The sequence below is a fragment of the Pseudoalteromonas sp. SG44-5 genome (assembly GCF_014164175.1).
GTDB lineage: Bacteria > Pseudomonadota > Gammaproteobacteria > Enterobacterales > Alteromonadaceae > Pseudoalteromonas > Pseudoalteromonas nigrifaciens.
On sequence record NZ_JACJES010000004.1, the window covers coordinates 1 to 57,671 of the forward strand.

Sequence of the window (57,671 nt, forward strand, 5' to 3'; positions counted from 1 at the left end):
CCAGAGGTTTTCAGTGAAAACAAGGCGAATTTACGCGTCAATAGCTGGCCTATTGCAAGTAAATTCAACGCAGTTAGCGCTGAAAATAGCTGCTTGAGATAAGTTTATTATCCGGAGCTCAGGTTAACTAGGAAGGATTTTTTGCAGCAGGCAAAATAAAAGCCGTAGCTAAAAATTACGGCTTTATAAATGATTAAATTTAAAAATATGTCTTAAATTTTAAACTGCCCTACCAACTCGCCTAAGCTTTCACCACGACCAGCTAAATGTAAACTTACCGATGACGTTGTTTTACTTGACTCTGTTAGCTCATTTACAATTTCTTGAATAGCAAAAACATTACGGTTTATTTCTTCGGTTACACTACTTTGCTCTGTTGCAGCTGTTGCTATTTGGGTACTCATATCGTTTATAGTGGTAACCGATGTAGTAACCGCGCCTAAGCTTTCTGAAATAGCACGTGATGACTCAACTGAGCGATTACAGCTTTGCTGACTTGCTTGCATAGCGTTAACCGCCGCAGTAACTAAGTTATGTAGCTCACTAAGCATTTCACTAATTTCTAACGTACTTACTTGGGTACGACTTGCTAAGCTTCTTACTTCATCAGCAACTACTGCAAAGCCTCTGCCCTGCTCACCCGCACGAGCCGCTTCAATTGCCGCGTTAAGTGCCAGTAAATTTGTTTGCTCTGCAATACCACCAATAACACTTAATACACTATTAATTTTTTTAGATTGCTCACTTAATGAATCAACCTGTTCTGCAGCTGTATTTATTTCGGCCATTAAGTTTGATACTTCACTTAAAGATATATCAACACATTCTTGCGCTCTTGCTACTTCTTGCGTTGCTGCCTGAGTTGACACCGCAACTTGGGTCGTATTTTGCGCCACTTCGTGAGAGGTTGCAGACATTTCAGTAATCGCGGTCGCGACTAAATCAGTTTCATGATTATGTTTTAATAACTTATCTTCAATCACCAAAGTTTGCGTATTTATATCTACTGATGCTGTTTTAACATCGTTAGTTACATCAACCACACTGGCTATAATACCGTGCAGTTTACTCACGAATATATTAAACGACTCACCTAATTGGCCAATTTCGTCGTGGCTGTCAATTTCTAAACGTCTAGTTAAGTCGCCTTCACCTTTAGCTATGTCATCAAGGCTTTGCACCATTCTTTGTATTGGTTTAAGCATATGGTTGGCAGCAAATAAAGCACCCGCAATAGTTAATAACAAACAAAAGAACGCAATGATCAATAAGGTGGTTACTTTTTCGTTTATGCTTTTTTGCATAGATAGCTCAAAGCCTTCAAGCTCTGCTTCTATGTCGTCTATATAAGCGCCAGTGCCTAGCATCCAGTTGGTTCCAGGGATCATCGCTGCATAACCAATTTTTTCAACTAAGCCGTTGGTATTTGGTTTTTGAAAATGATAGGTAAATGCTCCGCCACCCTGGCGTGCTTGTGCAAGTAAGCCCACAATGATTTTTTTACCATTGGGATCAGTCATGGCTATTTTGTTTTGCCCTTCTATCGCATCACCTAACATGGCATGAAAAACACTCACGCCATTAGTGTCATAAATAAAGAAATAGCCGTCTTCGCCAAAGGTTAGTTTTCTTAATGCATTTTTAGCATCTTGCTCAGTGCCATTTGCAAGCTGGTGCTGTACTACTTGACTACCAATTTCAATTTCAGTTTTTAATAGCGTTTGTTTATCTTTTAATAACTTACTTTTAAAAGTGTCAAAGCTGTGCTGCTGACTTTGCATTTCTAAATAGTACGAACTTGATAAAAAGCTGACCAATAATAATATTAGCGGCAAAATAGCTAGTAGTAACAATTTGCTTTTCAAGCTTAAATTACTCATTTCTTCTCCAAATAAACACATTGCAAGCTGTAAAAGCCCTACTCTTATTTTGTAACTTAGTCGCTGCAAAATTTATAATTTACTCTAGCCCTCCTTCATCACATAAACGGCTAAGTCTATTTAATTTAGGTAGGTACTTACTTAAAAGTATAACTAATGGCTAGTGATTATAGTCGTAGTTACTTTGGTTTAATACAAAAAGACGCCATTGTCATTAATAAACCTAAGCTGAATAGTAATAAAGTTGCAACTTACTCTTGTATAATTAATAGCCTTTAAAGTAAGCAAAACACCTAATACAGGTAAAATATTTAATTCATTGCCGCAATGATGAGCAGACACAACATAAAATACTACTTACAATATAAACAATTTAAATTTGTTTAGTTTTTTTGCTTTTTGTAACATATAATTAAAGTATTAATACTAAACTCCTATAACAAATCAGGTACAATTATTTTAATTGCACCTTGGCTATTTATTAATTAAAACGAAGGGTTAATGAAGTATTTATTTTTTATACTGCTATTTATCACCGCAAATGTAACTGCTAAACCTGAGACTAATAATAGTATCGCTTTTTATTACTCTGCACCTATGCCCTTAGCTGAAATGACTTTTTATTCGCGTGTAGTAGTGCAACCCGAGCTAATAACCAAGCACGAGCTGAACTGGCTCAAACAGCGTAATATTGCTGTTTATGCTTATTTAAGTGTTGGCGAGTCGTTTTCAAAAAGTGAGTATTCACTTAGTGTTAATCCTAATTGGAATAGCCATATTAGCGACTTAACTGCAGCGCAGTGGCAACAGCATATACAAAATAGTGCGCTATCACTAAAGGCACGTGGCTTTAGTGGCTTATTTTTAGATACCCTTGATAGCTACCAGCTATTAGACAAAAAACATAATAAAAGCGCCCAGCAAGCGGGTTTAGTTTTTATTATAGAGCAGTTATCAAACACCTTTAATAAACAACTCATTCTTAATCGTGGTTTTGAGCTTTTACCGCAACTTAAAGGTAGAGCTAACGATCTGGTTGCTGAAGGGTTATTTAGCCACTTTAACCCGCTAGATAACAGCTATAAGTTAACCAATAAAAATGATCAAGCATGGTTAAATGCTCAACTTCATAAAGCGCAAGACCTTGGTTTTAATGTACAAGTAATTGATTATGCAAAACCTAAGCAACGCCTTGCTATGGCGCAAAAAATAATTAATGCCGGTTATACTCCTTGGGTAACTGATGGCCACTTACAAACATGGGGAACATCTAATATAGCCCCAGTTCCACGTCGTATCTTAATTCCGTACAACAGTAATATTGAACCGCTTATATACACTACAGTACATTTAAACCTTGCTACTATGATTGAGTATTTAGGTTATATTCCCGATTATATTAATGTAGCCAAACGCGCTCTACCTGCAGTTGACCCAAGCTTGCACGCCGGTATTATCTCGTGGACTAGTTTTGATACCTTTTACACACCAACTATTACTAATTGGCTTGAAGCAAACTTAGGTGTAGTGCCTGAACTAATTTTAGGTGAACTCCCCTCATCAGCAAATAAGTTAATGTTGAGCCTTGGAGCCGAGCCGTTAGATGTTACACCTTTAGGCCCTTATGAGCTGGAGAGTTTTACCCCTTGGCTAAAAGGTGAATCAAGTATACCGCCAGTTGTAACTAACCCGTACTTTCTTAAATTAGCCGCTAATTCAAAAGCGCTGATTAGTATAAAAGCAGCCGATGGCACATCGCTAGTACAAGGCACTAAAACCAAATATGGTGCGCTAGTGGTGGCTCCATGGTTAATAGACACCTTACCTATGGAAGGTAGCAAGTGGGTAATAGATCCTCGTACCTTACTCACAAAAGCAATGGGCCTGGAACCTATTTTAGTACCCGACACCACTACACAAAGTGGTCGGCGCATGTTAACCATACATATAGATGGCGATGGGTTTACCAGTGTTGCGCATTTTGCAAAAAAGCCTTATTCAGCCGAGGTCATTCTCGACAAAATAATTAAGCACTATAAACTACCTTTAACCTCATCGATTATTCAAGCCGATATTGAGCCCGGCGGTTTACACTCAAAAATGAGCCCTAAGCTTGAGCGCATTGCTCGGGATATATTTAAACTTCCTTATGTTGAAATTGCTTCGCATACTTACAGCCATCCATATTTTTGGACCGCACTAGCCGGGCGTAAAGATATAGACGAGGAAGATACTGTATATGGTTTAAAGCTAGATATACCCGGCTACAACACCATTAGTTTAGAAAAAGAAATTACCGATTCCATTAAATATATAAATGACAAACTAGCCCCAGCAAATAAAAAAACTGTGATTATGCTATGGTCAGGCGATGCAACCCCAGGGCCTAAAGCACTTGAGTTGGCACGTGATGCCGGAGTGCTTAATGTAAATGGCGGTAATACCGACGTAAATGCAGATAACCCAAGCCTAACGCATGTATCGCCTATTGGCCGACCTGAGCGCGATTTGTTGTATCAAATTTACGCGCCAATATTAAATGAAAACGTATACACAAACTTATGGCATGGCCCTTATTACGGTTTTAAACGCTTAACCGAAACCTTCGAAATAACCGAAAAACCATACAGATTAAAACCCTACACTATATATTTTCATTTTTACTCGGGTGAAGTCCCTGCCGGCCTTGATGCACTAAAGCATAATATTGATTATGTTTTGGCAAGACCAAACACCCCAGTGCATTTAAGTCATTACGCTAAAGTAGCAAAAGACTTTTATTTTTCAGCCTTAGCAAAAAATAGCGATGGCCAATGGTTATTTAGCTCTAAAGATATTAAAACCCTACGCGTTCCAGATGTTTTTGACATGCCAAATATTTCCCAAAGTAGTGGCGTGGCTGGAGTTACCCAAAAAGGTGACTATGTGCATGTAGTGAATAATATTGCACAACTTAGTTTTGATCATAGTAAAGAAAATAAAGCCCCCTATTTAGCCTCTGCTAATGTCATTATTGATAATTGGCAAGTAAATGGCCCAGTAAGCTTTACGGCTTGGGTACCGGCAACGCTTGATTTAATCAATGCAGGTGCTTGCGTATTTGTTTCTCATTTAGGTGAGCGATACAAAGGCCTTACACGCGGCGATATTACACAATTTAAAATACCAGCAGGTGACTTTTTTGGTTATCTTAACTGCAACGCAGGGGTTTAATAATGACTAATAAAAAACGCCCTCAGTTAATTTCTTTAAAAACAATTTTAGTTATATTAGCCGTGAGTTGTTTTGCACTTTATGCGTTATTTCCGCGTACTTTGTTTTTTGAAAAAGAAGCTTTATCGCAAGATTACACCTTTGAAAAATCGTATTTAAATGCTGCGCTTAGTACCGATCCTAATAATGAAAAGTTACGTGCAAAGCTAATTGAACTGCACATAAAACTCAGTGAATATGCAGCTGCCACTAGTGAGCTTGAAAAACTACCTAAAAGCGACAAAAAATCACTACTTGAAATTCAGTTAATGTACGCTTTATGGTTAGCAAATGATGCAAAGAAAGATGACCGATTTGAGGAGCTATCGTTAAAAGTAGGTGCGCTAAAAAACTGGAACGAGCAAATACTTAACATAGCTAAAGCCCTTGGTTTACATGCTAAAGTGGCACTTTACTATCAGCAAAATGCACAACCCTTACTCGCTGCCGATTACTGGTTAAGTGCAGGGGAGCCTGCAAAAGCACTCGCAATATATAAAAATAATATTAATGCAGATATTGCGCCTAAAGCCATAACCACTGCACTGGGAGCAAATAACCCTGAGCAAGCCTATGCCTGGTGGAAAACATATGGCGATAGCACAAATATCAAACGCACCCTTTATTTAGCTAACCTAGCCGGTAATACCCAAGATGCCGCCAGTGCTATCGAAAACTTACTCAAGCAAGAGCCAAATAATAACGAATATCTAACTAAGGCAATGTATTTGCGCCTAGCCGATGGTAACACCCTAGGTGCTGAGCAATTATTAACACAGCTATTAATCAATAATCCAAACGATAAAGAGCTACGTTTGCTTAACTGGAAAATGAAACGTTGGCTAAATAAGCCAGAGCAAGCACTTGTAGAATTTAAATGGCTAATGGCCAACCATGCAGTTAACGTTGCCATGCTAACCGACAGCATTAATGACGCCGTGGCGTTATATTTGTACCAAGACGCCAACGATATTTTTCAATATAAAGCGCAAAATAGACAGCTCTCAGATAAGGGCTTCGTTCGTTGGATGCAAACTAATGAGTTTATTGGCAACCCAGAGCAAGAGCTCAATAATATAGAGCGTTTTGAGCAAATTAATGGCAAAAGCTTACTGTCGCAATATTGGAAAGCAAAAGTATTGCACGATACCGGTAACTTAAATGGGTTAAGAGCATTATGGCCTAGCTATAAAGGCCCTAAAAACGAAGAAGATTTATTATGGCTGGCACGCGCATTTTGGCTTGCAGAAGACTATAAAACTGCGCTCACTATTTTGCAGCAAAAACAACAAAGCACCGACGATGAGTTTTGGAGTGCCCGTGTTGATATGGCGTTAAGGCTGCAAAATAAAAAAGAAGAACTATATGCCTATGAGCAATTAAAAGAAATTAGCCCACTGAGTGTTGGTGACATGCAACAGTATCAGCAATTGCGCTTTGAGGGTAACGCCAAAGGCTTGCTTGAATACCTATGGCAACAAGCACCACTGAGTGATAGGCAGCTTATTCAAGTTACGCAACTGAGCGTGCAACTTGGCGACGCTGACTCTATTGCTCGCGTACACAACGAACTTGAAAAACAGCGCTACAATAAACAGCTTTATCCAGCATGGTCTTTACTGTCGAATTGGTATCAAAATCAAAACGATTTAAATTCTGCTTACACCACTCTTAACAGAGCGGCAAAACTCAGTGAATATAACACTGATGTAGTCCTTGCCCAAGGCTGGTTAGCGCTGCAAATGCACGACACCATAATGATAAAACGTATACTAGCTAACTATTCGCAAACTGAGCCTTCTTATAATTGGGCGCAACTTTTAGCTAGTTTATCTATTTATGAAAAATCGTATAACAGTGCATACTTTTATTTACGCCAATTAGCTATAAGTAACCCAAAAGATTTAACCACCTTAGTTAATTTAGCCGACGTTTTACAGCTGCTTGGCTATAACGCCAATGCCACTGAACTACATCATTACCTATTGCAGCATTTACCTAAAGATAAATACGCTTACCGAGGGCTAATGTACCGCTGGGCGGGCGCTATGGCAGTGCCGCATTTAATGCAATTTAACACTATGGGTGAACTTGCACCCGACACTATTGGTGAGCCTGTTGCAAATTGGTGGCTAGCCAGACGAGCAGCAAAAAACTTAGCGCCTTGGCAAACTCTGCAGTTAAATATGATTAACGGTGAATTTAATAACGTTGAGCAACAGCTCACTGAAAACACTTTAAGTGAGCTTGATCAATTAAATGCATTGCTGTATTTAAAACAACCTTATGCCACCATGCAGCGTTGGTATGAAACGTTAACAAATGAGCCTACAGAGGCGCAAACTAGTTTATTACGCAACGCACGAAATGCTTATTTTAGAGCGCTTGAGGTAAACTTTTCGCCTGAGGCGGGCTTAAACAGCAGTCAATATGATGTAAACGTGTACTTTCCCTATGCAAAAGGCCAATGGAAATTAAGTGTTAGTAGCCAGCAAAACCTTAACAATAATGGCTTACTGTTCGCCATCGAAGATAAAATGACTTGGGGCCGATGGTATTTTGATGCCAAAATTGATACTCACCAAGGCACATTAGCGAGTCGTCAAGGGCTTAGCTTAGATACGCGTTACCAATGGGATTCGCGCACTCAAGTAGGTTTAAAGCTTGAGCATAATGTAGAAAACCGCCAATCTGAAACACTATTAAGTTTTGCCCAACTAGATAAAGCCACCGCATATATAAACTACAATATTGATGGCAGACAAAGCGTGCAACTTTCTGGTTCTGCGCTGTCTTTTTCACGTAGAAGTGATAACAGCAGCATAGTAAGCGGGCAAGAATACAATGCCCGATACCAATACAACATTTTAAAAGACCGCCCTGTATGGAGCGCCTACTTTAGCGCGCAATGGCAAGATTTTGACTCTGTAAATACCTTTATTAATAATGAAGCTAATTTATTGCCAATCGATCTTCAGCCTTTTAGGCGTTTAGCCCTAGGCACTTCATTTGCATCTACAGGATCACTAGAGCCACCTTATTTAGGCGCTAGCCCTTCGTGGTTATTTGACATCAGTACAGGCTATCAAACCCTTAACGACACCCTAGATATTTCAGTTTCAAGTGGTGCGGGTTGGTCTATTTTAGGCGATGATTTATTTAGATTACAGCTGGGTTATCAAAGTAGTAATAAAGTGGGTAACTCAGATACACAATTACAATTAGGATATTACGTACATTTTTAATGTTAGGAGAGATTATGTTTCGTTTAGTTATACCGTGTTTGGTATTAGTTTTATCAGCTTGTACAACCAGCCATGTGGCTGATGATGTTGAGCTTAGAGCAACAACAACAGTGGCATTATTACCACTTGTAAATCATGCACAAACACCGCTTGCTGGTGAGCGCGCAGAGGATATTTTAGCCAGTATTTGGCAGCAAAATAAGCTACCTACTTTAATTCGTGCGCCACGCACTAACAATAAAGAACTACCACCGCTAGACGATCAATACCGTGTAGATAACGCAATGCAGTGGCTAAGCACGCAACAAGCTGATTATATTATAAGTGGTAGCATTGAAGAGTGGCGTTATAAAGCAGGACTTGACGGCGAACCTGTGGTTGCTTTAACTCTATCATTAACGGCTAGCGGCCAAACAACACCACTATGGACTGGCACAATTGCTAAAAGTGGTTGGGGACGAGATAGCATTGCTGCGGTAGCCCAAGATGTCATAGCCGATTTACTATCTTACATAGAGGTTAGTGAGTGAAAACACATTTCTTTCGCCCAAGAGAGGTTCCTGAGCTACAGATATGGGCTGAGGTATTTATATTTACCGCGCTGGCTTTAGGGCTACCCGTGCTGTTTAACACAGCGGATCCCTTTTGGACGCAAGGTGGGTTTTCGTGGCCGGTTTTAGGCCCTCTGCTGGTAGCATTACGTTACGGCTTTTCAAAAGGCTTTATTAGCATACTAAGTTTGCTTATTGGCCAACTGCTGCTTGTAGAAACAGATATTTTAACGCCCCAAAGTGACTTTAATATTAACGCTATTTTAGGTTATGTTATTGTCATTATGGTCACTGGCGAGTTTAGAGATGTATGGGATCGCACCAATCAAAGGCAAACTATTCAATTAGAATATGTAACCGAACGATTAGAGGTGTTTACCCGTCAATATCATCTTATTAGCTCCTCGCATGATCGCCTTGAGCAAGTGCTCGCTGGCCATACGCTTAGTTTAAGAGAATCGCTGCAAGCAGTAAGAGAATCTATTGGGCAACTAGAAGAAAGGTGTTTAGATAAAGCCGCACAAAGTATTTTAAATTTATTTGTTGAATACGGAACATTAGAAAAAGCGGGTATATACAAGGTTGAAAACAACATCATTGTAGATCCGCCACTTGCTGCTATTGGTAAAATGAATACAGTATCCATGTCAGATCCGCTTGTCAGTGCTATGTTTGCAGAAAACGAATTAGTATCGGTAAAAGACGTAAAAGCCTCTTTAGGTGTAAGTCAGTACCATATTGCGATTCCAATTACAGATATTAGCGACACAGTTTATGGGGTTATATTAGTCGAAAAAGTGCAATTTTTTGCTCTTAAAAACACCACACTTACCTTGCTTGCTGTTATGGCTGGACACATTGGTGACTTACTCCGTCACGAAATAACTAATCCGGTAATGCAAGCCAATGAAGCGCCCTACTTTATTAAACAAGTAAAACGTGCAAATAAAGAGGCTAAACGCTATAAAATCCCATCGCATTTATTAAAAATAACAGCTACAAATATTAATCCTGAATCGCGTCAACTTATGAAATATTTAAGCGAAGCCCGCCGTGGTTTAGACATTTATTTGTATAACAACGAAAAACAAACATTACTGCTACTTATGCCTTTGGCTGATGAACTTGAAAAAGCAGGATTCATTGCCCGCTTAAATAGTTGGAGCAAAGGACGTACTGGCAAAAATCTAACTGATTTAGGTATTGTTATCGAGCAACAAATAGCATTGCCTATTAATAATGACGATTTAAAAAGATTGGTCGCATTTCATGATTAAAATTATCATTGCAGCCATCTTAGGGTGTATATGCGAGTATTTTGCATTACTGCAAATACTCGACACTCCCAACTGGCTAATTGTTACTTTACTCCATGCATTAGCTAGCCTTTTTTATGCTTTTATTAGCTATACACTCATTCCTGTAAAATACAAAACAACCCCATTTAGCAGTGTTTTGTTTTTATTTTTATTACTGCTTTCACTGCCCATACTTGGCATTATAGGTGTTGTATTTGCATTAAGCTTTGCCCTATGTAAACCAATCAAAAATGACGACATTGAAATAGAAGAACATAAAATCCCAGCGCTTCCCTTTGAAGCTAAAATGACTTCGGCAAATCCGTCTTATTCTATTGGTGGCTTAAAAGCTATTTTAAAACACGCCAGTGAGCCTAATAAGCGTTTAAGTGCTGTAATGTCTGCACGTCACATGAGTGACGCACGCGCTATTCCTATTTTAAAACTTGCACTTAAAGATCTAGAAGATGATATTCGTTTACTTGCTTATTCAACACTGGATGGTAAAGAAACTAAAATAAACGAAAAAATAAGCCAATATCAGCAAGAAATCACCTTAACAAGCACGCAACCCGAACTAGGTAAATTGCAAGGGCAACTAGCTGAGCTGTACTGGGAGCTAAGTTATTTAGGCTTAGCCCAAGGCGCGCTAAAATCCTACGTACTAGAAAAAGCAGAGCTACTGGCTCTGCAAAGTGTTGAGCATGTAAAAGCCCCTGCTACCTTTGTGTTATTAGGCCGTATTTGTTTATCGCTAAACAAATACCCGCAAGCACTAACGCACTTAACACACGCTACAGAATTTGGCATGGCGCAGCGCCATGTATTGCCATATAAAGCTGAAGTCGCTTTTTACATGGGCCTATTAGATGATTGTAAGCGCTATTTAAATGAGCTCCCTAAACAACCTGAAGGTAGCGAACTACGCCATTTACAGGAGTACTGGCATGGCTGAAAAGAATGCTGACATATTACTACTTTTAGAAGGTACCTACCCATATGTACGCGGTGGCGTATCAAGTTGGGTGCATCAAATAATTGAAGGCTTACCACATTATAATTTTGAGTTGGTATTTTTGGGTGGAGCACCTGAGCACTACGGCGAAATTCAATACCAGCTACCTGATAATGTGACTAAATTACATGTTCATTATTTAATTGAAAATAATACCACTGAAATAAAAGCGAAGCATGGTACTAAATACAAGCAAGAACTGTTTGATTTTTGGCAACAGCTGCAAAGCTACTTTCGTGACTGTAACGACCCTATACCCACTGAGTTATTAAAATTTGCTTTTGAAACACTCGGCAAAAAAGATGGCATTAATGCAGCCGATTTTTTATATAGTGAGTCATCTTGGCAAGCCCTTTCAAAATACTATTTAAGCTATTGTGATGAATCGTCATTTATCGACTTTTTTTGGTCATATCGTAATTTATATAAGCCGTTATTTAAAATAGCAGAAATTGCTAGGGGCCTGCCAAAAGTTAAACTAATTCATTCTATATCAACAGGCTACGCCGGTATTTTAGGCTCTGGCGCCAGTGCAATAAGTGGTACGCCTTTTTTACTTACCGAGCATGGTATATACACAAAAGAGCGTAAAATTGATTTAATTCAAGCAAGCTGGATCAAAGATTCGGAGCAGAGCTTAGGTAAAAATTTAAATACCGAAATGGGCTTTATTAGGCGTATGTGGATCAACTTTTTTGAGCAAATTGGCCGTACAACGTACCAGCAAGCGACTAAAATTATTTCTTTGTACGATGGTAATATGCAACGCCAAATTAAAGATGGCGCAGAGCCGGCAAAAACGCTTGTGGTACCTAATGGCATTAAAACAGTGCGTTTTAAACAAGCCCTGTTACAACGCCCAGAAAAAACGCCAATGGTAGTAGGTTTAATTGGTCGTGTTGTGCCTATTAAGGATATAAAAACATTTATACGCGCAATTAAAGAAGCACAATCTATTATACCCACCCTAGAGGGCTGGATAATTGGCCCTTTTGAGGAAGATCCAAAATATTATCAAGAATGCCAGTTATTGGTCGACAGCTTAGATTTAATCGACAATGTGAAATTTTTAGGCATGCAAAACATTGCTGAAATACTGCCTAAGTTAGGCGTTGTAGCACTCACCTCAATATCTGAGGCGCAGCCTTTGGTACTACTAGAAGCAATGGCAGCTGGCGTGCCTGTATTAGCCAGTGATGTAGGTTCTTGCCGCGAAATAATAGAAGGCGCAACCGCACAAGACAAAGCCTTTGGCAAAGCTGGCGAAGTGGTAGCAATAGCCTCACCTAGCGACACTGCTCAGCAAATAGTAAATATATTGCAAAACGAGCAAAGGTGGCGCGAATATCAAAAAAGTGGCCTTGAACGGGTACAAAAATTTTATGATGAGAGCCATATGTTTGCTCGTTACGATAAACTTTATAAGGACACAATGGCATGGCCGGAATAGGTTTTGAGATACGTAAGATTCTCAAAAAAAACACCCTGCTTTCAGTATTTGAAGCTTACGGCTACGCTGGATTAATTGGCTCAGGCCCTTGGTTACTATCTATTATTGCTTTAATGCTTATTGGTATTTTAAGCTTGGGCATTGTGCTACCAAAAGTACTGATCATTCAATTTTTAACCTTAGTTACCTACATGATGGCCGCCTCGCTTATTTTAACTGGCGGCTTACAGCTATTATTAACGCGTTTTATTGCCGACCTACTTTTTACTAAAGATGATGGTCAAATACTGCCTAATCTACTTGGCGCGCAATTAGTTACCACCATAGCTGCGTTACTCGTTGGCCTTGCTGTGTGGCCATTATTGCCACTGCCAGTAGTGACTAAATTAATTATTTTAGGTGCATTTGTCGGCTTATGTAATCAGTGGCTCGGGGCTATATTTTTATCGGGTATGAAAGAGTACCGGCTCATTTTAGTTACTATGCTTAGTGGCTATTCTTTTATGGTATTACTGGCATATTTACTAAGAGATTGGCAATTAGATGGATTGTTTTTTGCTTTTTTTGCTGGCGAAGCGCTGTTATTTTTTAGCTTTTTATTTATGATTATTCGCCGCTACCCTGGTGATAAGTTAATTAGCTTTGATTTTTTAAATAATAAAAAAGTGTATTACAGCCTGTTCTTTTGTGGCTTGTTTTACAATATAGGTGTTTGGGCTGATAAAATTATTTTTTGGTATTCACCTAGTACCTCAATTGAAATTATTGGTACTCTCAGGGCAAGCCCTATTTACGACTTACCCATATTTTTAGCCTACTTGTCTATTATTCCTGGTATGGCCGTGTTTTTGGTAAGAATGGAAACCGACTTTGTAGAGGAGTACGACCGTTTTTACACTGCAATACGCGAAGGTGCCTCTTTAAATGAAATTTATTTATTAAAAGATAATATGATACAAACTGCCCAAGGTGGTTTATACGATATATTTAAAATTCAGGGTATTACCGTAGCTTGCTTATTACTTTGGGGTGAGCAAATACTCACTTTTATAGGCATAGATCCTAACTACAAAACCTTATTATTTATCGATGTAGTGGGTGTGGGTGTACAGGTTATATTTTTATCAATACTCAATATTTTATTTTATTTAGATAAACGTTTTACTGTGCTGGTACTCGCAGCAATATTTTTAGTCGTAAATGTTGTTTTTACCTATTTATCGGTTGCACTTGGACCACAGTTTTATGGCTATGGCTTTGCATTTGCAACTATTATTAGCTCGGTTGTGGGTTTGTTTTGGTTATCTAAACAGTTTGAAGATTTAGAATACGAAACCTTTATGCTGCAATAATAAACGCTTAACATTTCAGGCTATTTGCTTAAACCAAGCTTATAATGCCAAAACTAATAAATAAGTGTAATAAACATAAATTGCTTATTACACTTATTTCTCCCAATAAAATTCTTTTATAAAGGAATATTCAATGGCTTTTGATTATGGATCGATTGATCTTGGACTTAAAAACCCCTTCAAGCTTGAAGGTAAAGTAACCGCACTAAGAGGTGCTATAGAGTCAATTACCGGCATTACGCTGCTTGTTGTTGCTGCAGGGTTAGTTAAAGAAGATGCAACTGCTGGGTGGATCTTGATGCTTTTTGGGATGATTATTTTAGGGTTTGGCATTGCTTCACTCTCAACAGGTATTTATGCCACACTAAAATACTTTGTTGGCCGTAATCACCCTACGTCACTGGCTTATAACTACAGTAAATCGCAAAGCTCTACCGCAAAAGAAGAAAAAAAAGAAGTTGCCTATAACGACCAAGAACTAGAAGAAATGCTTATGGGTCGTAAAAACATTACTTTTAAAGAGCCTAAAGGCTTTTTATCTCGCTTGTTGCATAGCCTTATTCCTAAACTAATGTTTTTACCCTACCCGATGCGTAATATTGCCCAGCAATTATTTGGCTCATGGGTAAGTACCTTTGTGGCACTTATTGCGTATGGACTGGTAGCTTTTGTATCTTTGTCGGGCTTTACCGGTGAAGCAGGCGAATTAGCATTTCCCATATACAGTAGCATTTTAATGTTTTATGTATTGTTCTCATGGCGCTCGGCAGGTAAACCAACCACTCGCAATGCTGCAAGAGAAATTGAACCACTTGGTGGTGGTGCACTGGCTAAAATTATTTCGCTATCGTTTATTTTACCCATTATTATTGGCCTTTCTATGTCGTGGTTAATGCAAAAACAACACATTAGTAAAGCGCAAATAGATGTTTGGTTTGAACAATTACCCAACCTACATGCGGGTATGTATTTAGTCGCTATTATTATTTTAGCCACCTTGAGCTGCGCACTGGTTTTTACTATGTTAAAAGCACGATTAAATACCATAACACCAAGCACTGAGGTATCTGAGCTGCGCGAAAACTGGCAAGAATCTGTACACCCTACTGAAATTTTTATTAATTTAGATAACCTAGTAATGGCTAACCGTCGTTATAAAGAAGTGCCTAATCGCGTATACCGCGAGCTCAACCCACAACTGCAAGAGCAAGTAGAAGGAAAAGGCGGCTTTAAAGGCGAAATAATTCAAGAAATACAACCTAAACTACATGAGCTAGATTTAGGTAAAGGTTTTAGTATGGCTAGATTATTGGCGCTACTTAGTGGTAATTTTCTGTATTTAATCGCGCTTATTTTCACGGTATTATTAGCCTACTCTTTCATCGATATTTATCGTTATATTGATAGCGCAAATATCAATTCAATAGAGCAAGCACTTAATAATCGTCATATTTCACCTATCAGCGAGCTAGTAATGGCAAGCGTACACTTATTACTGATAGGTGTATTAATTAAAGCCTTTGCTCAGCTATTAAGTAGCAATGCACATTTGTTTTTTGCTGAAATGCAATTTGAATCACTTCTGGTCTATTTTAAATGTGAAGGTACATTTACTGAGTCTAAAATATCAACCGGTACAGGTATTCACGACAGCACTCGCTCTGAAAACACCTTAGTACGTAGCAGCATTACCCCTTGGGTTATTGTTTCGCGAATAGTAACCACCACTTTTGCAGCAACAGGTATGAAAAATCTTGAGCATCCACGCCATATTATGGAAATGCACAAAGACGAAGGTCAGTTACAAGCAATTAAAAACGATGTGATTGCGTTCTTAAAAGATCGCGAGTCAATAGCCTCAATTACCAGTGAGCGTGATTTAGGTAACGCGTCGCAAATTCATCAGCTTAATCAGCAAACACGCGCTATGCCAACACAACAAAGCGCAATTACAAAAAATGATGAAGAAGCCGCCGGCTTTATCAGACAACAAGATGATTTAGCCTCAGAAACCAAGTCATAACACAGTAACTTAATTATATATCAATGCCACTGGCAATCAGTGGCATTTTTAACAGCAACTATACCTTTTTAAACCCCAGTTAACTTTGCTCACTTTAATGTCATGCTTGTTCTAAATTAAACCTTGTAACAACACACAAAGCCCTTGCTTTATGCGCTAAAACGCAAATAATAAAGCAATCTATAATTGGGTAAGAATGAGAGAATGAGCTACATACTAACCACACAATGCGCCGATGATGTAGGGCTAATAGCCAAAATCACCGGGCTTTGCCACCAGCATAATTTAAATATTACACGTAATAATGAATTTGTAGACAAAGACGCTAAACGCTTTTTTATGCGTACAGAGCTCACTGGTGAGCCACAAAGTAACTTTTTACCACTACTACGCGAAATACTACCTGCAGACGCTAAAGTGGCTTTACACAATGGTACAAAAACCAAAGTTGTGTTACTTGCTACTAAAGAAGCACATTGCTTAGGTGGCGTATTATTAAAGCAATTCGAACAAGCGCTAAATATTGAAGTGCAAGCCGTTATAGCAAACTACCCTATTTTAGAGCCGCTTGCTAAAGGGCTTAATGTCCCTTTTCATGTTATCTCTCATGAGGGATTAACGCGCAGCGAGCACGATCAACAAGTAGGCGATTTAATTGCCAGCTATAACCCTGACATTATTGGTTTAGCTAAATATATGCGTATTTTAAGCCCTGAGTTTGTACAACGCTTTGAGGGCAAAATTATTAATATTCATCACTCGTTCTTACCCGCTTTTATTGGTGCAAAACCTTATCATCAAGCATTTGAACGTGGCGTAAAAATCATTGGAGCCACAGCTCACTTTGTCAATAACGAGTTAGACGAAGGGCCTATTATTTTGCAAGATGTTACGCCTGTAACCCACGCAGAAACTGCAAAAATGATGGCCAATATGGGTAAAGATGTAGAAAAAACAGTATTTTGTAAAGCGCTACAACTTGCCTCTGAGCATAAGCTATTTATTAACGGTAATAAAACCGTGGTGTTTTCGTAAAACAAAAATGCCAGCAAATTATGCTGGCATTTTTAAACGATTAAATAATACTTATTGTATTACCCAGGTACTATTAAGGCGTGTAATAAGTGGGTGATCCTGGCCCTACTGGCATACCCAATACAAATACCCATAAATAAAACAAAACAACCCAACCAACAAAAAATATCATACTGTATGGCAACATAGTGGCTACCAGTGTGCCTATACCCATATCTTTTTTGTACTTAGCTGCGACAGCGAGGATCAAGCCAAAATAGCTCATCATTGGCGTTATTAAGTTAGTAACCGAGTCACCTATACGATAAGCCGCCTGAATGGTCTCTGGCGCGTAACCAACTAACATTAGCATAGGTACAAAAATAGGCGCGGTAACAGCCCATTGCGCCGAAGACGACCCTAAGCTTAAGTTAACCAACGCACACATTAATATAAATAATACAAAAACTTCGGGACCAGTTAAGTTTAAAGCTTGCAGTAATGCAGCACCGTTAATTGCTAAAATAGTGCCTAAATTGGTCCATTTAAAAAACGCGACAAATTGCGCAGCAAAAAACACTAGTACAATATACATGCCCATTGAGCTCATACTTTTGCTCATCGCATTAATTACGTCTTTGTCGTTTTTCATGGTGCCAACAACGCGCCCATATACAAAGCCCGGAATACCAAAGGTTACAAAAATAAACACCACTATGCCTTTCAAAAAGGGCGAGTGGGCTACTAATCCGGTTTCGGGATTACGTAAAATGCCATCGGCTGGCACTATGGTCCATGCAAGTAGCAGCGATACAACTAATAACGACACCCCTGCCCACTTTAAACCCGACTTTTCTTTGGCCGTTAACGCGGCAATATTATTTTGTGCAAGATCAGCACTGGCCTCTTCAGGATTATATTTACCTAAACGTGGTTCAACAATTTTTTCAGTAACTAGGGTGCCTAAAATCGCAATTAAAAACACCGACACCATCATAAAATACCAGTTAGCTTCTGCGCCTACTTGGTAAGTTGGGTCGATCATTTGCGCCGCTGGTGTGGTAATGCCTGCCAGTAAGGGATCTATTGTGCCTAATAATAAGTTAGCACTATAACCACCCGACACCCCAGCAAACGCCGCTGCTAAGCCCGCTAATGGATGACGCCCTAAACTATGGAATATCATTGCAGCTAATGGAATAAGTACCACATAGCCCAGCTCAGAGGCGGTATTAGATAAAATAGCGGCAAACACCACCATAAAGGTCACTAACCGCTTTGATGCGCCCATTACCATGCCGCGCATTGCTGCCGACAGCAGTCCAGAGTGCTCAGCAACACTCACACCAAGTAAAGCTACCAGTACCGTGCCCAGTGGTGCAAAACTGGTAAAGTTAGTTACCAAGCCAGTTACAATACGCTGTAATCCCTCGGCACTAAGCAAGCTCACTACTTCAATAACACCATCGGGTTCGCGCCCAGGCGAGCCCTCAGGTCGAGGATCGATTGCACTTAGGCCAAACCAATCCGCCACTCCACTAAATACAACAATTACGATACAAAATATTGCAAATAAGGTGATGGGATGCGGTAGCATATTGCCTAAAAATTCTACGCCAGCTAAAAAGCGGTTAAACCAGCCTTTATTTGCGCTTTCATTACTACTTTGGGCCTTGGAGTCTAAAGAGTCTGACATACCATGTTCTCTTAATTATAAAATGCCCGTAAGCTAGCATTATTTTTATAGGAGATCATGTAATAAAGGTGAATGGCTTGTGATAATTGCGTATATAAGCGTAAATAAGACTAAAAAAGAGGCTTTGTGCCTCTATTCTATGCATGGTTTTATATTTGCTCTATAGGTGCTAATTGTAGTTTTGCAGCAATTAATACCGCTTGTGTGCGGTTATATACGCCAAGCTTTCTAAATATGGCGGTAATATGCGCTTTTACAGTGGCTTCTGAAATATGTAACTCATACGCTATTTGCTTATTTAGCAAACCTTCGTGCAGGTATTGTAAAACACGGTATTGTTGTGGGGTAAGTGAGGCAACTTGCGCTGCAATTTCTCGGTCTTCGCCTTGAATTTCGGCGACTTTATTTTTTAATTCTGTTGGTAACCAAGTATCGCCTTCGAGTATTTGATTAATTGCATTGGCAATATCATCTGATGATGATGACTTAGGAATAAACCCCATTGCGCCGTAACCCATTACTTTAGATACAATATTAGCGTCTTCACTTCCCGAAACTACCGCAATAGGTAAACTAGGATAGTCTTCTCTAATACGAATAAGGCCGTATAAATCACCATTACCTGGCATGTGTAAATCCAGCAGTAATATATCAAGATCTTCTTGCTCGCTTAGCACCTGCAATGTACTGTCAAAATCAGATGATTCAAATACTTCTAAATCGTCAAATTTTACAGTTAGTGCACCCTTTAGTGCTTCACGAAATAACGGATGGTCGTCCGCTATTAAAAACTGACTCATGGTTCACTCCTAATAAATTCGGCTGTGCCCTATCTAGTAGAGCACAGCCGATATACTACGTTTAGAATCAACTTGTAATCAAGCTTTTAACGCGCATTTAACGATTTAATCGATTTTCAATTAACTCATCAACCACAGATGGATCGGCAAGTGTTGATGTATCACCTAGTTGTTCGTGCTCGTTGGCCGCAATTTTACGTAAAATTCGACGCATTATTTTACCAGAACGCGTTTTTGGTAACCCTGGTGACCACTGAATCATATCGGGTGACGCAATTGGGCTTAACTCTTTACGAACCCAGTTACGAATTTCTTTGGTTAACTCATCGCTTACCGTTATACCTTCGTTAGGGGTAATGTAAACATAAATACCTTGGCCTTTAATATCATGCGGATAACCTACTACAGCGGCTTCAGCTACTGCTGGGTGTGCAACCAGTGCGCTTTCTATTTCAGCAGTGCCTAAACGATGCCCCGAAATATTAAGTACATCATCTACGCGACCAGTGATCCAATAATAACCATCTTCGTCACGACGACAGCCATCGCCACAAAAATACACACCTGGGTAGGTAGAAAAGTAAGTTTGTTCAAAACGTTCATGATCGCCATAAATAGTACGTGCTTGCGATGGCCAGCTATCTAAAATAACTAAGTTACCATCAGCTTCACCTTCAAGCGTATTACCCTCAGCGTCAAATATTGCCGGCGCAATACCAAAAAATGGACGCGTTGCAGAGCCTGGTTTTAAATCGGTAGCACCTGGTAATGGGGTGATCATAATGCCACCCGTTTCTGTTTGCCACCAGGTATCAACGATAGGGCAATTTGACTTACCTATTTGTTCATAATACCAGTTCCATGCTTCTGGGTTAATTGGCTCACCAACCGATCCTAAAATTCGTAAACTATTACGATGAGATGACGCTACAGGCTCATCGCCTTTTGCCATTAAGGCACGAATAGCGGTAGGCGCGGTATATAAAATAGTAACACCGTGTTTATCAACAACTTCGCCCATACGCCCTGCGGTTGGGTAAGTAGGTACACCTTCAAATACAACTTGGGTACAACCATTTACCAGCGGGCCATAAGCAATATAACTGTGCCCGGTGATCCAACCTACATCGGCGCTACACCAAAAAACATCGTCCTCTTTTACATCAAATATGTATTCGTGCGTCATCGATGCATAAACTAAATAACCACCCGTGGTATGCACCACGCCTTTTGGCTGACCTGTTGACCCTGAGGTGTATAAAATAAATAACGGGTCTTCAGCGTTCATTACCTCAGGCTCGCACACAGCCTCTTCGTCTGCTACTAAATCGTGCCACCATATATCATGGTCGTGCCAATCAACATCGCCACCGGTAAGTTGGTGCACAATAACATGCTCTATGCTTGTTACAGACTCTTGCAATACAGCTTCGTCAACGTTTGCTTTAAGTGGCACGCAGTTACCAGCACGGCGTCCTTCGTCTGAAGTAATAACCACTTTTGCGCCCGAATCCTTAATACGATCGGCAATCGCAGAGGGTGAAAAACCACCAAATATAACTGAGTGAATAGCACCAATACGTGCACATCCTTGCATTGCGTAAATAGCTTGTGGGCTCATTGGCATATAAATAGCGACGCGATCACCTTTTTGTACGCCCAGCTTTTTTAAACCATTAGCAAACTTTGCTACTTCATCGTGTAATTTTTGATAAGTAATATGCTCACTTTGCGATGGGTTATCGCCCTCCCATATAAGCGCTACTTTATTGGCTTTTGTTTTTAAGTGGCGGTCAATACAGTTATACGATGCATTAAGGTAGCCATCTTCATACCACTTAATATTTATGTGGCCTTTATCAAAGGTGGTGTTTTTTACTTTAGAATAAGGAGTAAACCAATCAAGGCGCTTACCGTGTTCAGCCCAAAAACTTTGTGGATCATCAATCGAGTGTTTATACATTTTATTATATTTATCGTTATCGACGAGAGCTGTGTTTTTAATATGCGTAGGAACTGGATAGATATTTTTTGACATCTTGGTCTCCATTTAAATTACTTGCCTTAGGCTTTTCTCAAGGATTACTCAGCAATGCGCTATTAAGTATTAGACCTTAGTTGTAAAGCTATTCTAATTACTAATTTGTTGTTTATAATCGCTGCGCTATTTATTACTTTTACATAAATAATACATGATGTTAAATGTAAGTAAATAATCACATTATAATCATTACACCTTAGTCTTATAGACTAATAGATGATTGAGTAAATAGTGTACATATTTAAAAGTGTTTCACCTAAGTATTATAATATTTGCATTAATTAGCTTTAATTTTTATTTAACGAATAAAAAATCTTTAAATTAACTTTTATTCGTAAGTAATACTCACGCTATTAATACACTCTAAATAAAAAGCAATAATCAACACGTAGCCTATAAAGGACGCAACAATGAAATTTACCCCATTAAAAACACTTGCAGCAAGTGCTGTACTATGTGCACTTTCAAGCACAGCTTATGCAGCCACTGCAGCAAAAGTTGGAGATACTGAATTTACTTACGGCGGATACATTAAATTAGATGCTATGTGGAGTGACTATTCTGCAGGCGCACCAGCGGGCACTAACGTGGGTCGTGACTTTTATGTACCGAGCACAGTGACTGTAGGCCCAGACAATAGCTCTGACGCTGTATTTGATATGCATGCCCGTGAATCTCGTTTTAACTTTGGTACAGCTACATTACTTGATAATGGCAAAACCATTAACACCAAAATTGAAATCGACTTTTTAGCTTCTGCCCCTGGTGGTAACGAGCGTGTATCTAACTCTTACGCTCCACGTGTACGTCATGCATTTATTAGCTACGATGGCTGGTTATTTGGCCAAACATGGTCTAACTTTCAAAACGTTGGCGCACTACCTGAAGCACTTGATTTTATAGGCCCAGCAGAGGGCACAGTGTTTGTACGCCAAACTCAAGTTAAATACACTACTGGCGCATGGTCTTTCTCATTAGAAAATCCAGAAAGTACCATTACTACAGGTTTTACTACAAACCCACAGGGTATTAAAAGTTCATCAATGGCTGTAACCGACGATGCTTCACTTCCTGACTTTACTGCACGTTATACCCATAAAGCTGACTGGGGTAATTTAGTAGTTGCTGCACTTGCCCGTCAACTTACTTATAAAGTAGGTGCTATTGATGCCGATGAAACATCATTTGGTGTTAGTGCATCGGGTATGGTTAAACTAGGCGAAGACAACTTTAAGTTTATGCTTACACAAGGTAAAGGCTTAGGCCGTTATGTTGGTGTTAATGTAGCCCATGGTGCAGTACTCAATGGCGATGATTTAGATGCTATTGATTCAACTTCTGGCTTTGTAGCGTATCAGCATAAGTGGAACAGCCAATGGCGTTCAACTTTCTTATATTCATTTTTCAGTGCTGATAACAACACAGACTTACTCGCCCTTACAGGCGATCCAACTAAATCAAGCCAAAGCTACAGTGCTAACATTTTATACTCACCAGTTAAACGCTTAACTTTTGGTGCTGAGTTTAAGCATGCCGAGCGCGAGCTTGAAAGCGGTAACGATGGCGATATGGACCGTTTACAATTCTCGGTTAAGTATGCATTTTAAGCGTACATAGTTTACTTCCTTGAGCGGCTTTGGCCGCTTTTTTTTGTTAATTAATTTATAAGTATCATCTGTTTTATCAACTTCATCACTCTTTATTAATCCCTATAGTACAAATTGTTATAAATAAAAACCAATAACGCAATTGCAAATCAATATCATTTAGATTAAGTTAAGCGCTTTATTTTTGAACCTTTTGGAAAACACCATGTCGTCCTCTAAAGTTTTGCGTTTATCTAAACTAAGCCTTATTACCTCTTTAATTTTATCTGGGCATGCATTTGCAAAAAACGATAAAAGCGAGCAGCAAATTGAAAAGATTGCTGTGTATGGTCAACATCATAAAAACTATATTACCGAAGAAGCACAATCGGCAACCAAACTAGGTTTAACCATAAAAGAAACTCCGCAGTCTATTTCAGTTGTTTCTCGCGCTTTAATGGATGATTTTTCACTCGATGATATAAACGCAGTGCTAGAAAGCACGCCGGGTGTAACGGTAGAGCAAATAGAAACCGATCGTACTTATTTTAAAGCCCGTGGCTTTGATATTACAAATTTTCAAGTTAATGGTTTAGGTATTCCACAAAGCTCGGGATCAATTCAAGGCAGCCTTGATACCTCAATTTACGACCGTGTAGAAATAGTTCGTGGCGCGAACGGTTTAATGACAGGTACAGGTAACCCTTCTGCTACTGTAAATATGGTGCTAAAAAAACCAACTTACACAACCCAAGCTAATGCATCTGTTTCGTACGGTTCATGGAATAAAAAACGCTTAGATTTAGATGTATCAACGCCTATTAATGAAGAGCATGCTGTTAGAGCTGTATTTACCAAACAAAAAGCCGACTCATATCTAGATCGCTACGAAACAGATAAAACCGTTATTTATTTAGCCTACGAGGGAAAGTTAACCGATAACACCCTGCTAAGTGTTAACTACGTTAATCAACAAAAAGATGCCGATAGCCCACTTTGGGGTGCACTACCACTTTATTATACCGATGGCACTCCAACAGACTATGACGAATCGACTAGCACCGCGGCTGACTGGTCTTACTGGGATAACACTGCCGAGCAAGTATATGTAACGCTTGAACAAAATTTATCAGCAACATGGGTGGCAAAAGCGCGTTACGCTCATGTTGAAAACGAGCAAGACTCTGAATTATTTTATGTATACGGTACCCCTGATAAAGACACCGAACTTGGCTTAACCGGTTACGCAAGCCGTTATGATTATAGCGATAAGCACGACTTATTTGATCTATATGCGAGTGGTAAATTTGATTTATTTGGCCAAGAGCACGACTTGTCATTGGGTGTGAGCCAAGCAAAAATGGATTACACCGAGCAATCTCTTTACGATTACACTACAGGGAATGGTTTTCCGGCAATGCCGTCACTTAAAACATGGGATGGTGTAATACCACAAGCAACACTTACAGATAGTGTAAATGGTAGCAATATAACTAATGAGCAAAAATCTGCTTATATTTCTACTCGTATCAAATTAAGCGAACCTTTAAGTCTACTAGCTGGTGTGCGTTACACTGATTGGAAAACAACAGGCACAGCTTATGGCGTTGCGCAAACACAAAGTGACTCACAGCTAATACCCTACATTGGCACTGTGTATGACTTTAACGAGTCTTTATCGGCTTATGCAAGCTACACAGAAACATTTGTGCCGCAAAAGGAGCTTGATATAAATGCCAACCAACTTGCACCTATTACAGGTAAAAGTAGCGAACTAGGTGTTAAAGCCCAGTTTTTAGACGAGCAAATTTTTGTAACACTTGCTTACTTTGATACAAAACAAGATGGCCTTGCTATCGCTATACCTAACTCATTACCCGACGATACTCGTTACTACGCAGCGGATGGTATTAACAGTAATGGTTTTGAAGTAGAGCTAAGCGGTAAGTTTACAGATGACTTGAGTGCAAGCATTAGCTTTAGTAATTTAAGCATTGATGGCGATGACACAGTAAAAGATTACACCCCAGAAAATCAACTCAAGGTTGCTGCAATCTATCAAGTTCCTTTCATTGATGGTTTATCGTTTGGTGCAAATTATCGCTGGCAAGATTCAACAAGCCGAGTCCAAGTCCAAGATACTAACAAAATCGCAAGCGTGACTACAAAGCAAGATGCCTACGGATTACTTGATTTAATGGCAACTTATAAATTGAGTGAAAATATAGGCGTTACTTTTAATATTAATAACACCACAGGTGAAAAATACTTACACAGCTTATATTGGGCTCAAGGTTACTATGGTGCACCGCGTAACTACGCTCTATCTGTAAATTGGCAGTTGTAAATTTAAACCAAAAAAAGCGCTAACCATTACTGGTTAGCGCTGCTTTAAAGCTCGGGTCAAATCAAGCTTAAATATTTAATACTGCTTAAAGGTCAGCTTCATCGCCTAACTTATCTTCACCATCGTCTGGTTCAATAGTTGCTTTAAGTAAAAGCATTTCGCGTAACTTGCCTTCAATTTCGTCTGCGATTTCTGGGTTTTCTTTTAAAAACTTAATTGAATTAGACTTACCTTGGCCAACTTTATTACCACAGTAACTGTACCAAGCACCTGCTTTTTCAACAATTTTGTGCTTCACACCTAAGTCAATTAGCTCGCCTTGTTTAGAAATACCTTCACCATACATAATGATAAATTCGGCTTGCTTAAATGGCGGTGCTACTTTGTTTTTAACAATTTTAACCCGGGTTTCGTTACCAACAACCTCGTCGCCTTCTTTTACCGAACCAATACGACGAATATCAATACGTACCGATGCGTAAAACTTAAGTGCGTTACCACCCGTTGTTGTTTCTGGGTTACCAAACATTACACCAATTTTCATACGGATTTGGTTAATGAAAATACATAAGGTGTTCGAGCGTTTAATATTACCTGTTAGCTTACGTAATGCTTGCGACATTAAACGTGCTTGTAAGCCCATGTGCGAATCGCCCATGTCGCCTTCAATTTCAGCTTTTGGTGTAAGTGCTGCAACCGAGTCAATAATAACTACGTCAACCGCGCTTGAGCGTACTAACATGTCACAAATTTCGAGTGCTTGTTCACCAGTATCTGGTTGCGATACAAAAAGCTCATCTATGTTTACACCAAGCTTTTGTGCATAAACTGGATCAAGAGCATGCTCAGCATCAATAAAGGCACATGTTTTGCCTTCTTTTTGTGCTTCAGCGATAACTTGCAAAGTAAGCGTTGTTTTACCAGACGACTCAGGACCATATACTTCTACAATACGCCCCATAGGTAAGCCACCTATGCCTAAGGCAATATCGATACCTAATGAGCCTGTAGATACAGATTCAATGTTTAACGCTTTGTTATCACCCAATTTCATAATTGAGCCTTTACCAAATTGACGTTCAATTTGTGATAAAGCCGCGTCCAACGCTTTTTGTTTGTTATCGTTCATTTTACTCTCCAAATCCAGCTAATGCGACAAGTATACTGTATGAAATCACAGTATCAAGTTAATTTTATTATTTTATCTGCTCTATTATAGTTTTTAAAGAAAATACAATAGCTTGCAGTCTAACCTGTGCTCTATCGCCGGTAAATACTTGTTTAAATACCAGCTGCTTGTCGTTAATGTGTAGTCCAAACCATACTAAGCCTACCGGCTTATCTGGGGTTGCTCCTCCTGGGCCTGCAATACCCGATACAGTAATCGCAATATCGGCATTAGTTGCTGCAATTGCGCCTAAAGCCATCTCACGCACCGTTTGCTCGCTTACCGCCCCATATTGCGTTAATGTGGCGGCACTTACATTTAGTAAATCTTGCTTTGCTTGGTTACTGTAAGTTACAAATGCACGGTCAATATAGGCAGAGCTTCCAGGAGTGTCGGTAAGTGCATAACTTACCCCGCCACCAGTACATGACTCAGCAGTAGTGATCCATAAGCATTTATCCGTTAAAATAGCGCCTAATTGCGCAGCAAGTGTTTTAATCTCTTGATGTAATTCCATATTCAGCCTTTGGGTAAATACATGTCGTTTGATCTTTATGCTCCACACACTATAAAACAACAAACCCCTATGATGCAGCAGTATCTAAAAATAAAATCAGAGCATCGCGATATTTTATTGTTTTATCGGATGGGGGATTTTTATGAACTCTTTTTTGATGACGCAAAACGCGCCGCTCAATTACTCGATATTTCGCAAACTCAGCGCGGTAAAGCCGGTGGCGATCCTATTCCTATGGCCGGTGTACCTTATCATGCCGTAGAAAACTATTTAGCCCGTTTAGTGCAAATGGGCGAATCTGTTGCTATTTGCGAACAAGTAGGCGATCCGGCTACCAGTAAAGGGCCTGTTGATCGCAAAGTGGTGCGTATTGTCACCCCAGGTACTATTTCTGATGAAGCCCTACTGCAAGAGCGCCAAGACAACTTACTTACCAGCGTATGGCAGAGTAAAAATGGTACTTATGGCATTGCATACCTTGATATTAACTCGGGTCGTTTTAACGTTGTAGAAGTTAATACCGACGAGGCATTTACTTCAACTATTCAACGCCTCGCCCCTGCAGAATTACTGTATAGCGAAAGCTTCGAAAATGTTCATTTAATTGAGCACATTAAAGGCGCGCGTCGCCGCCCTGAGTGGGAATTTGATTTAGACACCGCCCAGCATTTATTGTGTGAGCAATTTGGTACAAAAGATTTAGTCGGTTTTGGCGTTGATAAAGCCCACTGCGCCTTAGTTGCCGCAGGTTGTTTAATGCAATACGTTAAAGACACTCAACGTATTGCATTACCCCATATTCGTGCCATTACTCTTGAACACAACGAGCATGCCGTTATTTTAGATGCTGCTACTCGTAAAAATTTAGAGCTGACCGTTAATTTATCGGGTGGATTTGAAAACACGCTAGCGCAAATACTTGATAAAACAGCAACCCCTATGGGATCTCGTTTACTTAAGCGCCGTATTCATACCCCTGTGCGTAATAAAGACGAGCTAAACTCGCGGTTAAACGCTATTAGCGCAATTTTAGATGTACAGCTTTGTGGTGAGCTACACGAATCATTAAGAGAAATTGGCGACGTAGAACGTGTTATTGCCCGCCTTGCTTTGTGCACTGCTCGTCCTCGCGATTTAACTCGTTTGCGCAGCGCCTTACAAGCACTTGCACCGCTGCATACTTTATTAAACGATGCCAGCGATCCGCGCATTGCCAGCATTATTAAGCAATCGCCTGAGCTACCTGATTTACAAGCGCTATTAGAGCGTGCAGTAATCGAAAACCCGCCGGTACTTATTCGCGACGGTGGTGTAATTGCCCCTGGTTATAACAGCGAGCTTGATGAATGGCGTAACTTAAGCAAAGGCGCAACCGATGTGCTTGATCAGTTAGAGTTACGAGAGCGTGCACGTACAGGGATCAGTACCCTTAAAATTGGTTATAACCGAGTACACGGCTTTTTTATTGAAGTTAGTCGCGCCAATGCGCATTTAGTGCCTGCCGATTATATTCGCCGCCAAACACTTAAAAATAATGAACGCTATATTATTCCTGAGCTAAAAGAGCACGAAGACAAAGTACTTGGCAGCCAGTCAAAAGCATTAGCGCTCGAAAAGCAGCTTTACGAAGAGCTATTTAGATTTATTGCGCCGCATATTGAGCAATTACAAATAATGGCAGCCGCCCTTGCCGACTTAGATGTGCTAAATAACTTAGCAGAGCGTGCACTTACACTTAACTACGCTAAGCCGATACTTTGCGATAACGACAACATAAGCATTAAACAAGGTCGTCATCCTGTGGTTGAGCAAGTAATGAAAGAACCCTTTATTGCCAACCCAGTAGAGCTAAATGCACAACGTAAAATGTTAATAATTACCGGTCCAAACATGGGTGGTAAATCAACCTATATGCGCCAAACTGCACTTATAGTGCTAATGGCTCATATTGGCAGTTACGTACCCGCAGACAGCGCTAAAATAGGCAATATTGACCGTATATTTACTCGCATTGGCGCAAGTGACGATCTCGCCTCAGGGCGTTCTACCTTTATGGTAGAAATGACCGAAACCGCCACGATTTTAAATAATGCCACAGCGCAATCTTTGGTATTAATGGATGAAATTGGCCGCGGAACAAGCACTTACGATGGACTCTCGCTTGCGTATGCTACTGCCGATCATTTAGCGTCAAAAATATCAGCAAAAACCTTGTTTGCCACCCACTACTTTGAGCTAACCGAGCTTGCAGAGCAAACGCCTGGGCTGGTAAATGTGCACCTTGATGCCATAGAGCATAACGACACTATTGCCTTTATGCACACGGTACTTGATGGCGCAGCAAGTAAAAGCTTTGGCTTACAAGTTGCTGCACTTGCTGGCGTACCCAAGTCTGTAATAAATCAGGCAAAACAAAAGCTTAAACTACTCGAAAATCACCAAAGTGTCACCGCGCCTAATATTGAGCAGCAAGCATTTACCTTTAATAATCAAGCCCAACAAATTAGCCCTTCTGAAGTAGAATTGCAGTTAACGGCTATCGATCCTGATAATCTATCACCGCGACAAGCTCACGATTTACTCTATAAATTAAAAGCACTTCTTTAATTTACAAACAAAAAAAAGCTGAAGAATAAAACCTTCAGCTTTTTTACACATAACATGGTACTTTATTAAAACTTACGCAAAGTGCTCAAATAAACTCTCTGTGCTTAAGCCTTCTTGTTGCAAAATATCTTTTAAACGACGTAATGCTTCTACCTGAATTTGTCTAACGCGTTCACGGGTTAATCCTATTTCACGGCCAACATCTTCAAGCGTTGATGGCTCATAGCCTAATAAACCAAAGCGACGGGCTAACACCTCACGCTGCTTTGGGTTTAGCTCTCCTAACCAGTCAACAATGTGTTTATTCATATCGTTATTTTGTACTTCGCCCTCAGGACCAACATTGTTGTCATCGGCAATAATATCGAGCAAAGCGGTATCGTTTTCGCCGCCGATCGGCATATCAACCGAGGCTATTTTTTCATTCAAGCGCAGCATTTTGGTGACATCTTCAACCGGCTTATCTAAACAAGCTGCTATTTCTTCGGCGGTTGGTTCATGATCTAATTTTTGAGTTAGCTCGCGCGCGGTACGTAAATATACGTTAAGTTCTTTTACTACATGTATTGGCAAGCGAATAGTGCGCGTTTGATTCATAATGGCGCGTTCTATCGTTTGGCGTATCCACCATGTTGCATAAGTAGAAAATCGAAAGCCACGCTCAGGATCAAACTTCTCTACGGCGCGAATTAAGCCTAAGTTACCCTCTTCAATTAAATCAAGTAACGCTAAACCTCGGTTGTTATAACGACGAGCAATTTTTACTACAAGGCGCAAGTTACTTTCAATCATGCGCTTGCGAGACGCTTCGCACCCTTTTAAAGATTTACGAGAAAAAAACACCTCTTCCTCAGCGCTTAACAACGGAGAAAAACCAATTTCGCCTAAATAAAGCTGAGTAGCATCTAAATTTTTAGTGACTTCTTCTTTGACAAAAACGTCATCATCCACAGCTTCAAGCAGCGGTGTTGAATCATCATCAACAGCAGTTTCATCTAATTTATTATCTACGAGGGTGTTTTTATCAACTTTTGCTGCATCAGCCATAAGACTTCTCCTGAGCAAGTTATCAATATCTTTAAAAATTAGGGAAGGTACTTAGCAGGATTTACAGCTTGCCCTCGGTAGCGAATTTCAAAACGAAGTGCCGTTACCGCAGATTCTGTATTTCCTATCTCTGCTATTTTTTGTCCAGCCTTAACTTCCTGTTTTTCTTTAACAAGTAGTTTCGAGTTGTGTGCATAAGCACTCAAGTAGTCATCATTATGTTTTAAAATAATTAAACTACCATAACCTCGAAGCGCATTACCCGCATAAACCACTGTTCCTTGTGCGGCGGCTAAAACGGCAGCCCCTTTTTTATTAGCAATCTGTAAGCCTTTGTAGCCATTTTCCTTGTTCGAAAAGCGTTGTGTTATTTTGCCTTTTGCTGGCCAAAACCACTGCACTTTACTACTCGACAAATGCTTAGAGTTACTAATTTTTTTATTGGCTTGTTTCTGAACATACCCTCGTTGTTTAGGCTTATCAAGCTCTTTCTTTGATTTATTGTTATTTTTTTGTGAAGTTTTTGCGACTTTTTTAATAGGAGGAGTATATTTTTTTGTCTTTTTGTCTTTTTTTGCTATGGCAGAAAAGGAAATACTCTGCCCGGGGAATATTGTGTAAGGTGCTGGTATTGAATTATTTTTTGCTAAGGTTCTAACATCTTGGCCTGCACTAAATGCAATTGAATAAAGTGTATCGCCTTTTTGAACAGTATATTTATCGCCATTAATGTTAATTTTTCTGCCGTAATTATTAACATCATTATTTAAACTACTGACAGGCGCCGGAACATGGTTAGACGAGCAAGCAAAGAGCAAAATACTAATAAATAAAGCAACATAACATTTTATTTGTTTATTCACTGTATTTAGCTCCTTATGTTAATAACATTATTTTATAGTGCTTAACGTAATAAAATGTATGCAACTGCAATTAAAAGCACAACTGCCCATCCAAGCACTTCAATGTATTGACGTAATTTTTGCTCCATTTTAACACCGCCCCACTTCATCAGTGCAGCAACTAAAAAGAACCGAGCGCCTCGCCCTACTGCAGACGCAATTAAAAACGGCAAAAATGCCATTTGTAATACCCCTGCGCCTATAGTAAATACTTTATAAGGAATAGGCGAAAAACCGGCTATAAACACCACCCACACGCCATAGTTTTTAAACCAATCAAGTGCAATATCAAATTTATCTTGCCAGTGCATTTGTACTATAAGTGGCTCAACAACCGGTTCAAATAACCAAAAGCCAAGTAAATAACCTACTATGCCACCAACAACAGACGCTATAGTGGCAAAACTTGCAAACCGCCATGCTTTTTTAGGCTGAGCAAGCGACATTGGTGCCAGCATTACATCAGGAGGGACAGGAAAAAACACAGACTCTGCAAAGCTCATTGCAGCTAAATAACGCTCAGCATGACGGTGCTTAGCCCACACTAGAGCCATATCGTATAACTTAGTAAACAACTTCAAAATGAATTCCTATTCAATATCACCAGCGACTAGCGGTACAAATCTAACCGGCGCAATTACGTGTTCTGTGTAGTTATTGCCATTGCGAATAACCATAGTTAATTTTTGCTCTTGCTCGCCAATTGGGGCAAGTAACACACCACCATCTGCTAATTGAGCTAATAGATCTTGCGGGATTTTAGCCGCGGCTGCGGTGACTATAATGCCGTTAAACGGCGCTTGCGACTCCCAACCTTGCCAGCCATCGCCATGTTTCATTGCCACATTATATAAATCGAGCTGATGTAAACGGCGCTTAGCTTGCCATTGTAATGCTTTAATACGCTCTACTGAGTAAACCTTGGTAAATATTTTAGCCAGTATTGCCGTTTGATAGCCCGATCCTGTGCCTATTTCTAGCACCTTGTCGCGCACACCAGCTAATTGCAACAGTTCGGTCATACGCGCCACAATATAAGGCTGCGAAATAGTTTGCCCTTGGCCTATTGGTAACGCAGTATTTTGATACGCTTTATGTTGCAGCACGTCACCCACAAATATATGTCGTGGTATTTGTGCAATCGCATCTAGTACTTGCGTATCCTCAACACCTTCACGCTGTAATAGCGCTGATAGCGCCTTGGCGCTGCGGGTATAATTAGCCAGCACGGTTTATCTCCAAATCAGCTAACCACTCCCCTACCGCTTTAATGCTCTCGTTAGCGGTCATATCAACACTCAGTGGGGTAACCGAGGCATAGCCATTATTAATTGCATGAAAATCGGTACCTTCTCCAGCATCACTTTCTGTCCCTAAAGATCCGTACCAGTAAATATCTCGACCCCAAGGATCGGTTTGCTTGGTCATGGTTTCGGCTTTATGGCGCGCACCCAAACGCGTTACCTGCACGCCTTTTAATTCGCTTAGAGGAATGTCGGGTACATTAATATTTATAATTTGATCTTTTGGTAGCGGATGCGACGCTAAACCTTTAATAATACTTATAGTTACCGCTGCCGCCGTTTCAAAATGCTCGCCGTGGTGCGAACACAAAGACACCGCAATAGCAGGCAAACCTAAATGGCGTCCTTCGGTTGCTGCAGCTACCGTGCCTGAGTACAAAGTGTCGTCACCTAAATTAGCGCCGTGGTTTATACCTGCGACCACTAAATCGGGCATTTCATCAACAAGCTGGTTAACGCCTAAATGCACACAGTCAGTAGGTGTACCATTAACCGATATAAAGCCATTTTCAAGCTTTGTAGCACGCAGTGGGTTAAGCAAAGTTAACGAGTTACTTGCACCACTGCAGTTTCGGTCGGGGGCAACTAAAGTGACCTCGGCAATTTGCATTAATGCTTGATATAACACCGCAATACCTTTAGCGCCTACACCATCGTCGTTACTTAATAGGATCTTCATCTTTGCTGTCCTTTTCTTTTCGCTCGCGTGGGCTTGCGTCTGTGTAATCCACCAGCTCACGTAATAATGCCGTAGCAAAACAGCCTTTTGGTAAACCAAAACTTAACTTTAAAGTGCTTTCATCTATGGTTTCTACGCTAAAATCTTGCGGGATTAAACGCAGCATTCTGCGCTCATTTTTTAGCCCTAACTCGCCTAAACCATCGCACCAAGACTGATAAGGCCCAAGCCATACTTTTTCTTGTTCGGTGAGCCCTTTTTCGCTTTTACCTACCATAGGTGCCGACATCATAATATCGCCAGAGGCTAGGCGGGCAATATTTTCATCGCTAATAGCGTCTTCAAAAAAGGCGTTACTGCCGCTGAGCATAAATACTTCACGGTGCATGGTTTTAGCTAAACCATGCTCCTTTACTCGTAAACTTACGAGTTGATTAAATACATGCGAGCGCGCTGCAGAAATAATAATACCGCGTAATTTTTTATCGCGAATACGCTCACCTGCAAACATTTTTTCAGCCATTACCAGGTTATGACCATCACGGCCAAAGCGTTGCTCGCCAAAATAGTTAGGCACGCCACTGCGTACCGCATTAATACGGCACAAAATATCCAGAGGATCGGTAACATTGCGCAGCGTAATAGTAAATTTATTACCTTTATGACAGCCCGTTCTCAGTTTGCGTTCGTGGCGTTGCTGCGATACAACAAACACGCTTTCGCTGTTTAAATCACTAAAATCAATCGGTTTTTTAATGGGTACTTTTACACTAAACCACTGCGAACACACTCCGTGGCGATCTTTCATCCCGGCATAACTTACATCGCGTGGTGATACCCCAGCTCGCTGCGCAATTAACTTTGCTACGTACTGGGTGTTTTCGCCTTTTTTTACTACTTGCAAACATACATGCTCGCCGCTACCGGTAAACTCAATGCCTAAGTCTTCATCTACCATAAAGTCTTCGGCTGTGGTTTTAAAGTCAGCTTTTGATAACGGTGCGCCGTATAAATAATTTAAATCGCTCATGCGTTTGTTTTACTCATTGACTCTTTGTTCATAATTACCACTGCATGGCTCGAAATGCCTTCTTTTCGCCCTTCAAAACCGAGCTTTTCGGTGGTTGTAGCTTTAACATTTATTTGCGATAGTTCGCAGTTTAAATCACTTGCAAGGTTGCTACGCATAGCTTGAATATGAGGCAACATTTTTGGCGCTTGTGCCACTATAGTTACATCTCCATTGCCCAATACATAACCTTGCTCTTTAGCTAAGCTCACCACATGACGCAGTAATATTCGGCTGTCGATATTTTCATATTCACTGGCCGTATCTGGAAAGTGTTTACCAATGTCGCCCATTGCAAGCGCGCCTAAAATAGCATCGCACAGAGCATGAATAGCAACATCGCCGTCGGAGTGCGCTAAAAAACCTTGCGGATAATCAATCTTTTCGCCGCCGATAGTTAATGGGCCAACACCGCCAAATTTATGCACGTCAAAACCATGACCTATTCGTATCATAATGCATTCTCGTTTTGTTGTTTTTGAAGTAAAAAACCAGCCAAGTCTAAATCCTCAGGAGTGGTTATTTTAATATTATCGCTACGCCCTGGTATTAATTTTACTGGCTTGTTAGCCCATTCAATGGCGCTTGCTTCGTCGGTAATAACTGCGCCGCTTGCCAGTGCATTTTGCAACGCATTTTTAAGATCTTCGTATTTAAAAAACTGCGGAGTAAGGGCTTGCCATAAATCATCTCGGGGTACGGTTTGCTCAGCATAAATATGGCCACGTTTTATAGTGTCTTTTACTTTACTGGCTAAAATTCCGCCTTCATCGGCGCTTATACACTCATTTATAAGTGTATTTATGTCGTCAATAGTAACTAGCGGGCGGGCAGCATCGTGCACAAGTACCCAGTCAGGCGGGTTGGCGGCTAAAAAAAGCAAACTATTTAAAACGGAATCTGCACGCTCTTTACCGCCACAAGTACGCACAATGCGCGCATCAATCACTGGCAATTGTTCAAAGTAAGGATCGTTTTCATTTAGGGCTACAACAATTGTATTAAGCTGCGCTAAAGCAGATAATTTTGTGAGCGTATGCTCTAAAATAGTTTTACCTGCTAATTTAATATACTGTTTAGGTGCATTATGTTTCATTCTGCTACCAACCCCGGCAGCAGGTATAATGGCAGCTATAGTTGGTTTATTTGTCATATTATTGTTGAGCTGGTAAAACACGTATAAATGTTTCGCCCGCTTTAATCATTCCTAATTCGTTACGTGCGCGCTCTTCTATGCCTTCATGGCCAAGCTTTAAATCTTCTATATCGGCGGTTAATACTTTATTGCGTTTAATCAATTTTTCGTTAGTTTGTAAATGAGATGCAACCGCACTTTTTAAACGTGTGTAGTCTTGTACGCCATTATGGCCAAACCACAATCTATACTGCACAAACAGTGCTAAACATAACAAGCCAACCTGAAAAAACCGCATTTAACACTCCTTATTTTAAATTCAAATAAACTTATTTAATTAACCAAGTTACGTTTGTAATCGTTTTACATTGCGCCAATTTATACTTCCTGCCAGTAGCATTTCGCGCAGCGATAAAACCCGTGGCAAACAACGCTTTGAAAACTGCCATTGGTGCCCGCAACACGCCGCGGTTAATGACACTTTACTCGGCGTTAATAATTGCGCGTTTGGCAGCTCAAGTCCCTGCCCCGAAAACGCAAACCAACCTAGCTCATTACAATGCACTTTATTGTCGCTTACTTGGTCTAGGCTGTCTATTCTAACGCGAATTTGCTCATCACTACGCACTAAAATAGGGATTATTAACCCGACTTTGGCATTATGTTGATAAAAAAGTTCATTTGCTTGAATGTTAATCTCTGGTGGGGTCGGTTTTTGCTTTGCAAGCCAAGAGCCATTTTGCGAATCTAGTTTAAAAGGCGAGCTTGTATTAGCAACTAATGTGGCAGCACGTTCAATGTAATAAGGTAGACTTTTTAATTGGCGACGCAGCCTATCGCTATTAGGCTCAGCGACTAAACGCTGAACCTCACGTTGATAAAATGCATTACACAATTGTGCATATAACACTTTTTTTGCATCGGCTTGCCACATTTCAACTTGTTGTGGCGCGCCAACAGGCTCATTTTTTGCTGCCAATTGCCGTACTCAAAAACACTTAGGTAAATGTTTTATAACACAGTACTGCATAATTTTTAAGCGCCGAGTGCTAAATTAAGCGCTTGGCTTTTCACCTAATTTAGCTATGCCCGACTCTAAAAACTGCACTACAGTATTGCGTTTTTTACCTATGAGTAAACTGCCGTCGGCTAAAAACATAAAGTTTTGCCAGTTGCGTTTAAACACATCAAAGGTGGTTTCAATAATATTGTCGCGTGCCATGCAAAAATAAACAGTGGTATTAGCTTGCCAATCTAAGTGCGCTAAAATAGCTTCGGGAAGTTGTTCATCGCCGTTTTCCCATGCGCTTTCCCAGTTTACTTCTTGGCTATAACTTTCATCTTGACCACACCAATCTGTTTTATCAAAAAAATCAGGGTGATCAAACTCACGGCTCACCATAGTTGTCCACAGTACAGCTGCGCGCTCAAGGCTCATAGGTTTAATGTTTGCAGCATCGTCGGCTGAAACAGGCATGTCTTTATGGCGAAAAACCCATGCTTTTTTGTAATCATCTAGCGTAATATAGTTCATAGTATTGGCAAATTAGTTAGCATTAAAAGTGCAGAAACAAATTATACAAGAGATCAAAACATGACTACAGCAATAAAACCAATTTCCCTCAAATCAGGCATATACCAACACTACAAAGGGGCACAGTACAAAGTGCTTTATGTAGCCACTCACAGCGAAACCAGTGAGCAACTGGTAATTTACCAAGCGCTATACGGTGAGTTTGGTATATGGGCACGCCCTTTAGAAATGTTTAGCGAAACAGTTGAAAAAGATGGCAAAACTATTCCTCGGTTTAGCTACCTTGGTGAAGCCGGTTAACTATGGCATGATAGGATTATAAAAACTCATCTGACCTGTGACGAAAAGAAGGTAATAAAGTGCAATTTAATTCAACCGACAATTACATCGCCAGCTCTGCGCTTAAGCAAGCTGTAAACGCGGCTATTATGCTCGAAAAACCACTTTTAATTAAAGGTGAGCCGGGTACAGGTAAAACCATGCTAGCTGAAGAGCTGGCAAAAAGCTTAGATACCGAACTTATTCAGTGGCACATTAAATCGACCACCAAAGCGCAGCAAGGTTTGTATGAATACGATGCGGTTTCGCGCCTGCGCGACAGCCAGCTGGGCGACGAGCGCGTACACAATATTAGTAACTACATAGTCAAAGGCAAACTGTGGCAAGCATTTACTTACGCCGACCAACACGGTAAACGCCCTGTATTATTAATAGATGAAATAGACAAAGCCGATATTGAGTTTCCAAACGATCTACTGTTAGAGCTCGATAAAATGGAATTTCATGTTTACGAAACCAGCGAGCGAGTAGTAGCAAAAGAGCGCCCTATTGTGATCATCACCTCTAATAACGAAAAAGAGCTGCCCGACGCATTTTTACGCCGCTGCTTTTTTCATTACATTGATTTTCCATCTGCCGATGAAATGCAGCAAATTATTGACGTGCACTACCCTAACGTTAAGCAAGATTTAGTACGCCAAGCACTCGAAGTGTTTTTTAACCTACGTGAAGCAAACGGTCTTAAAAAGAAGCCATCTACCAGCGAATTACTCGACTGGTTAAAGCTACTTATGGCAGAAGATATAGACGCAAAAACACTCCACGACAAAGCTAAAAAAGGCGGTTTAATGCCAATGTTTGGCGCATTACTTAAAAATGAGCAAGACATAAGCCTAATCGAAAAACTCGCGTTTATGAGCCGCTAGGGCCTGTTGACCTTTCAGGATTAAAATTTGTTCTAACTAAGGACGATTTAATCGTGGCACGAGGTTTGTAACCTAGTGGGCTAAGTAAAAGCCGAGCAACAAAGAGTTAATCGTCCCTAGGACGAACCTTCAGGCAGCGCGTGTTTGGTATTTATGCTGCGTTATCGCCTATTTATGGGGAATAACCACACTACATAGGCTCTGCCTTGCCTAAATACCAAACACACTGCTGCAAATTTAACCTCGAAAGATAAACAGGCCCTAACATGTTAGTACAGTTTTTTTTCACGCTGCGTAAATACCGTTTACCGGTAAGCCTGCGCGAGTTGCTTGATTTAATTAACGCCTTAAAAAAGGGTGTTATATTTGCCGACGTAGACGCTTTTTACCATTTAGCACGCACTATAATGGTAAAAGACGAAACGCACTTTGACCGATTCGACAAAGCCTTTAGCGACTACTTTAGTGGTATTGCCGACCTTGATTTGCTCGAGAGCTTAAAGCAACAGCACAACTTACCAGAAGATTGGCTGCGTAAAGAGTTTGAAAAAAACCTTAGCGATGAAGAAAAAGCCCAACTTAAAACCATGGGCGGCCTCGACGAGCTAATGAAAACCCTAAAAGAGCGCTTAGAAGAGCAACAAAAACGCCACGCAGGCGGTAATAAATGGGTTGGCACTGGCGGCACCTCACCTTTTGGTGCTTATGGCTATAACCCCGAAGGTGTGCGCATAGGCCAAGACGGCAACCGTAACCGCCAAGCAGTAAAAGTGTGGGATAAACGCGAATATCGCAATTTAGACTCCGACCGTGAAATTGGCTCGCGTACTATTAAACTTGCCCTTAAAAAGCTACGTAAATTTGCCCGCACTGGCGCCAGCGACACGCTAGATTTAAACGAGACCATTCGCGCTACCGCAAAACAAGGCGGTATGCTTGACGTAAAAATGGCACCAGAGCGCCACAATGCAGTAAAAGTACTCATGCTATTTGATATTGGCGGCTCAATGGATGACTACATTCATACCTGCGAAGAATTATTTAGCGCCGCCCATGGCGAATTTAAACATTTAGAGTTTTACTACTTTCATAACTGCCTATATGAGCACGTGTGGCAAGACAACCAACGCCGCCACTCAAACGTAATAGACACCATGACGCTAATTAATAAGTTTACCAGCGACTACAAAGTAATATTTATAGGCGATGCCACTATGGGCCCGTACGAAATAGCCTACCCCGGCGGCTCGGTAGAGCACTACAACGAAGAGCCCGGCAGTGTATGGTTACAACGTGTCACAAATCACTTTGATAAAGTGGCTTGGCTCAACCCACAACCCGTTGAACACTGGCCGTACTATCAATCAATAGGTTTTATTAAAGAGCTGATGAACAACCGCATGTATGCGCTGAGTTTAGATGGAATAAGTAGAGCGATAAAAGAGCTGAGTTGATATTGCTATTAATGTCAGCTCAGTACAAGTAAATGTCACTCAAAAAGTAGTAAAGGCAGACGCGACTCCATTCTCTATTACTTTTGTGAGTGTTTAATGACATGTAACTGACTACAAGTAGATTATGGACCTAAGAAGTATGGATAAATCAGATAATGAAAACATAGCACACACGGTCAAACTTTATTTGTTTGAAGCGAAAGATCATCCAATAAATGATGAGTGTAGAAAGTATAAAATTCAGTTACTAGCATACTCATCGCTGGCATACTTTTTGTTACTATTCCTCAAAGGTCGAGAAATTACTTCTTTTTTAGGAATAAAGATTGATCCAGGAGTATCTTCTCTTACATTAGCTGGGGCACTATGTTTTATAATTGCTTACTATATGTTTGTTTACTGGTTAACATTACAAGAATCAATCAACAGTTGGTGCATCAAAAGTGGTAAGTCATCAAGTCCTATTAAAAAACAAAATATTAGTGATACCTTTGATTTTATCCCTTCATCTTCTTTAGCAGTAAATAATTCGAAGGCTATTGCTGCACGTGAAGAGAGTAATGATGCTTTTTACAAAATAGATCGCTTAATACCAGAAGATTGGCGTGAAGAAAGTCTCAAAGCAGAGTTGGCAACACTTGAAAAGTTTACAAAGAACAATAACTTTAAAAATACCATTCCATCTAGCTATGAAAATCTAAGTGATACATATGAGCACTACTTCAATTCGCTAACTACAATTGCAATAACCTTTCAAGAGATGCATAAGCGCTTAAAGCTAGGAGGGAAAATAAATCAAAGTAATTTAGACGACGTTGAATATAAATTACAACAATTAAAAGAATTTTACGGAGATAACCAGCCTGAATTAGTTGTTGTACTCCCTATGGCAAGGCAAGTTCATCAAAAAATGAAATCGTTAGCTGATTATTACAGCGGAATCACGACAACATTCCAACAAGTTGAAAATGAAAGGTGTCAGATAATAAACAATATTTTGAAATCCAATGACTACTTGTCAGAGCAAATTTATACAAAATTAGATAGCTTATCTTTAAAAAGAAACTTTTTTAACGAAACATTGCCATATAAACTAATCCCTTTTGGTTACTCGAGTTTGGTAATACTTTTAACAGTATATTTTTTTGTTTGCCCAGCAGCTAAGTGAAGGAAACCCTCACTCGTATTTTTAGCTTGTTTAAGTGTAGCGAGAAAATAGGTATCAAACACTACATTGAGATCAAAAAATCACATTAAGGTCAGGTCTTTTTTTTGACTTTTAAGATAAATAAGCGGGTTTACCTAAATGCCTCATTCATTTTGATAAGGCTTATAAAACTCTACAACTCAGCTATATGATTCAATGTCTCAGGATGACGCTGCACAAGCTTTAATAAAGTAATTGCTTGCCCATTAGGCGCGCTACGTCCTTGCTCCCAGTTTTCGAGCGTTCTTGCTGAGGTATGTAGAATGTTTGCAAATACATCGCACGCCATAGTAAATTTTTCTCGAATATTCACTATTTCATCGGGTGAGATAGCAAGATCGTTGATATCATTTACTGTATGAGTACGCAATGTAAGCTTATCTTGTGAATGCGCTTTAGCATCAACAAGCGCTGTAGTTAATTCTGAAAACAAATCACGTTTGCTCATTGCGCCACACCTCTAAGAATTATTTCAATTGCTTTTTCTGACCTGCTGTTAAATCGGTTACTTCGTTTTTACTATAGATAGCTATATAGGTAATTAGCGTACAAATGCAATGTACGCTAATTTATTGCTTTATTGAATTTTTTTACTTACATCATCATCCACACAACAAATGCCACAGAAAAACCGACTAAGTACAGCAGCCCTATCCAGCTTAAACTTTTAAGTAGTACGCCGTGTTTAATGCTGGGCTCGGAGCGCACAAGGCTAAAGTTTAGCCAAGCAAATATAGGAGTGGTTACAAATGACAGTGTCATGGCAAAGGTAAGCATAGGACCTAAGGCTGATTCAAAAAATAAAATAACCGCCATACCAGCAAGTGCTTGCAGTATTAGCCATGTGTTTAAGCTGTGTTTTGATTGCTTAAAACCAAGTAATTTATGCGATTCGTTTAAAGTACGCGCATAACCATCAAGTACCGTTAATGTGGTGCCAAACATACATAAAAAAGCAATGGCTGATACTAGCGGCCTTGCCCACTCACCAATGGTAAGTGCGTACATATCAATAAGCTGTTTGGCAAAAGCGACCCCACCGAGTTCTATATTACTGCTTTGCCCATATTGCACTAATACACCTAAGCTAAAAAACACCAGCGCTAAGCCTGCGGTTAACCAGTAACCCACGTTAAAGTCGAATAAGCCTTCGCGTTTAGATATTGTTTGTTGTGTTTGTTTTTCTTTTAACCACAGTGAGCTAAGTGCGGATATTTCAATGGGGGCGGGCATCCAGCCCATTAGTGCCACCATAAAGCTAAGCATGGCTAACTCATACGGTGAAGGGCCTACATAGTCAGCAGGTGCCATTGGGCCATTACTAAAGGCAATAGCGAGTGCTATTAATGTTGCTAATGTAAGTAGCCCCATAATGCCTTTTGCCACGTTATCTAGCGCTTTAAAGTGCCCTAGCAAAAGTATGGTTAAGCACACGCCAAGTAAAATCCAACACAGCAGTGTTATTTCTATTGTGATAGGTAGTGCGTAATGCAACAAGCTTGCGGTGAGTAATAATACGCCTGCGGTATTAACGATAGCGGCAACAACATTTAGGACAATGAAGCTGTAAAAATAAAATGGCCCTTTGCTTTTATAACCCTCTACTAGGCTATTTTTGGTAGCGAGTGTGTACTCCATGCCAAAGCGAAAAAATGGGTACTTTAAAACGTTTACTACTAAAATAAGCCAAAATAATTGCCAGCCAAATATGGCTCCCGCTTGGGTTGATGCCACTAAATGTGAACCACCAATTGCAGCGGTTGCCATTAGAATTCCCGGCCCCAATGCATTTAAGCGAGTTTGCCAATTTGATACTACAGAGCGCATGTGTGTACTTACTGTTTATTTATAATAATGAATAAATTACAGAGTTTTAACGCAAAATGAAAGCTGAAAAGTATTAATAAATGAGGGGGTAAAACGAAGCTAATAAATAATGGTTTTAGGCCCTAAAAGTTAGGGCCTAAACTCTAAAAACGTTAACGAAGATCCATCTCTTGGATGATTTCGTGTGCAATTTCTGGGGTTGTTATTTCTGGTTTTTCATGCAAATTAGCTTTAATTTGCCCTTTGCGATGTTTTAGTGACGTATCTAGTTTTTTTGCGGCACTACTAATTGCTGGATACAGCACTTCGTTTTCGCCCTTAACCGATATACGTGCACCTTCGTAAATAGTGCTAATTTCCGCTTGAAGCTTGTTGTGAACTTTAGAAAGAATAATGTCGAGCGCGATCAAAGATGGAAAGTGATTCGCTATTTTTGAAAACTTTTCGTTTACGTGTTCTCTAATTGAATCAGTAACGTCAACATGGTGACCTGTAAGATTAATTTTCATTTTATATCCTTTTATGTGTTACTTCATAGTTAGTATTGGGGGCAATATGAATTAACACAAGGAGAAATGTAACTATTTAAGCAAATATTTGTTAGTAAAGCTGATTTAGATCACTCACTGAGCATTAAACATGCAAAAGCCCGCATTATACGGGCTCTTTAAGCGGTTAAATAACATACTAACCGCGTTATATTTGTGCTATTAATCTGTGTATGAACAGCAATAATCAGCAAAATCGCTTACTTTTACCTTAAAACTTACGTTTGCATCAACATTAAATGATTCGCCCGCATTAAATGTTTTCCACTCGCTTTCACCTGGCAATAAAATATCCCACTGCCCTGCTAATAATTCCATACATTCTTTTTGGTTAGTGTCGAACACAAACTCACCTGGTTGCATAAAGCCTAATGTTTTTGCTTCACCACTGCCTAATAAAACGGTTCGGCTTGACACTTTGCCATCAAAATACACATTGGCTTTTTTAATTACACTAACATTTTCGAACTTTGACATATTTAGCTCCTGCTAATAATTTAAGATTTTTATTTATAAATTTTATCGCACTACCTTGCCTGATAGCTTACTTTCTTGCAAGGAAAGCAGTATTGCTTTAAGTGAAGTTGTTTCATATTCGGGCATAAAAAAACCCGCAACATATACGGGTTTTTCAATTGCTTACTTTATTTAATCAAAGGCGATTAAAAAAGCTCGTTTGCTTTATTTACAATGTTTGCCACTGTAAAGCCAAAGTGCTCAAACAGCTCGCCTGCAGGCGCTGACTCACCAAAGGTGGTCATACCTACTACTGCGCCATTTAGGCCTACGTACTTGTACCAGTAATCAGCAATACCTGCTTCTACTGCTACGCGGCGTGTAACAGATGCCGGTAATACGCTTTCTTTATACTCTGCGCTTTGCGTTTCAAAAGCATCAGTACACGGCATAGATACAACACGTACCTTTTTACCTTGCTTGCGTAGTTCGCTTGCTGAATCTTGTGCTAGTTGCACTTCAGAACCCGTTGCAATGAAAATAAGCTCTGGATTGCCGTCGCAGCTAAGGATGTAACCCCCCTTTTTAACGTCGCTCAGTTGCTGTGCGTTACGTGCTTGTTGCTCTAAACCTTGGCGAGTAAAGATTAGTGATGTAGGACCGTCTTTACGCTCAATAGCTTGTTGCCATGCAATTGCCGACTCCACTTGGTCACATGGACGCCAGTTGTATAAGTTAGGCGTTAAACGCATGCTTGCAATTTGCTCTACTGGTTGGTGAGTTGGACCATCTTCACCTAAACCAATTGAATCGTGCGTGTATACAAAAATGCTTGGTTGCTTCATTAATGCAGCCATACGTACGGCATTTTTTGCATATTCAACAAACATTAAGAACGTAGCACCGTAAGGAATAAAGCCTTTATGCAGCGCAATACCATTCATAATTGCCGACATACCAAACTCACGTACACCGTAATAAATGTAGTTACCGCTTGCATCGTCGCGTGTTAAGCCTTTAGAGCCATCCCAAATTGTTAGGTTTGAGCCAGCTAAATCGGCAGAGCCACCCATAAATTCTGGTAATAACGGGCCAAATGCGTTTAATGCATTTTGCGACGCTTTACGAGACGCTGGGTTTGCTGGATTTGCTTGCAGCTCTTCAATGTATGCTTGAGATTTTTCAGCCCAATCGCCTGGCAGTTCGTTGTTAATACGACGCTTGTATTCTGACGCTAGCTCTGGGTATGCTTTTGCGTATGCTGCAAATTTTTCATCCCAGCTTGATTCAAGCTGTTGACCTTGTTCTTTGCTATCCCATTGTGCATAAATGTCTGCAGGGATTTCGAATGCATCGCCAGTCCAACCTAAAAATTCGCGAGACGCTTTAATTTCGTCCTCACCTAGTGGTGCACCATGGCAGTCGTGGCTACCCGACTTATTAGGTGAGCCGTAACCAATAATTGTTTTACAACAAATTAGTGATGGCTTATCGGTAACACTTTTAGCTTCTGCGATTGCAGCACTTATAGCATCGCTGTCGTGGCCATCAACACCGCTAATTACATGCCAACCGTACGCTTTAAAGCGAGCTGGCGTATCATCGGTAAACCAACCTTCTACTTCGCCATCGATTGAAATGCCGTTGTCATCCCAAAATGCAACAAGTTTACCTAGGCCTAATGTGCCTGCAAGTGAACCAGCTTCATGAGAAATACCTTCCATTAAGCAGCCGTCGCCCATAAATGCATAGGTAAAGTGATCAACAATATCGTGACCTTCACGGTTAAACTGTGCAGCTAGCGCTTTTTCGGCAATTGCCATACCTACTGCGTTAGTGATCCCTTGACCTAACGGGCCGGTAGTAGTTTCGATTCCTGGTGCATAACCGTACTCTGGGTGACCAGGTGTTTTTGAATGCATTTGACGGAAGTTTTTAATTTCGTCTAACGGTAAATCATAACCCGTTAAATGTAATAAAGAATAAATAAGCATTGAACCGTGGCCGTTCGATAATATAAAGCGATCTCGGTCAGCCCACTCTGGGTTTGTTGGGTTATGTTTTAGATAATCGCGCCATAATACTTCTGCGATATCTGCCATGCCCATAGGGGCTCCAGGATGACCAGATTTGGCCTTTTGTACTGCGTCCATTGACAAGACACGAATAGCATTTGCAAGTTCTTTGCGAGATGGCATGAATTCTCCTACCTTAATATATTTTTGCGCGGGTATTTATGTATTCGATTATGCCGCCGTATAACTTGGCGACTAGTGTTTAGTCCATTCTTACTTATTGTAGGGGCGGTGTGCAATTAAAAACCCATAATAATAGGTCATTATGAATATTTTTTGAGACCGAAAAGTTATTAAATATTTTATTTAGACGTCTAGGCGTAAAAACACTATGCAAGGTGTTTTGTTTTCGATAAAATACGCCCCTTAATTTTTAAGCGCTAATACCGACGTTTGTGAAGCGCAATATTTGTGAGCAGAAATACAATGGCAAAACATTTATTTACTTCTGAATCTGTTTCTGAAGGTCATCCGGATAAAATCGCCGATCAAATCTCTGATGCGGTACTTGATGCTATCCTTGAGCAAGATTCTCATGCCCGAGTTGCGTGTGAAACTTACGTAAAAACCGGTATGGTTATGGTTGGTGGTGAAATCACTACTAGCGCATGGGTTGATATCGAAGAAATTACACGTAAAACAATTCGCGACATTGGCTACACTAATTCAGATATGGGTTTTGATGCAGATTCATGTGCAATTTTAAACACTATTGGTAAACAGTCTCCTGACATTAACCAAGGTGTTGACCGTACTAGCCCAGAAGAGCAAGGCGCTGGCGATCAAGGCTTAATGTTTGGTTACGCATGTAACGAAACTGAAGTACTAATGCCTGCTCCTATTACCTACTCACACCGTTTAGTGCAGCGCCAAGCACAGGTTCGTAAAAGCGGCGAGCTTAACTGGTTACGCCCAGATGCAAAATCACAAGTTACGTTTGCATACGAAAACGGCAAGCCAGTAGGTATTGATGCTGTTGTACTTTCTACACAGCACAGCGAAGATATTTCACAAAAAGATTTAATCGAAGCGGTGATGGAAACTATCATCAAGCCGGTACTTCCTGCTGAGCTAATTACTAGCGCGACTAAGTTTTTTATTAACCCAACAGGTCGCTTTGTAATTGGCGGACCAATGGGCGATTGTGGCTTAACCGGTCGTAAAATCATTGTAGATACCTACGGCGGCATGGCTCGTCACGGTGGCGGTGCTTTCTCTGGTAAAGATCCATCAAAAGTTGACCGTAGTGCTGCCTATGCTGCACGTTATGTTGCTAAAAACATTGTTGCTGCTGGCCTTGCTGATAAGTGTGAGCTACAAGTATCGTACGCTATTGGTATTGCAGAGCCTACGTCTATAAGCGTAGAAACCTTTGGTACCAGCAAACTAGAAGAAAGCCGTTTAATTGAGCTTATTCGTGAGCACTTTGACTTGCGCCCTTACGGTTTAATTAAAATGCTTGATTTAGAGCGCCCTATCTACCTTCCAACGGCGGCTTACGGCCACTTTGGTCGTGAAGAGTTCCCTTGGGAGCGTACTGATAAAGCAGAAGCACTTCGCGCTGCTGCTGGTCTTTAAGCCAACATACTATTAAAAATATAAACGGCCCTTTTAAGGGTCGTTTTTATATCTAAAGCTTATTATTCAAGCCGTGAAACATAAATCACTCTCGAATTGTTTTGCACTTTCGGTATATACTCGTTTTACTATAAAAGCTTAGGGAATTAAAAATGGCCGACAACTTTCGTGTTACCTTTGTAGGACTCGCTGAGGGCGTTGACAGCAAAGCTGTTACTGCCATGCTTGCTACTAAATTAAAAACATCAAATGAAAAAGTGTCGCTTTTTTTTAATGGTAAACCGCTATTTGTGCCAAGCAATAAAGACAAAGCCCTAAAGCAAGCCAAACTACTTGCCAGCTTAGGTATTAAAAGTAAGCTGCAGGCTGTTACCAACCCTAATCAAAATACTCAACTGGCAAGTGCAACGAGTAGCCAGCGCGATGACAGAATTTTTGATGCGCTTGATTACATTACCAGTAGCTTAATTCGCCTTGAAGAAAAACTAGACGAGCTTGAACAGCGCCTACCCGAGGTTGAAGCCACAGCAATTACCGATGAACACATAGAGTGGCAAGACGATGATCTTATGCTTGATGATGAGTTGCTCACACCACTGCAAAAACGCAGTAATGTGTTGTTATATTCACTCATAGCAACTGTGGTTACTTTGCTTATTTTATTAGCAATATATTTAACCGTCCCTAACTTATTCTCTTTTTAATTACGGGGTGAAATCCTAAAGTGAGCAATAAACGTGCAACAATAAGAGCATCTGTCCGCGAACTGCGTAATAATTTATCAAGTAACCAACAATTAATTGCCGCCCAATCGCTAAAAGTGAATTTTATTCAATACTTAAATGGCAAAAAAAACACTAAAAAAGAACATATTGCCATTTATTTTAGTAACGACGGCGAATTAGATACCTCATTGTTAATTAATGAATTATGGGGTAAAGGGCACACCCTTTACCTACCTGTAATCCACCCCTTTAACGGGGCTAATTTACTATTTCAGCGTTATGAAAAAAACTCACCCATGAAGGCAAACCGCTATGGTATCTTGGAACCTAAGCTCAATTGTACTCAAATATGCCCGTTACCAGAGCTTGATTACCTACTTATGCCATTAGTGGCATTTGATAACCAAGGTAATCGCTTAGGAATGGGGGGTGGGTTTTACGATCGGACATTGGCGCGGCTACACCAGCAACACTGGCAAAAGCCGCAACTTATTGGTTTAGCACATGAATGCCAAAAAGTAACAGCTTTACCCATAGAATCATGGGATGTGCCACTTAAAACAATTATCACCCCAAATAAAACCTACTGTTGGTAAAGCGTTACTTTGTATGCCAGCAGAAATTTTTGACATAAATGAGCATAAAACAATGACACAAGACGAATTAAAAAAAGCAGCTGCTTGGGCAGCGTTAGAGTTTGTAAAAGAGAACACTATTGTAGGCGTAGGTACAGGCTCAACGGTTAATCACTTTATTGATGCACTAGGCTCAATAAAAGACACCATTAAAGGTGCGGTTTCTAGTTCAGAAGCCTCAACTGCTCGTTTAAAAGCGCTAGGCATTGAAGTATTTGAACTTAATGACGTTGATGTTTTAGATGTATACGTTGACGGCGCTGATGAAATTAACGCCCATAACGAAATGATTAAAGGCGGCGGTGCAGCCCTTACTCGTGAAAAAATAGTAGCAGCGGTAGCTAAACAATTTGTGTGCATTGTAGATGACACCAAATTAGTAGCAACCTTGGGTGGTTTTCCACTGCCGGTTGAAGTTATACCCATGGCACGCAGTTACGTAGCACGCGAATTATTAAAACTTGGTGGTGATCCTGTGTATCGCCAAGGTGTAGTTACCGATAACGGTAACGTTATTTTAGATGTACATAATTTAAAAATTACCCAAGCTAAACAACTTGAAACACAAATTAATCAAATTGTTGGCGTAGTTACCAACGGCCTATTCGCAGAGCGTGGCGCTGATAAAGTGATTATCGGCACTAAAAATGGGCCACAAATTAAATAGGATGAGGTTATGAGTAAGGTATCGTTGGCAAAAGACAAAATTAAAATTCTTTTGCTTGAAGGTGTTCACCAAAGCGCTGTTGAAACGCTAAAACGTAACGGTTATAGCAACATCGACTATGTTAAAACATCCTTACCTGAGGACGAGCTAAAAGAACGTATTAAAGACGTACACTTTGTGGGGCTTCGTTCTCGTACTCATATTAACCAAGCTGTGTTAGAAGCAGCTGAAAAGCTCGTTGCGGTTGGCTGTTTTTGTATTGGCACCAACCAGGTTGACTTAAATGCGGCGCGCGAACGTGGTATTGCTGTATTTAACGCACCATTTTCTAACACCCGCTCGGTTGCAGAGCTTGTACTTGGTGAAATACTGTTGCTATTACGCGGTATTCCACAGCGTAATGCTGCTGCACATCGTGGCGGCTGGTTAAAAACCGCAAACGGCTCGTTTGAAGCTCGTGGTAAAACATTGGGTATTATTGGCTATGGCCACATTGGTACCCAGTTAGGTATTATGGCCGAAAATATTGGTATGCATGTTGAGTTTTACGATATTGAAGATAAGTTATCACTTGGCAACGCCAAGCAAGTACATAATTTAACTCAGCTATTACAACGCTCTGATATTATTACTTTACATGTACCTGAAACCCCACAAACTAAGAACCTTATTGGCACTGCCGAACTTGCGGTTATGAAACAAGGCGCTATTTTAATTAATGCGTCTCGCGGCACTGTAGTTGATATTGATGCATTGGCAGAAGCGCTTACCGACAAAAAACTCAGCGGCGCAGCAATCGATGTGTTCCCGGTTGAGCCTAAATCTAACGATGAAGAGTTTGTATCGCCACTGCGTAATTTCGACAATGTTATTTTAACGCCGCACATTGGTGGTTCAACTCAAGAAGCACAAGAAAACATTGGTATTGAAGTAGCTGGAAAACTAGCTAAATACTCAGATAACGGCTCAACTATTACTGCTGTTAACTTCCCTGAGGTTTCACTACCAGAGCTTGCTAATCGTAGTCGCTTACTGCATGTACATCACAACCGTCCTGGCGTATTAACACAAATAAACCAAGCGTTTGCACAGCACGGTATTAACATTGCCGCGCAGTACCTACAAACAGATGAGTCAATTGGTTATGTAGTTATTGATGTAGATACCGACCACTCAGAAGTTGCCCTTAAAGAGCTAAGCGCTGTTGAAGGCACGATAAGAGCACGTATTCTGCATTAACTAATTTAAGCTCTAGAAAATTTTAAGCCGCGTTTGCTTTATAACAAACGCGGCTTTTTTATTGCCCTACTTAGCGGTAAAACTAATTAAAAGAGTAATAAATTTAATTTTGATTAACGGCCTGCTCTATTCTTTTATCTGGTACTAACCATAACAGCGCCACTGCCACATATATTACTTGTGCTAACCATGGCGCTACAAATGCTACGCCTACTGCCGATAAGTAGAGCGCCATAGACACTTTGCCTTTCCAGTCTGCACCGATTGCTTTGCGTAATACAGAGCTGCAGCCATCTGTCGCCATTATGCTGCGTTGTAAAATATTATACGCAATCGCCGCCATAAACAGCACGGCACCATAAGTCGCGGTAGGTAGTGGCTCAAAGTGATTACCTCCCATCCAACTGGTCGAAAACGGGAATAATGATAACCAAAAAAGTAAATTTAAATTTGACCACAATACCCCACCCGAAACACTGCCAGCAGCGTGTAATAAATGATGATGGTTATTCCAGTAAATCCCTACGTATACAAAACTTAAAACATAGCTAAAAAAGTTAGGGAGCATAGGCACAAGTGCTTCAATTCCTGCGCCTTCAGGTATTTTTAGCTCCAATACCATAATGGTAATAATAATTGCCAACACACCATCACTAAAAGCTTCTAATCGACCTTTTCCCATCTGTAACCCCATTCAACTTTAAGTAATTAGTTTGAGCCTTAATGGCTATTTAATATGATAAATAACAGTTTTTGTAGTAATGAATACTAACGATAAAATGAGTACTGGTAAACTAATTGTTAATTTTGAGAGTTAACACCTAGTCTAAACGCAAAATTTACGCATAAAAAAGCGCGAGTTAAACTCACGCTTTAATTATGTGTATCGTGCTATCATTTTTAACTGATATCGCGATTGCTATAGCTACTTTTAGTCGCCTTTAACTTCTAGATTAATGTACTCTACAAGCTTTTCAGGCTGGCCTATTAGCATCATTATTTGTTGGTTAACTTCCATCATAGTTTTGCCTTCTGGTAGTTTTGCCGACACGCTAAATGAATTTAAGCCTTTAACAAAGCCGCTAATCGCTTCTGCAATTTCTTCAGTTACTGGCGCTTGCTGTAGCTGCTGCTCAACCATCATTTGCATTTGCTCAACACTCATACCTTGCTTAATAAGCTCGCTTTCTAGCAATGCTTTAAGCTCGCCTTGGTTATTAAGTTCAAAGTTAACACTGCGCGGCTCTAACTTACTCATAGCTTGCATTATTAGCGTTTGCTGCTGTAATTCTTGCTCATAAGTTAAAGGTTCGCTGCCCGCTGCTTGCTGTGCTTTACTGATCGCAAGCGATGCATCCATAAGTGCTTGTGTGTTTGCCAGACCCATATTCATATTAAAGCTAACAATGTCTTTTGCATCTAACTTAACTACCACATCGCTGTCGCCCGATTTTTCATCGTAATCAAGTGATGAATGTAAATCGTAACTGGCCGACGCTAACATAGTATTTGTATCGGCTGGTAATTTAGCCACAAAGTCTTTATTAAATTGAAAGCTTTTTACATCAAATGTAGTGTGTGGTGAAATTTTATCGGTTTCGTAGCCTGTCACTTCAATGCTTTGAATACTGGCAACATTATCGCCTTCAGAACTAATGACTTCCATATTGCTAATTTCTACACTATTGGAAATAACACTAGCCGATAAGTCTGCATACTTAAATGTAGCGCCGGTTTGCTCGCTCACTAGTGCTAGTTGCTTATCTATTTCTGCACGTACTTCTTTAGTGGCTACGTGATTTGCATAACTTACGCCACCAACACCGGCAGCTACAATTGCTGCAGCTATAACTAACTTTTTCATGTTATTTCCTTATTTAAGTCTTTATATAAATTGTTTCAGCTCAAGAGTAACATTGCAGAACATCACCGATAAGCGTTTTTGCTAATTAATTAAACTAAGTAACTCATGTACTGTTTTTATCGGGGTGATCTTAGCGCCCAGCCCTTCCATTGATTTATGGTAATTACGAAATGGAATAAATATTTCCGTAAAGCCATGCTGCGCAGCTTCTTTAACGCGCGGTACGCCACTGTCTATTGGGCGTACGTCGCCATTTAAACTCAGCTCTCCCATAATACAAGTGGTACGTGGCACCACAAAATCATTTAAGCTGCTAAGTAGCGCAGCAACCAACGCTAAATCTATACAGGTTTCTGATTCATCAATTTTTAAGCCACCCACTATATTAAAAAACGTATCGTGAAATATTTTAGTTTTTGTGTGCTTACGCAGTATGCCGGTGAGCATTTTTATTCGGTTCATGTTTAAACCAACGCAAACACGCTGCGGAAATTCCGCCTCAATCTCAGTGGTTAAACATTGAATTTCGAGTAATAAATTACGATTACCTTTACGAATACACGTAATTGCAGAGCCAGGTGAATCTGTAGTTGAGCCTGATAAAAATATTTCGCTGGGGTTATCAACGCTGAGCATACCGCGTTCGCACATTCTAAAAATACCGACTGTATCTATATCACCAAAGCGGTTTTTATTTGCTCGTAAGGTACGAATTTGCCCATCGTTAGTATCTATATGCAATAGTGCGTCAACTATATGCACCAGCGTTTGCGGACCAGCTATTTCGTTGTTTTTATTTACATGGGCAATAATGAACATAGTGACATCATTTTGCTTACAGTATTGCGTAAGTGCTTGCGCGGCACTTTTTACTTGCGAAGGCGAGCCTGGGCTACCGTTAGCTGTGTCGGTAACCACTGCTTGAATGGAGTCTATTACTGCAAACTTAATTTTATTTTTATCGAGTTCTTCAATGATGGTTTCAACACTGGTTTCGGAAAGTAAATAAAGCGCATCAGGGTTATAATTTAACTTTAAACGATTCACTCTGTTTTTAAACTGCGATAAAGATTCTTCTGCGGTACAGTAAAGTGAGGGCATGCGTTGTGACATTCGTGCCACTAAATCAGATAACAAGGTTGTTTTACCAGCCCCTGGATCGCCAGAGATTATATTAACTGACCCCGTTGTTACACCACCACTTAAAACACGATCGAGCTCGCCAATTTCAGTTAACTGTTTTTCAGTTTCTGCGGTAGCAATATCATTAATTTTTTTAGAACCGCCACCAATCCCCCCAGCATAACCACCTACACTTACGCGTGCCGATGCTTTTTTACTTTGCCCTGCTGACGGTTTAAATTCTGCTAATGTGTTCCATGCACCACAGCGGCATTGACCTTGCCAACGTTGGTAGTTCATGCCACATTCGGTACAAACAAACTCTACTTTTGCCGCTTTAGCCATTTATAACTTTACCTACTATTCTTTAATTTTAAAAATACTTAATGTTAAGTGCTTATTTTACCATTTTAAAGTTTCGCCTAACAATGAGTCATACCAACAAGATAATTTAGCACTACTATTATTATCTATAAATGCTGTTTTCTTTTTTACTATACTTTAGGGCATACTTATTGCTTGAATAATAGTTTAAAGTAACTTGCCAATAAATTGGTATTTAACACATAATAACAAGCGCTAAACTGTAGTTACTCGAATAATCGTACCTATATTAACAACAATAACACGATACGACATTTATTGAGTTTTCTAATAAATGGATTTAATAGTATACCTACTTTTTTAATTAGACGGTGATGGTTTTATAAATGGCTGAAGACATACTGCTCAAGCACGAAGATCTTATATCTGAATTAAAACATTATTTAGGCAACCCTAAATTTGATTTAATTTTTAAGTCTAAAATAGTTGGGCTTACAAAGCCTGAACAGTTTTTAATGAAAATGGAAATGACACGCTTATCTCAGCCGATAGCGCGCTTTATTGACTTACGTGGTTTAGTGACTGGGCAGGTAAAGCCTTATGATCACAATGGCAAACAACATTTCATGGATGAAACAGCGATTGAAGTATTTGAAGCTGCGCTAAAACAACACGGTGGTTATACCCTTGCCGTTTATGAGGCAGTGATGAACACCGAAAATAATCATCGGGTGTTACAACGCAAAACCACAGAAAAAATTGCAGAGCAAGCCATTGATGACTCCCTTAATACAAATGTTATAAAGTTTGCCTCTTATGAAAGCCGCTCTGAAGAGCGAATGAACTATTCAATTAAAGTAACGGTTGAATACAACGACAAAAAAAGTATTGCTGCTAGCACTTCCAATATATCCCTCAGTGGTTGTAAAATAAAGCTAGCCACTCGTTATGTACTAAAAAAAGGACATTTAATCGCCTTGCGTTTGGTAGGTTTAGAGCAAGACTTTGAGCTAGGTTTAAAAAATGGCATTCAGTATGAGGTTGTCGCCGTAGAAAATATTTCTAAAGAGTTTAATCATATTCGTTTAAAACGCACCTTTATTGAAAATAATGAAGCGTTTGATAATTTTTTAGAAAGCTTTATCCACGGTAATAAACGTCGCTATAAAGTAAACCTTGATAATACGCTCGATGCTGTGGTTTCTAAGGGTTACGAGCAATACTATATTCCACGCGTCACCTCTTTATATGTGTTTTTAAGTAAAAAAGACAATGTACTTTATCCTAGCTTAAGTCTAACCACCGAAAACAACATTTTTATTCAACGTTACTTTACCGATGAACGCCAAAACCCTTGTTTATACAGTGTGCTTAATGAGCAACGTATTAATGCATTACTTTTAAAACAGGCTCCAGTTAAAGAAGATTATTTATATACTTTTACTCATATTTCGGCGGGCAAAATTTATTATTATTCTGCAACACGTAATGAGCTTGAACAAAACCCTCAGCTAAAAAACTTATTTTTAGGTTTTGGCAGTCAAAAAGACACTTGGCAGTGCTTTAAAATACAAATTATGCCAAGCCATCCAGATGACTCATTTATTCCTTTATCGTTACCGAACACTGTAAGTAAAAATATTGAAAAGCTCAATAAGCCGCCTTCTCCTCGGGTAGAAGGGTTAGTGAAAAATGTAAAATATATGGTGGTACTAACTGCTATTGGTAATAAAACTGAACAGCAACACTATCAGCAATTAAATTACGATAAAGCTTTGATTAATCAATTGAAGAGTTTTGGCCATAGCAAAAGTAAGTCTGCGCCTTATTTAGATATTGTACCTTTAGAGTATGTAAATCTTCGCTCTGATAAGCGCTACTTATATAAAACGAATGTGTCGATTAGCGTAAACGATGAGGTAGTACATGGCCTTACTCGCGACTTTTCGGTTATGGGCTTGCAGCTTGAATGCAAACAACCAGTAAGCTTAAAAAAAGGCGACATTGTTTTACTCTCGTTTCCTGACTTACAAAAAATAACCAAAACATATCAGCTTAGTGAGCTAAAGTACGAAGTGATGGCTGTAAATAAGTCGTTCACTATTATTAATTTAAAAGCCAGCCGAGTTGCCGACTTACCCCATGCTGGAGTGCTGTTTTTTACGCAGTTAATTAACAGTAATAAAGATAAACTAAAAGTGTCAGAAGAAGCGCCTAAAGTGCCTGGGCTCTCTACAGCACTTAGAAATATGGTAACTAAAAGCGTTTGCCAGTTCCCACTTTATTTACATAAAGAAGGAGCGCACTTTAAAGCAGGTGCAATTGGCTTTGGCTTATACCCTAGCCCACTACATGTGCTTTTACAAAACTTTGGTTTGTTGGGTAATAAAACCGATTTATCGAGCATTATTACTGATGAGCAAATCGTTAATGTGATCACCCCACAGATAAAAGATCTTAGCCGCCAAGATCCGCCAAGCGCCTTTACACTTGTGATTAATTTTGATCCCCGTAAGGGCAGTATTTCAGAGTCTATTACCAGTTATTGCATAGCAGGTGAGGATTATAATGATTTTCAGGAACAAATAAGCAAAGGCTTAAAGTCGAATCTTATTTTTGTTATGCGCTTGTATATATCACGTACTGGACGCCCAGATACCGATTATTTATCTAACGAACTAAAATATGTGAGTCAATATGCGCTGCATAAAGCAAGGGAATTAGAAGAGGCATTGTGGTCTGTAGCGGGTGTCGGTGATATTGTCGATATCACCGAAGAAGCCTTAAGCCATTTAAAACTTGAACAGCAACAAGTTGACCAAATGGGTCGCCGCAAACTGCTTTGGCTAAACCGCCTGCGTTAAACAGTAGCCTCACTATTTAATGGTATAGCTAGCATATACAGTAATTGTAATAACGAGCCTTGGCAAATAGCTGCTTGGGCTTGCTCAACCACTTTTGCTTTACCATGTACTGCTACACCTAGCCCTGCTGTTGCCATCATTTTTAAATCGTTAGCCCCATCGCCAATCGCCACTGTTTGCGACTTTATTAACCCCAGCTGTTGCTGTAATGACTCTAAAATAATGGCTTTTTGCTGTGCATCTACAATTGTGCCTAATACTTTACCTGTGAGCTTATTATCTTTAAATTCAAGCACGTTAGCGTGTACTTCATCTAAATTGATTAACGCTTGTACTTGCTCTGCAAAGGGTACGAAACCACCCGACGCA

Annotated in this window: 48 protein-coding genes (1 of these 48 running past the window's edge); 22 read left to right on the forward strand and 26 right to left on the reverse strand. The window is 40.0% G+C overall.

What is annotated here, in order from left to right; translation table 11 throughout:
* Positions 1–212: 212 nt before the first annotated feature.
* Positions 213–1,880: a methyl-accepting chemotaxis protein gene (locus H5079_RS06690; RefSeq protein ID WP_182683781.1), complete on the reverse strand. Its 1,668-nt coding sequence runs from the start codon at positions 1,878–1,880 to the stop codon at positions 213–215.
* Between the two features lie 501 nt (positions 1,881–2,381).
* On the opposite strand from H5079_RS06690, the gene H5079_RS06695 reads away from it, so the two are divergent.
* The 9 genes from H5079_RS06695 to purU all read left to right on the forward strand — a co-directional run bounded on the left by H5079_RS06695 (position 2,382) and on the right by purU (position 17,101).
* Complete coding sequence (locus H5079_RS06695) at positions 2,382–5,093, forward strand: endo alpha-1,4 polygalactosaminidase (protein ID WP_182683782.1); 2,712 nt, start codon at positions 2,382–2,384, stop codon at positions 5,091–5,093.
* Between the two features lie 2 nt (positions 5,094–5,095).
* A complete protein-coding gene (locus H5079_RS06700) occupies positions 5,096–8,377 on the forward strand; it encodes a tetratricopeptide repeat protein (RefSeq protein WP_182683783.1) in 3,282 nt (1,093 codons plus the stop codon).
* A 14-nt stretch (positions 8,378–8,391) separates the two neighbouring features.
* Positions 8,392–8,907 (forward strand): protein PelC, encoded by a 516-nt coding sequence (locus H5079_RS06705; RefSeq protein ID WP_182683784.1) that lies wholly within the window; start codon positions 8,392–8,394, stop codon positions 8,905–8,907.
* Complete coding sequence (locus tag H5079_RS18485; RefSeq protein ID WP_182683785.1) at positions 8,904–10,205, forward strand: PelD GGDEF domain-containing protein; 1,302 nt, start codon at positions 8,904–8,906, stop codon at positions 10,203–10,205. Before H5079_RS06705 ends, H5079_RS18485 begins: the two co-directional genes overlap by 4 nt.
* Complete coding sequence (locus tag H5079_RS06715; protein WP_011327402.1) at positions 10,198–11,181, forward strand: HEAT repeat domain-containing protein; 984 nt, start codon at positions 10,198–10,200, stop codon at positions 11,179–11,181. The genes H5079_RS18485 and H5079_RS06715 overlap by 8 nt, the downstream gene beginning before the upstream one ends.
* On the forward strand, positions 11,174–12,691 hold the full coding sequence (pelF, locus tag H5079_RS06720) for a GT4 family glycosyltransferase PelF (RefSeq protein ID WP_011327401.1): 1,518 nt from the start codon (positions 11,174–11,176) through the stop codon (positions 12,689–12,691). Before H5079_RS06715 ends, pelF begins: the two co-directional genes overlap by 8 nt.
* The gene (gene pelG, locus H5079_RS06725) at positions 12,679–14,043 is read left to right on the forward strand and encodes an exopolysaccharide Pel transporter PelG (RefSeq protein WP_011327400.1); all 1,365 of its coding nucleotides are present in this window, start codon (positions 12,679–12,681) and stop codon (positions 14,041–14,043) included. The genes pelF and pelG overlap by 13 nt, the downstream gene beginning before the upstream one ends.
* Positions 14,044–14,176: 133 nt before the next feature.
* The gene (locus tag H5079_RS06730) at positions 14,177–16,066 is read left to right on the forward strand and encodes a hypothetical protein (protein ID WP_182683786.1); all 1,890 of its coding nucleotides are present in this window, start codon (positions 14,177–14,179) and stop codon (positions 16,064–16,066) included.
* 204 nt (positions 16,067–16,270) lie between these two features.
* On the forward strand, positions 16,271–17,101 hold the full coding sequence (purU, locus tag H5079_RS06735; protein WP_011327398.1) for a formyltetrahydrofolate deformylase: 831 nt from the start codon (positions 16,271–16,273) through the stop codon (positions 17,099–17,101).
* Positions 17,102–17,174: 73 nt separating this feature from the next.
* Here the strand turns inward: purU and H5079_RS06740 are convergent, their stop codons facing one another.
* The 3 genes from H5079_RS06740 to acs form a co-directional block, all read right to left on the reverse strand.
* Positions 17,175–18,776: an AbgT family transporter gene (locus H5079_RS06740; RefSeq protein WP_011327397.1), complete on the reverse strand. Its 1,602-nt coding sequence runs from the start codon at positions 18,774–18,776 to the stop codon at positions 17,175–17,177.
* A gap of 149 nt (positions 18,777–18,925) precedes the next feature.
* A complete protein-coding gene (locus H5079_RS06745; RefSeq protein WP_011327396.1) occupies positions 18,926–19,576 on the reverse strand; it encodes a response regulator transcription factor in 651 nt (216 codons plus the stop codon).
* Between the two features lie 97 nt (positions 19,577–19,673).
* Positions 19,674–21,614 carry an acetate--CoA ligase gene (gene acs, locus H5079_RS06750; protein WP_182683787.1) on the reverse strand — a complete coding sequence of 647 codons (1,941 nt, stop codon included), beginning with the start codon at positions 21,612–21,614 and terminating at the stop codon, positions 19,674–19,676.
* 413 nt (positions 21,615–22,027) lie between these two features.
* On the opposite strand from acs, the gene H5079_RS06755 reads away from it, so the two are divergent.
* On the forward strand, positions 22,028–23,224 hold the full coding sequence (locus H5079_RS06755) for a DcaP family trimeric outer membrane transporter (protein ID WP_182683788.1): 1,197 nt from the start codon (positions 22,028–22,030) through the stop codon (positions 23,222–23,224).
* A 205-nt stretch (positions 23,225–23,429) separates the two neighbouring features.
* On the forward strand, positions 23,430–25,550 hold the full coding sequence (locus H5079_RS06760; protein WP_182683789.1) for a TonB-dependent siderophore receptor: 2,121 nt from the start codon (positions 23,430–23,432) through the stop codon (positions 25,548–25,550).
* 85 nt (positions 25,551–25,635) lie between these two features.
* Here the strand turns inward: H5079_RS06760 and recA are convergent, their stop codons facing one another.
* Complete coding sequence (recA, locus tag H5079_RS06765; RefSeq protein ID WP_011327391.1) at positions 25,636–26,679, reverse strand: recombinase RecA; 1,044 nt, start codon at positions 26,677–26,679, stop codon at positions 25,636–25,638.
* A gap of 67 nt (positions 26,680–26,746) precedes the next feature.
* Entirely contained in the window at positions 26,747–27,235 is a 489-nt protein-coding gene (locus H5079_RS06770) for a CinA family protein (RefSeq protein ID WP_041454352.1), read from the reverse strand.
* 21 nt (positions 27,236–27,256) lie between these two features.
* Between H5079_RS06770 and mutS the strand changes: the two genes are divergently transcribed.
* The gene (mutS, locus tag H5079_RS06775) at positions 27,257–29,842 is read left to right on the forward strand and encodes a DNA mismatch repair protein MutS (RefSeq protein ID WP_179808081.1); all 2,586 of its coding nucleotides are present in this window, start codon (positions 27,257–27,259) and stop codon (positions 29,840–29,842) included.
* Between the two features lie 72 nt (positions 29,843–29,914).
* Here the strand turns inward: mutS and rpoS are convergent, their stop codons facing one another.
* From rpoS to H5079_RS06830, 11 genes are all read right to left on the reverse strand, one after another.
* A complete protein-coding gene (gene rpoS, locus H5079_RS06780) occupies positions 29,915–30,889 on the reverse strand; it encodes an RNA polymerase sigma factor RpoS (RefSeq protein ID WP_011327388.1) in 975 nt (324 codons plus the stop codon).
* Positions 30,890–30,927: 38 nt separating this feature from the next.
* Positions 30,928–31,752, reverse strand: coding sequence for a peptidoglycan DD-metalloendopeptidase family protein (locus H5079_RS06785; protein ID WP_182683790.1), 825 nt, complete (start codon positions 31,750–31,752; stop codon positions 30,928–30,930).
* A 41-nt stretch (positions 31,753–31,793) separates the two neighbouring features.
* Entirely contained in the window at positions 31,794–32,372 is a 579-nt protein-coding gene (locus tag H5079_RS06790; RefSeq protein WP_041454351.1) for a YqaA family protein, read from the reverse strand.
* 9 nt (positions 32,373–32,381) lie between these two features.
* Positions 32,382–33,020 (reverse strand): protein-L-isoaspartate(D-aspartate) O-methyltransferase, encoded by a 639-nt coding sequence (locus H5079_RS06795; protein WP_011327385.1) that lies wholly within the window; start codon positions 33,018–33,020, stop codon positions 32,382–32,384.
* Positions 33,010–33,774 (reverse strand): 5'/3'-nucleotidase SurE, encoded by a 765-nt coding sequence (gene surE, locus H5079_RS06800; RefSeq protein WP_011327384.1) that lies wholly within the window; start codon positions 33,772–33,774, stop codon positions 33,010–33,012. Before surE ends, H5079_RS06795 begins: the two co-directional genes overlap by 11 nt.
* Positions 33,755–34,804 carry a tRNA pseudouridine(13) synthase TruD gene (truD, locus tag H5079_RS06805; protein WP_011327383.1) on the reverse strand — a complete coding sequence of 350 codons (1,050 nt, stop codon included), beginning with the start codon at positions 34,802–34,804 and terminating at the stop codon, positions 33,755–33,757. The genes surE and truD overlap by 20 nt, the downstream gene beginning before the upstream one ends.
* Entirely contained in the window at positions 34,801–35,298 is a 498-nt protein-coding gene (gene ispF, locus H5079_RS06810) for a 2-C-methyl-D-erythritol 2,4-cyclodiphosphate synthase (protein WP_011327382.1), read from the reverse strand. The genes truD and ispF overlap by 4 nt, the downstream gene beginning before the upstream one ends.
* Positions 35,295–35,996 carry a 2-C-methyl-D-erythritol 4-phosphate cytidylyltransferase gene (gene ispD / locus H5079_RS06815; RefSeq protein WP_179808077.1) on the reverse strand — a complete coding sequence of 234 codons (702 nt, stop codon included), beginning with the start codon at positions 35,994–35,996 and terminating at the stop codon, positions 35,295–35,297. Before ispD ends, ispF begins: the two co-directional genes overlap by 4 nt.
* 1 nt (position 35,997) lies before the next feature.
* Positions 35,998–36,276: a cell division protein FtsB gene (ftsB, locus tag H5079_RS06820; RefSeq protein ID WP_011327380.1), complete on the reverse strand. Its 279-nt coding sequence runs from the start codon at positions 36,274–36,276 to the stop codon at positions 35,998–36,000.
* A 48-nt stretch (positions 36,277–36,324) separates the two neighbouring features.
* Entirely contained in the window at positions 36,325–36,957 is a 633-nt protein-coding gene (locus H5079_RS06825) for a hypothetical protein (protein WP_041454349.1), read from the reverse strand.
* A 75-nt stretch (positions 36,958–37,032) separates the two neighbouring features.
* Positions 37,033–37,512: a DUF2947 domain-containing protein gene (locus H5079_RS06830; RefSeq protein ID WP_058372700.1), complete on the reverse strand. Its 480-nt coding sequence runs from the start codon at positions 37,510–37,512 to the stop codon at positions 37,033–37,035.
* 60 nt (positions 37,513–37,572) lie between these two features.
* Between H5079_RS06830 and H5079_RS06835 the strand changes: the two genes are divergently transcribed.
* From H5079_RS06835 to H5079_RS06850, 4 genes are all read left to right on the forward strand, one after another.
* The gene (locus H5079_RS06835) at positions 37,573–37,812 is read left to right on the forward strand and encodes a DUF1653 domain-containing protein (RefSeq protein ID WP_011327377.1); all 240 of its coding nucleotides are present in this window, start codon (positions 37,573–37,575) and stop codon (positions 37,810–37,812) included.
* A 59-nt stretch (positions 37,813–37,871) separates the two neighbouring features.
* Positions 37,872–38,717: a MoxR family ATPase gene (locus H5079_RS06840; RefSeq protein WP_011327376.1), complete on the forward strand. Its 846-nt coding sequence runs from the start codon at positions 37,872–37,874 to the stop codon at positions 38,715–38,717.
* Positions 38,718–38,983: 266 nt separating this feature from the next.
* Complete coding sequence (locus H5079_RS06845) at positions 38,984–40,171, forward strand: VWA domain-containing protein (protein WP_182683791.1); 1,188 nt, start codon at positions 38,984–38,986, stop codon at positions 40,169–40,171.
* A 139-nt stretch (positions 40,172–40,310) separates the two neighbouring features.
* Positions 40,311–41,339, forward strand: coding sequence for a hypothetical protein (locus tag H5079_RS06850; RefSeq protein ID WP_182683792.1), 1,029 nt, complete (start codon positions 40,311–40,313; stop codon positions 41,337–41,339).
* A gap of 172 nt (positions 41,340–41,511) precedes the next feature.
* Here the strand turns inward: H5079_RS06850 and H5079_RS06855 are convergent, their stop codons facing one another.
* The 5 genes from H5079_RS06855 to tkt all read right to left on the reverse strand — a co-directional run bounded on the left by H5079_RS06855 (position 41,512) and on the right by tkt (position 46,407).
* The gene (locus tag H5079_RS06855; RefSeq protein ID WP_182683793.1) at positions 41,512–41,826 is read right to left on the reverse strand and encodes a DNA-binding transcriptional regulator; all 315 of its coding nucleotides are present in this window, start codon (positions 41,824–41,826) and stop codon (positions 41,512–41,514) included.
* 146 nt (positions 41,827–41,972) lie between these two features.
* Entirely contained in the window at positions 41,973–43,145 is a 1,173-nt protein-coding gene (locus H5079_RS06865) for an NRAMP family divalent metal transporter (RefSeq protein WP_375144256.1), read from the reverse strand.
* A 212-nt stretch (positions 43,146–43,357) separates the two neighbouring features.
* A complete protein-coding gene (gene hpf, locus H5079_RS06870; RefSeq protein ID WP_011327370.1) occupies positions 43,358–43,714 on the reverse strand; it encodes a ribosome hibernation-promoting factor, HPF/YfiA family in 357 nt (118 codons plus the stop codon).
* A 201-nt stretch (positions 43,715–43,915) separates the two neighbouring features.
* Positions 43,916–44,230 carry a pyrimidine/purine nucleoside phosphorylase gene (locus H5079_RS06875; RefSeq protein ID WP_011327369.1) on the reverse strand — a complete coding sequence of 105 codons (315 nt, stop codon included), beginning with the start codon at positions 44,228–44,230 and terminating at the stop codon, positions 43,916–43,918.
* Between the two features lie 185 nt (positions 44,231–44,415).
* Positions 44,416–46,407, reverse strand: a complete 1,992-nt coding sequence (tkt, locus tag H5079_RS06880; protein WP_182683795.1) for a transketolase — start codon at positions 46,405–46,407, stop codon at positions 44,416–44,418.
* A 303-nt stretch (positions 46,408–46,710) separates the two neighbouring features.
* On the opposite strand from tkt, the gene metK reads away from it, so the two are divergent.
* The 5 genes from metK (at position 46,711) to serA (ending at position 51,128) form a co-directional block, all read left to right on the forward strand.
* Positions 46,711–47,862, forward strand: coding sequence for a methionine adenosyltransferase (metK, locus tag H5079_RS06885; protein ID WP_011327367.1), 1,152 nt, complete (start codon positions 46,711–46,713; stop codon positions 47,860–47,862).
* Positions 47,863–48,014: 152 nt separating this feature from the next.
* A complete protein-coding gene (locus tag H5079_RS06890; protein WP_011327366.1) occupies positions 48,015–48,566 on the forward strand; it encodes a hypothetical protein in 552 nt (183 codons plus the stop codon).
* A gap of 20 nt (positions 48,567–48,586) precedes the next feature.
* Positions 48,587–49,183, forward strand: coding sequence for a 5-formyltetrahydrofolate cyclo-ligase (locus H5079_RS06895; protein ID WP_182683796.1), 597 nt, complete (start codon positions 48,587–48,589; stop codon positions 49,181–49,183).
* 52 nt (positions 49,184–49,235) lie between these two features.
* Positions 49,236–49,889, forward strand: a complete 654-nt coding sequence (gene rpiA / locus H5079_RS06900) for a ribose-5-phosphate isomerase RpiA (protein ID WP_089368934.1) — start codon at positions 49,236–49,238, stop codon at positions 49,887–49,889.
* A gap of 9 nt (positions 49,890–49,898) precedes the next feature.
* Complete coding sequence (gene serA / locus H5079_RS06905) at positions 49,899–51,128, forward strand: phosphoglycerate dehydrogenase (protein ID WP_011327363.1); 1,230 nt, start codon at positions 49,899–49,901, stop codon at positions 51,126–51,128.
* Positions 51,129–51,231: 103 nt separating this feature from the next.
* Here serA and H5079_RS06910 read toward each other — a convergent pair whose 3' ends face one another.
* From H5079_RS06910 to radA, 3 genes are all read right to left on the reverse strand, one after another.
* Positions 51,232–51,810, reverse strand: a complete 579-nt coding sequence (locus H5079_RS06910) for a TMEM175 family protein (RefSeq protein WP_011327362.1) — start codon at positions 51,808–51,810, stop codon at positions 51,232–51,234.
* Between the two features lie 249 nt (positions 51,811–52,059).
* On the reverse strand, positions 52,060–52,992 hold the full coding sequence (locus H5079_RS06915; RefSeq protein WP_089367823.1) for a hypothetical protein: 933 nt from the start codon (positions 52,990–52,992) through the stop codon (positions 52,060–52,062).
* 81 nt (positions 52,993–53,073) lie between these two features.
* Positions 53,074–54,459, reverse strand: coding sequence for a DNA repair protein RadA (radA, locus tag H5079_RS06920; RefSeq protein WP_011327360.1), 1,386 nt, complete (start codon positions 54,457–54,459; stop codon positions 53,074–53,076).
* A gap of 365 nt (positions 54,460–54,824) precedes the next feature.
* Between radA and H5079_RS06925 the strand changes: the two genes are divergently transcribed.
* Complete coding sequence (locus tag H5079_RS06925; protein ID WP_182683797.1) at positions 54,825–57,302, forward strand: PilZ domain-containing protein; 2,478 nt, start codon at positions 54,825–54,827, stop codon at positions 57,300–57,302.
* On the opposite strand, the gene serB is transcribed toward H5079_RS06925, so the two are convergent.
* Positions 57,299–57,671 carry the final stretch of a phosphoserine phosphatase SerB gene (gene serB / locus H5079_RS06930; RefSeq protein ID WP_182683798.1) on the reverse strand. 656 nt of this gene lie beyond the right edge of the window, so 373 of the gene's 1,029 nt are visible here — the last part of the coding sequence; the start codon falls outside the window, past its right edge; its stop codon occupies positions 57,299–57,301. The genes H5079_RS06925 and serB overlap by 4 nt on opposite strands.

Excerpts from the sequence above, each read along its gene's own strand:
- H5079_RS06690 (WP_182683781.1), bottom strand. The coding sequence starts at position 1,880 with ATGAGTAATTTAAGCTTGAAAAGCAAATTGTTACTACTAGCTATTTTG.
- H5079_RS06695 (WP_182683782.1), top strand. The coding sequence starts at position 2,382 with ATGAAGTATTTATTTTTTATACTGCTATTTATCACCGCAAATGTAACT.
- H5079_RS06700 (WP_182683783.1), top strand. The coding sequence starts at position 5,096 with ATGACTAATAAAAAACGCCCTCAGTTAATTTCTTTAAAAACAATTTTA.
- H5079_RS06705 (WP_182683784.1), top strand. The coding sequence starts at position 8,392 with ATGTTTCGTTTAGTTATACCGTGTTTGGTATTAGTTTTATCAGCTTGT.
- H5079_RS06715 (WP_011327402.1), top strand. The coding sequence starts at position 10,198 with ATGATTAAAATTATCATTGCAGCCATCTTAGGGTGTATATGCGAGTAT.
- pelF (WP_011327401.1), top strand. The coding sequence starts at position 11,174 with ATGGCTGAAAAGAATGCTGACATATTACTACTTTTAGAAGGTACCTAC.
- pelG (WP_011327400.1), top strand. The coding sequence starts at position 12,679 with ATGGCCGGAATAGGTTTTGAGATACGTAAGATTCTCAAAAAAAACACC.
- H5079_RS06730 (WP_182683786.1), top strand. The coding sequence starts at position 14,177 with ATGGCTTTTGATTATGGATCGATTGATCTTGGACTTAAAAACCCCTTC.
- purU (WP_011327398.1), top strand. The coding sequence starts at position 16,271 with ATGAGCTACATACTAACCACACAATGCGCCGATGATGTAGGGCTAATA.
- H5079_RS06740 (WP_011327397.1), bottom strand. The coding sequence starts at position 18,776 with ATGTCAGACTCTTTAGACTCCAAGGCCCAAAGTAGTAATGAAAGCGCA.
- H5079_RS06745 (WP_011327396.1), bottom strand. The coding sequence starts at position 19,576 with ATGAGTCAGTTTTTAATAGCGGACGACCATCCGTTATTTCGTGAAGCA.
- acs (WP_182683787.1), bottom strand. The coding sequence starts at position 21,614 with ATGTCAAAAAATATCTATCCAGTTCCTACGCATATTAAAAACACAGCT.
- H5079_RS06755 (WP_182683788.1), top strand. The coding sequence starts at position 22,028 with ATGAAATTTACCCCATTAAAAACACTTGCAGCAAGTGCTGTACTATGT.
- H5079_RS06760 (WP_182683789.1), top strand. The coding sequence starts at position 23,430 with ATGTCGTCCTCTAAAGTTTTGCGTTTATCTAAACTAAGCCTTATTACC.
- recA (WP_011327391.1), bottom strand. The coding sequence starts at position 26,679 with ATGAACGATAACAAACAAAAAGCGTTGGACGCGGCTTTATCACAAATT.
- H5079_RS06770 (WP_041454352.1), bottom strand. The coding sequence starts at position 27,235 with ATGGAATTACATCAAGAGATTAAAACACTTGCTGCGCAATTAGGCGCT.
- mutS (WP_179808081.1), top strand. The coding sequence starts at position 27,257 with ATGTCGTTTGATCTTTATGCTCCACACACTATAAAACAACAAACCCCT.
- rpoS (WP_011327388.1), bottom strand. The coding sequence starts at position 30,889 with ATGGCTGATGCAGCAAAAGTTGATAAAAACACCCTCGTAGATAATAAA.
- surE (WP_011327384.1), bottom strand. The coding sequence starts at position 33,774 with ATGAAGATCCTATTAAGTAACGACGATGGTGTAGGCGCTAAAGGTATT.
- truD (WP_011327383.1), bottom strand. The coding sequence starts at position 34,804 with ATGAGCGATTTAAATTATTTATACGGCGCACCGTTATCAAAAGCTGAC.
- ispF (WP_011327382.1), bottom strand. The coding sequence starts at position 35,298 with ATGATACGAATAGGTCATGGTTTTGACGTGCATAAATTTGGCGGTGTT.
- ispD (WP_179808077.1), bottom strand. The coding sequence starts at position 35,996 with ATGACAAATAAACCAACTATAGCTGCCATTATACCTGCTGCCGGGGTT.
- ftsB (WP_011327380.1), bottom strand. The coding sequence starts at position 36,276 with ATGCGGTTTTTTCAGGTTGGCTTGTTATGTTTAGCACTGTTTGTGCAG.
- H5079_RS06830 (WP_058372700.1), bottom strand. The coding sequence starts at position 37,512 with ATGAACTATATTACGCTAGATGATTACAAAAAAGCATGGGTTTTTCGC.
- H5079_RS06835 (WP_011327377.1), top strand. The coding sequence starts at position 37,573 with ATGACTACAGCAATAAAACCAATTTCCCTCAAATCAGGCATATACCAA.
- H5079_RS06845 (WP_182683791.1), top strand. The coding sequence starts at position 38,984 with ATGTTAGTACAGTTTTTTTTCACGCTGCGTAAATACCGTTTACCGGTA.
- H5079_RS06850 (WP_182683792.1), top strand. The coding sequence starts at position 40,311 with ATGGATAAATCAGATAATGAAAACATAGCACACACGGTCAAACTTTAT.
- H5079_RS06855 (WP_182683793.1), bottom strand. The coding sequence starts at position 41,826 with ATGAGCAAACGTGATTTGTTTTCAGAATTAACTACAGCGCTTGTTGAT.
- H5079_RS06865 (WP_375144256.1), bottom strand. The coding sequence starts at position 43,145 with ATGGCAACCGCTGCAATTGGTGGTTCACATTTAGTGGCATCAACCCAA.
- hpf (WP_011327370.1), bottom strand. The coding sequence starts at position 43,714 with ATGAAAATTAATCTTACAGGTCACCATGTTGACGTTACTGATTCAATT.
- H5079_RS06875 (WP_011327369.1), bottom strand. The coding sequence starts at position 44,230 with ATGTCAAAGTTCGAAAATGTTAGTGTAATTAAAAAAGCCAATGTGTAT.
- tkt (WP_182683795.1), bottom strand. The coding sequence starts at position 46,407 with ATGCCATCTCGCAAAGAACTTGCAAATGCTATTCGTGTCTTGTCAATG.
- metK (WP_011327367.1), top strand. The coding sequence starts at position 46,711 with ATGGCAAAACATTTATTTACTTCTGAATCTGTTTCTGAAGGTCATCCG.
- H5079_RS06890 (WP_011327366.1), top strand. The coding sequence starts at position 48,015 with ATGGCCGACAACTTTCGTGTTACCTTTGTAGGACTCGCTGAGGGCGTT.
- rpiA (WP_089368934.1), top strand. The coding sequence starts at position 49,236 with ATGACACAAGACGAATTAAAAAAAGCAGCTGCTTGGGCAGCGTTAGAG.
- serA (WP_011327363.1), top strand. The coding sequence starts at position 49,899 with ATGAGTAAGGTATCGTTGGCAAAAGACAAAATTAAAATTCTTTTGCTT.
- H5079_RS06910 (WP_011327362.1), bottom strand. The coding sequence starts at position 51,810 with ATGGGAAAAGGTCGATTAGAAGCTTTTAGTGATGGTGTGTTGGCAATT.
- H5079_RS06915 (WP_089367823.1), bottom strand. The coding sequence starts at position 52,992 with ATGAAAAAGTTAGTTATAGCTGCAGCAATTGTAGCTGCCGGTGTTGGT.
- radA (WP_011327360.1), bottom strand. The coding sequence starts at position 54,459 with ATGGCTAAAGCGGCAAAAGTAGAGTTTGTTTGTACCGAATGTGGCATG.
- H5079_RS06925 (WP_182683797.1), top strand. The coding sequence starts at position 54,825 with ATGGCTGAAGACATACTGCTCAAGCACGAAGATCTTATATCTGAATTA.